We start from the raw sequence: 57,671 nt of genomic DNA, 5'->3' as shown, positions 1-57,671 counted from the left end.
CTGATTTTGCTCGTAGTTGGGCTGCTTGGGCTTTTTTTCCGGACAGATATGGGGCAAGCGCTTATTGCTACCGGAGATAATCCGGTGATGGCTAATGCGCTTGGGATCCCGTCAAAGGAAATGATGATGCTGGGCTATATGCTCGGAAATGGGCTTATTGCGCTCTCGGGTTATCTCGTGGCCACCGACAACGGATACGCTGATATTTCAATGGGGATTGGATCTATCGTCATTGGTCTGGCGGCAATCATTATTGGTGAGGTGCTTGTGCGGAATGTCAGTTTGCCGATGCGGCTCTTCGCGATTTTTGTCGGTTCAGTGATTTATCGCCTACTGTTGGCGCTTGTATTAGCGCTCAATATCAATACTGATCATTTCAAGCTGTTTTCAGCAATTATTCTCGGGTTGTGTCTTTCCATTCCTGCACTGCAGCAGTATTTGCGGCAAAAGCAGGCGCGGAGAGTGCATGATCATGAGGGTCACGATTTGATGAAAGGGGAAGTGCAATGAGTGTCCTTTCGCTTCGGAATATTAACAAATATTTCCATCAGCGCACTGCAGATGCTTTTCAAGCCTTAAATAATGTGAGCCTGGAAGTGCCAGAAGGGGATTTTATTACGGTAGTAGGCGGTAACGGTGCAGGAAAGTCTACTTTGCTGAATATTATTTCTGGTGTGATCCTTGCTGATTCCGGAAATGTGTATATTGATGACAATAATGTGACTAATATGCGTGAAGAAGATCGTGCCGGCCTCATTGGGCGTGTTTTTCAAGATCCGAAAATGGGGACCGCTCCGAGAATGACGGTGGCAGAAAATTTGCTGCTTGCGCAAAAGCGGGGAGAGAATCGCGGACTGCGGATTTCAATGAATGAGGCGAAGCGGAAAGAGCTTGCGGAAATTGTTGCTCCACTTGGGCTCGGATTAGAAACACGCTTAGATACACCGATTGGCGTGCTCTCTGGAGGGCAACGGCAGGCAATCGCATTATTGATGGCATCACTGAAATCACCGCGCTTGTTTTTACTTGATGAACATACCGCTGCACTTGATCCGAAAACTGCGAGGGTAGTGCTTGATTTAACCAGGAAAACGATTGCAGAGAAAAGATTGACTGCGTTTATGATCACTCACCATTTGAAAGATGCTCTTGAACTAGGGAATCGGATGATCGTGATGAATCATGGCAAAATCGTGCATGATTTCTCGGCAGCGGAAAAAGCGCAGTTGAGTGCCGGAGAGCTCTATGAGATGGTCGGAGAATTAGAAGCGAAGATCTGAGATCAAATGAGCGCAAAAGAGTTCGGTATTTGATGACGAATGAGATCGGGGTGTGCGTGGAGCAAATCCCGATCTCATTCGTTTAATTGCGCAAAGTTAAATGAAATGCTTTCGTATTTCGGATGATGCAATGATTTTTGCTGGGCAGAGCAGCGTCAGTTTTTTAATTTCGGCATGATATGCCATAGCACTGCATTGATTATCCCGATCCAAATTCCACCGGCGACGGCCCACCAGAATCCATCTACTACGAGTCCAAGAGACAAATGTGAGGTGATCCATGCCGTCAGCATTAACATCAGGGCGTTTACTACGATGAAGAATAAGCCTAGGGTCAAAATATAGAATGGTAGCGAAAGTAGTTTCACGATCGGGCGTACCACCATATTTACAATTGCTAATGCTGCCCCTGCAAGCAGGAAATAAACTAAGCGTTGGATTTCGATGGAAGTATCGGCAAGGAAGGATTCTGGGCGCACCTCGCCTGCAAGGCGGATACCAGAGAGAAATAAGGTAGTTATCCAAAGGGCGGCTGCGTTTATTGCTGAAGTAATTAAGAATCGCATGAGTCAAGTCTAAGTGATGGTGGGTTGAGATTCATTGTGCCAAGCTGGCAGTGAACGATGCGGAAGAAAAGTGCAAATTTTGAAAAAGAATCTGGCTGGGGATCTTTTCTCGTAGATCAGTCGTCAATACGTGCGGTACCCGTTGCGACATCTACGATCACTTCGGTGTCGTCGGTAAATTCGATGTGGTATTCGGTGCGTCCGTCGTCGCTATCGAGTGACCAACTGGCAATTTTGCCTGCATGTACTGTGAGTGCTAACTCTATTGCACGTTCAGGGGTCATCGGTGCAGACGGGTTTACTGCTGCCGGCGATCCTGCTTCATGTTCAGATTTTTGTTTCAAAACATTGCCGGATTTCGCATCAATATCGATATCCCATTGTTTATCACCATTGCGAGTTTTTACTTCGTAAACATGCTGATTTGGGCGTTTATTTTCTTTATCGAGAGAAATACCAGTGAGTTCTCCTCCGCCGGAAACTTGCTTTGCTTTCGCGGCTGCCTGATCTGGCGAAATTGCAAGCTGCTCTTGATGTAGATCTTGTTTTGTGGATTTGCTTTGCTCCGTGCCATTTTGATCTTGTTGATCTTGCGCAGACCCTGCTGCTTCGTTTGTAGCGAGTGAGATTTTTTCAGTTTTCGCTTGCTTTGAATCTGCGAGATTCCCGCAAGCCGTTAGAGCTAGTACTAAAATGGTGGAAAGAGCAACTAATTTCCGCATCTATTTTTCTCATTTCTTCTTCGCGTATCCGAAGCTGGTTTCCATTTTCAGATCTTCTTAAGAAACTATACCGGGAGCAGCGCGTGAAAATCGCGTTGACAGTGTGATTTAGCGGCCAGCTAAGAGCTGGATCAGTGCAACGTGAGGCGTTCCACCCAGGATCGGAGATAATTTAGTTAACATTTTTCATTCATCTCTGGCAGAATTAGTTGATGTACTTAAAGCGGAATCGAGCCCCTCTCAAACTCGATTGTGCTTAGAGTTCGGGCAATACGAGAATGAAACCCACCATTTGATGTTGCGCCCACCGAAATAGAAACAAGGAGTGACCACACAAGTGGCAGTCAAAATTCGTTTGAAGCGTATGGGTAAGATTCGCGAAGCGATCTACCGTGTTGTTGTTGTTGATTCTCGCAAGAAGCGTGACGGTCGAGTGATTGAAGAAATCGGTTTCTACAATCCAAATACCAATCCGTCAATTATTGACATCAACTCAGAACGTGCACGTTACTGGATTTCAGTTGGCGCACAGCCATCAGAGCCGGTACTCGCACAGTTGAAGATCACTGGTGATTGGCAAGCGGCAAAGGGTCTTGAAGGTGAATCCACTCTTCGGGTCTTTGAAAAGGTAGATGCCCAGAAGGCGCGTGAGGAAGCTGTCAAGGCAGTTCAGGACGATGCGGAAAAGCGTCGTGCTGAAAAGGCGGCAGCTCGCGAAAAGGCAGAAGCTGAAGCGAAGGCTGCTGCGGAAGCAGCTGCAGAAGTAGCTTCGGAGTCTAGCGAAGCTGAGGAAGCATAATGCTAGCGCAAGCACTTGAGCATCTTGTTCGCGGGATTGTGGATAACCCGGATGACGTGGAAGTTTCCGCGCGGAATAATCGGCGTGGTGAGCTTCTCGAAGTTCGAGTTAATCCAGAAGACCTCGGGCGTGTGATCGGTCGGAATGGGCGCACCGCGAAAGCTCTTCGTTGTGTGATCAACGCACTTTCCACCCGTGGCTCGGTACGTGTTGACGTGATCGAGACGGATCGATAAATAATGCTTATCTGGAAGCCCGCACGATACTGTGCGGGCTTCTGTTTTTCAGAAAATAGTTGATGATCAAAATATGAATTTACGTCTCGAAACGCGTAAATTTTGGAAAATTTCTGTTGAAAATCTTTTCCAAGGATCTCGAAAGGCTTACATTGCAACTTACTGTCGCGATAATTGGCGCAGCTCATGGGCTAAAAGGAGAAGTCAAGCTAGATTTACGTACAGACGTACCCGAGCAGCGAATTCAGACTGGCTTAGCTTATGAAACTGATCCGGCAGATTTTGGTCCGCTCGAAATCGTCAATGTGCGAAAATACAAGGAATCAGTATTTGTGAAATTTGCACAGATAACTGACCGTTCGGCGGCTGAGTCTTTGCGCGGAGTAAAGCTCGTCATTGAATCTGATGAAATTGAGGCCGAGGCGGACGCCTGGTATCCACACGAACTTATTGGCTTAGAAGCGCTTGATCCAGAAGGCTATGAACTTGGTATCGTGACTGGTTTGCAGCCGATGCCAATGCAGGATCTGCTGATCGTAACGGAGCAAGATGGCAGAATGGTGCAAGTACCATTTGTGAAAGAAATCGTGACGGAAGTTGATATCGATGATCACTGCGTAGTGATTGATGCTCCTCCGGGGCTCTTTTCGGAAGATGAACTTGAAATTGTGATCAGTGACGGCGGTGCCGCAGAATAATGCGTTTTGATATCCTCACGATTTTTCCAGAATTTTTTGATTCGCTAGCACTCTCATTGGTCGGAAAAGCACAGCAGCGCGGTCTGATTGAAATCGGTGTGCACAATCTCCGTGATTGGACTTTTGATGTGCATCACACTGTAGACGATACTCCTTTCGGCGGCGGTGCTGGCATGGTGATGAAAGCCGATGTCTGGGGTGCGGCAATCGATTCGCTTACCTTGCAGGGTGATGATCCGTTAGCGGCGCGGGATTTTCCTGCAGATCCCCAAAAGATTGTGCTGGCGATCCCATCACCAGCAGGAAAACAACTTCAGCAGGCAGATTTGCACCGGCTTGCGCAAGCATCGCAAGTGGTGCTCGCTTGCGGCCGTTACGAAGGTATTGATGCGCGTATTGCGCAATATTATGGCGCGAAACCCGATTTTCAGGTTTTTGAATTTTCGCTTGGTGATTATGTGCTAAATGGCGGGGAAGTAGCGGCTATTGCGCTGATCGAAGGCATTTCGAGGCTATTGCCGGGGATGGTTGGAAATCCACAGTCGCTGGTGGAAGAATCGCATGGTGCGGCAGGTTTGCTTGAATATCCGAACTATACGCGCCCAGGAGATTTTCGCGGGATCCCGGTACCAGAGATCTTAACCTCTGGAAACCACGGTGCAATTGCTCGCTGGCGCAAAGATCGTGCCCTTGAACGCACTGCCTGCAGCCGTCCCGATTTGATCGAAAAACTCAATGCTGCCGATCTTGATCGAAAAGACCGGTCTAAACTTGCTGAGCTTGGTTGGTTTATCGCGAAAGAAGAATTGCATCCGGTAAAACTAAAATATCGCCGGGCAGCAGTAGCAGACGCTTTCCGGCTTAGTGAATTTGCGATGCGTACATGGCCAGATTCGTGTCCGACGGGGATGGATCAAACTGTGATCTCCCAGTATATTGCAAAAAATCTGGATCCGTCTGCATTTGAAAAATACCTCGCAGATCCGTTGCGGTTTCTGGTGTATGTGGCTGAAGTAGAAACTGCTGGAAGCAGTGTAACTGCAGGTGCGGGTGAAATTGCGGCGTATGTTTTGATTGAGATCACTTTTGAGCAAGACGGTGTGGTAGATGCCCACGATGGAGCGCCGGTTGATTTTGCTTATGCAGATATTCAACGCGATGGCCCGCTGATTTATCTTTCAAAGTTTTATATTGCGCGCAATTGGCGCGGGAGCGGGATTTTTAAGCAATTTGCAAACTGGTGCTTTGCCCAAACAGCAGCCGTATTAAGCGATTTTCCGCAGCCGTATATCTGGTTACTGACGGATATTGGCAATCGACATCAGCAGCGGGCATACCGTGCAATTGATTTTGCGCATTCTGGGAAGTGCCAATTTAGCATCGGTGATGTGTCCAACACAGATGTCACTATGGTTCGTCCGTTGAATATGGCAAAATAGGAACGTCTTGTCGCTATATGTGTAAAGCCTGCCGCAGGGGGATTGCACTTCAGGCAAGTTTTGTCCATCGGAATAAAATGAATTCAGTTTCCTGGATTTGATTATTCCCTGAACCCACTCTGGCCTGCGTGCAGGGTGAGAAATGAACGCAGAAAATGCACAATCTAGATCATGTTGTTGCATCGCAGCTGAAGGAACGTCCACCGTTCCGTGCGGGCGATACTGTAAAAGTAAACGTGAAGGTTATCGAAGGTAACCGGGAGCGAATTCAGGTATTCCAGGGCGTGGTTATTGCACGTAAGGGTGGCAGTGGTGTATCAGCTACTTTCACAGTGCGGAAGCATTCCTTCGGTACCGGTGTTGAGCGTACTTTCCCGTTGCATTCCCCAAATGTCGATTCAATTGAGGTTGTTACTCGCGGTGATGTACGTCGTGCAAAGCTTTACTATCTGCGCGGTCTTCATGGTAAGGCTGCAAAGCTGAAGGAAAAGCGTGACGACAAATAATCGTCAATAAATTAATCCTGTAAATTGTGGGTATCGATTTTTCGGTATCCACAATTTTTTCTCAGGACATCTTCCATGCTGGTATGCGTTAAATCGGGCTAAGTGCTAGTGAGAAAAGATTGATCCTGCAACGAAGCTGGAAAAACGCCGGGGCTCATAAATATGCTCAATTCTGGATGAGTTTGTTTTCGGGTGAGGCGAACTAAACTGTGATAAAAAAGCAACCTTCTGGACGCGACTTTAACTCGCAGATGAGAGTTGATTTGGCATAACCTTAGAACAGACGTGTCTCGGTAGGGATAAGTGATATCTGACGAGGCTTTTTTTGCAAGCAGCTGACGAGGGTTTGGTGTTCATGGCGCATTTTGAAGATGATCTCGATTATGGCAATTCTCTTGATCAAATGCCTCCGTCATTCCCCCCTCCAAAGCGGAGTGAAAGTAATCAATTGAATGATCAGGCAGCACACCGTGCGCAGGTGGCAGCTGCTGATCATCTTGACGCTCCTGCGCAAGCAGGCGAAGAAGCATTGCAAAGTGATTCCGCTGCAGACTTCACGCGTCTTCAGGAGAATGCGAAATATCCGCAACAAAGTAAATTGAAGACATTCCTTTCTAATGTCTTTGAGTTTTTCGTCATTATCGTAGTGGCGTTAGTAATTGCGCTCGTTTTGAAAACTTTCATCGTTCAGCCGTTTGAGATCCCTTCAAGCTCAATGGCAAATACGCTCGTGCCAGGAGACAGAATCGTAGTAAATAAGCTTGCCGATACTGAAGATGAACTGAAACGCGGAGATATCGTTGTTTTTGTAGATCCAGGTGACTGGCTTGCTGGCGTAAGTAAACCAGAGCTTAACGGACTGCAGGAGATTCTTCACCGCGCTGGTGAAACCATTGGATTGTTGCCGCAAAATGCTGGTACCCATTTGGTGAAACGGCTTATCGGGAAACCGGGAGATCACGTTGTGTGCTGCACTGTAAATGGGAATCTCACAATTAACGGAAAAGAGGTGCCAGAGCCATATTTGATAGCTGGCGCGCGTGCTTCTGATAAACCTTTTGATGTGACTGTGCCTGCCGGGCACCTTTGGATGATGGGTGATAATCGGCCAAATTCAAAGGATTCGCGCTACCATCAGGAGGCTACCGGTTTTGGATTTGTGCCGATTGCGAATGTTGAAGGTCGCGCATGGCTGCGGGCCTATCCTTTTAATCGTTTTGGCTGGTTGAAATCGCAGACGGAGGTATTTTCTGAAGTACCTGCAGCGCAAGATCCAAAGAACGCAAAGTAAAACGCATTGCGCCGCCAGTTGGTGCAAGATCGCAGTGCGTGGATGTGTGGGATAAGGGATAACGATGGAAAAATTCCATACGGCTGAGCCGACTCTGGGGATTCGCACAAGGCAGACTCCGAAACGAATCATGCCGACTCGCCAATTAGAACTCTCCTTGCTTGCGGAGCTTTCGCTGCATCAACCGAATGCGATTCTTGCTGGTGTTGATGAAGTGGGGCGCGGCGCTTTGGCAGGGCCGGTGAGTGTTGGGATCGCGCTCATAAATATTGCAACTACCGATGAATTTCCAGAAAAACTTCGTGATTCAAAACAACTATCTCCTTCGGTACGAGAAGCATTAATGATCCCCATACGGCAGTGGGTGCTGGCTGGTGCTGTGGGTTCTGCTACTGCAGCGGAAATTGATCAACACGGGATTATGGCAGGATTGCGGATTGCTGCTGCTGATGCGGTCAATAAATTGGGTACTGCGGGTTATCAGATTGACGGAGTATTGCTTGACGGTTCACATAATTGGTGGGTCGGAAGAGATTTATTTGCGCCAGAGACACAATTGCCTGATGTGCCGGTGCGTACGGTAGTAAAAGGGGATGCTCAATGTGCTGTGATTGCTGCCGCTTCTGTGCTTGCAAAGGTGGAGCGTGATCACTATATGGAAAAAATATCGCCAAAATATCCGCATTATGATTGGGGACGGAATAAAGGTTATGCGAGTGTGCGGCACATCGCAGGGCTGCGCGAATTTGGACCATGTGAATTCCATCGCACCTCGTGGAAATTGCCAGGAGTGGCAAAATAGTTACTACGCAGGTAGCTGCAATATCGGTGGAAGCTAATTTTTCGCCGATAAGTGAGATTTTTTCCGGGATTATATTATTGAAAAGTGGAAGTACTTGCGTGGCAGAATTTTCGTTCGCAATAGAGCATAGTGGAATTTGAAAATAGCTATTTACCAGTCAGAGTGAAGATGCAGAATATTGAGAAAAGTGCAGGAAAATTATGAGTGATATCGAAAATTATGAAGCAGAAAATGAGCTCGCACTTTATCGTGAATACCGCGATGTGATTAATCTGTTTCGGTTCGTGGTGGAGACGGAACGGCGTTTCTATCTTGCGAATGATGTCGATTTGAAGGTGCGTGCCTCAGATAACGGCGATGTCTTTTTTGATGTTACGCTGACGGACGCATGGGTCTGGGATATTTACCGGACTTCGCGTTTTGTGCGTTCGGTGCATGTAGTGACATTCAAAGACGTAAATGTAGAGGAGTTAAATAAGCCGGATTTGCATCCGGAATTGGAATTTGATGTTGATTCCACCGAATCTTGATTCGGTTTCCCACAATTACTTTTTTTGAAGTGATTTTCCACAGTGTAAAATTTACAGAATATCTCAACCTCCTGCAGCACAGATGATTGTTTCAGGAGGTTTTTATTTTGGAACTTACAACAAAAGAGCGTACCGAAATTGCGGCTTATACAAATCGTGAATTGGGTGCCTGGGGTGAAGATTTAGCTGTCCAAATGTTAGCTACAAAAGGATTTTCGATCCTTGCACGAAATTGGCGATGCCGTTATGGCGAAATCGATATTGTTGCTTTTGATCCACAGGATCGAGCAGTTATTGCAATGGAAGTAAAAACGCGGCGGACAGTGCAATCGGGACTTCCCGAAGAAGCCATCACTGTGCAGAAATTACAACGGCTGCGAATCTTGATTGTTGCATGGATCAGTGCGCATCGCGAGGAATGTCGGCATCTTTTTTGGAATGAACTGCAAGTACAGGTGATTGCAGTGGATATTCGTGGCGATCACTATGCAATACGTTATTTGCGTGAATTGTAAGGAATACGCAGATGAGTGAAGCAAAGTGTGTGGGAGTGGCACAAACAATTAACCTGATTGGTTTAGCGGGTTCTCCAGTATTGATCGAAGCTGCACTTTTACCGGGCTTGCCGAATTTTACGATCGTCGGTTTAGGGGATACGGCAGTAAATGAAGCACGGGAGAGACTGCGGGCTGGATTTCAAAATATTGGTTTGCCCTGGCCAAGTAAACGGCTCACGATCAATCTTTCACCAGCTGATAAATCGAAGAGTGGATCGGGGTTTGATTTAGGTATCGCGGCTGCCATTATTGGAGCTCTGGGCGGACGGCAATTAACGAAGGAGACGATCGTATTTGGTGAAATTGGGCTTGACGGGCAAGTGCGGCATGTGAATGGGATCTTGCCTGCGCTTCTTGCGGCGCAAAGACTCGGCTTCCGCAAAGCAATCGTGCCGGCGGCAAATTACCATGAAGCACGGTTGATTGCCGGAATTGAAATCACTCCGGTAAGTCATTTAGGGCAGTTTGCAAAGATGCTTGGTATTGCAGATGTGGCTGCTGCGCAATTAGTGTTGCCGGAGCTGGAAATCCCACAGCTTGCTGCGGGTGTCGGAGATTTATCGGATGTGTATGGGCAGGATGAGGCAATTTGGGCGCTGCTGATTGCGGGGATTGGTGGGCATCATACACTCATGATTGGACCGCCTGGAGTGGGGAAATCTATGCTCGCATCACGCTTCGTGCAGATTTTGCCGCCTTTAGCTCCGGATGAAGCCGTGGAAGTTGCGGCAATCAAATCTGTATGCGGTGAAGAGATACATGGTTTACCGCAGAATCGTCCGCTTGTGAGCCCGCATCATACTGCTTCCAGCGCGGCACTGATTGGTGGCGGGAATGGTATTCCGCAACCAGGGGCGATCACTCGTGCACATCATGGAGTGCTGTATTGCGATGAATTTCCTGAATTTGCAAATTCAGTGATTCAGAGCCTGCGGCAGCCTCTTGAACAAGGATGGATCGAGCTACATCGCGTCCGTGCACGAGTTAAATATCCGGCGCGATTCCAGCTGATTGCTGCAGCAAATCCGTGCCGTTGCGGGTTTTTATTTGACGGGCCCGGAAAATGTAGTTGTTCAGTGCGAGAGAGAATGAATTATCGCAGTGCACTTGCCGGGCCGATCACTGACCGGATCGACTTGCAGATAACACTGCGAAGACCAAAGAAAATAGATCTTCTCGCCGGCGGGTCAATGACTACTGCGCAGGCGAAAGAATTTGTACTTGCTGGACGAAAGCGGTCGGCTGCGCGTAATTCTCAAATCGCTGTGCCAAATTTCCTGGGGCAACAAATTATCAGTGATGTATTGTCTGTGCAAGATGCTGATCGTAAAGGCAAATTTGCGGTGATGAACAATGCCCAGCTTCCAGGCTCATGGCTGCGAGCAAATACGAAATTGAGTCCGGGTGTGCAACGGCTGCTTGATGCGTTGCTTGCACGTGGAGAAATATCAATGCGTGGAATTGATCGGATTTTGCGGATCTCTTGGAGTATTGCGGATTACTTTGGGCATTCTGGGCCGACTGACGATGATCTCGCTGCGGCTATGACTTTGCGTAATGAAACAAAAAAGATTGCGGGGAAGCGCTGATGAAACCGAGACAAAATATTCCTTCGCGAGTTACAGCAGAAACTGGGGATAGTGAAAAACAAAGATGGTCTTATCCCAGTGGGCTGCTTGCTGAAATATCAGAGCAGAGAGCGGCTCTCGTTTGGTCTGCGATTGCTGAAGGAGATGATCTTGATGCAAGTAGGTTGATCGATCGGGTTGGTTATGCAGCTGCCCTCAAGGTTGCGCAGGAGCAAGACGAAAATTTCGCTTCGCCGCGCGCATTACAACGCTGGCAAGGGCGCCTTTGCGATGCTCAATTGGGGCAGTTAGAACATTATTTGCAACTTGGATTTGCGCTGGTGCTGCGGGATCAGGAAAACTGGCCCAAACAGCTCAACGACTTGGGTGAAAAGCGTCCGCTTTGCTTATGGGTGAAGGGTAATGTGCAAATTTTGCAAAGACCAATGCTGGCTATTGTCGGCTCGCGCGATGCTACATCTGAAGGGGAAAGATCTGCACTCGATCTGGCGTATGAACTAGCAGAAAAATATGTGATTGTTTCTGGCGGTGCTTTTGGGATAGATGCACAGGCACATCGTGGTGCGATTCTGGCGAATCAAGCTACTGTGATCGTTTCAGCTGCTGGGGTGGATCGGGTTTATCCCAAACAGAACCAGGAAATTTTTACTCGCTGCGTTGAGAACGGAGGTGCGATCATCAGTGAATCGATTCCTGGCGCAAGTCCGCAAAGGTACCGTTTTCTGCTGCGGAATCGAATTATTGCTGCACTTAGTACAGCGGTAATCGTGATCGAAGCTGGAGCGCGTTCTGGGGCACTCAATACCGCCCGTCATGCATTGGAAATCGGGCGCGAAGTGGGAGCATTTCCCGGCTCAGTGTATTGCCCGCAAGCAAGTGGTACAAACCAGTTATTGCGCAATGGGGCAATGGCGGTGATGAATTCGCTGCACGTGCAAGAGCTTGCCGGTTCAATCGGATCAGTGCAGCCAGAATTGGCAGTTAGCGATGGGGAAGCCGGGTTTTTGCTTCCGCTCGATTCTCCATTCGATGAGTTGGCAGATCGGGTTTATGATGTGCTTTCAAAAGTTAAGTATGAGAGTGCAGAGCAAATTTCTCGCCGGGTCGGCGCAGATTTTATGAGTGTGCGGATGAAATTAAGTAGACTTGCCTTAGCTGGGAAAGCACAGATGCAGGACGGTAAATGGCGAAAGGCATGAGGTGGCGGCAATGGGGTTGCAACAAACTCGCCAAAATGCAAGAAAAACGCAATTTGCCTGCGAGCAGAAGCAACACCAGAAATTCGCTGAGAGTGAGAAAAATAATCTGCGCACAACGGAGCAAAATCCTGCAGTGCAGCCGGTGCATTTGAGTTCAGCGGCACTTTCCGTAATACATGAGATCATTGCGAAATATGAAAATGAATTACTTGTACGGCGTGGATACTCCAAGCATACGGCAAGAGCTTATTGCCAGGAGATCGTCAGTTTTCTTACTTTTTTGCTGGAGCAGAATGCTGGAGCGACGGATCAGGAAATCTTCGCACAGCTACGCAGCACGGATATCTTAGATTTACGCAGTTGGCTTGCTGGTAAATCTGCTCGCAACCAGGCAAAGGCAACGATCGCAAGATCCGTAGCTGGGGTGCGGTCTTTTTCTGCTTGGGCATGCAAGAATGGGATATTTTCGACCGACCCAGCGCTCCGGTTGAAAACGCCGAAAACAGTAAGCAAACTACCGCGTGTATTGAGCGTTGCGCAAATCCGTGCATTGCTTGCGCATCTGCAAAAAACTGCAACTGATAAAAATCCGGTTAGTGTGCGGAATTGGGCGATATTTGAACTTTTATACGCTAGTGGAATCCGGGTATCGGAATGTTGTGCACTCAATGTACATGACTTACAGATAGGCATGTTACATGTATTTGGTAAAGGTGGTAAAGAACGGGTAGTGCCTTTTGGGATCCCCGCACAGCGTGCAATTGATGCGTGGCTGCAAGTGAGACGCGAAATTGCGAATGATCCGCAGGCGCTCTTTGTCGGGCAGCATGGGCAGCGCATCGATCCACGGATAGTTCGCAAAGAGTTATCGAAAGCTACTTTGGTGGCGAATGTGCCGAATATTTCGCCACATGATCTGCGGCATAGTGCAGCCACACATATGCTTTCTGGCGGTTCAGATTTACGTTCAGTACAAGAGGTGCTGGGGCATTCATCGCTTGGCACTACACAGCGCTATACACATATCACCACTGAGCGGCTGCAAGCCGTCTTCCAGCAGGCTCATCCTCGCGCGTAACGGTTTGCTGTGATACAAATCAGCTGCGTAAGCGGACGCGCTTGCGCAGTAAATAATCCAGCGGATTCAAATAGCCTTTCGCGCCTTGTTTCAAACCCCAATGTAAGCAGCGCACTCCGTTACAATGCTGATCGGTGACAATCGCAACCAATTCTCCGCGCTTTACGATATCGCCTTTCGCTACGAGCGGTAGTACCGGTTCAAATGTGGATCGATAATCATTGACGTGACGAATTGAAAGCACATTTCGATCTACAAGTAAGCCGGCATGAATCACTTCACCGTCTGCCGGAGCGAAAACTGCAGTACTTGAGATCGCGCTTAAATCCACCCCGCGATGCCCTGCATCCCAATTCGCTTCCCCCATCTGGAATTTACGTAAAACGCGGCAACTGTGCAGCGGGCAGTTTAGTTTTGGAGCAGCAGGATTCTGTAATGATACAGAAAATAGTGCTTGTGACACTTCGTGCTGCGAAGGGGCTCGATGTGCATCTGCTGGTGCAGCAACGATGCCGCTAGAGATGAAAGTTGCAGCGAGAATGGCTGCTGCTAATTTGTGGCGAGAGATATTTGTGGTGTGCATATCGATATTTTCAAATATCCCGAAATTTAGTCGTGGCGCAGTGCAGATAGTTGTGGAAGAAACTGGCTGAATTAACGTATGTGGAAAACCCGTGCGAAAGTTGCGTGAAACATTAATACTGTGAACGCTAAATGTAGGCGATTGCACGTATCGCGGATATTGATTTGGATAGCCAAAAACATCACCTGCGCGATAGACTAAAAAGGCTGTCGATCGTATCGGCAGACTTCGCGTGCACTTCGTAAACAATCTGTTTACAGTGTGAGTTTCACGGTCAGGAAGCGAATTCTGGAAAGAGGAGTTTCGCGCCTGCGAAATTCGGCTCGTGCACCAGGGCTGTTTGGCAATTCCGTCAGGCAGTAAAACCGTTTAGCTGCAGGAAATTCCTGCACGTTTAGAAAGGACTCGCCAATGGCAGTCGTAACTATGCGCCAGCTGCTTGAAGCTGGTGTGCACTTTGGTCACCAGACCCGTCGCTGGAATCCAAAGATGAAGCGCTACATCCTCAACGATCGCAATGGAATCTACATCATTGATTTGCAAAAGACGATCGAAGATATCAACCGTACTTATGATTTCGTGAAGGAAACCGTAGCGCACGGCGGAAATATTCTTTTCGTTGGCACCAAGCGTCAAGCTCAGCAATCGATTCGTGAGCAGGCAGAGCGCGTTGGAATGCCATACGTGAACGAGCGCTGGCTCGGCGGGATGCTCACCAACTTCCAGACTGTAAATGCCCGGATCCAGCGAATGAAAGAACTCGAACTCGTTGATTTCGATGACGTTGCTGGTTCCGGTCGCACCAAGAAGGAACTTTTGATGATGCGCCGCGAGAAGGAAAAGCTTGAGCGGACTCTCGGCGGTATCCGCGATATGCGCAAGATTCCTTCTGCAGTATGGATCATTGATACACCAAAGGAACATTTGGCAGTAGCTGAAGCTAAGAAGCTGAATATTCCAGTGGTGGCTGTCCTTGATACCAACTGTGATCCAGACGAAGTCGATTACGCAATTCCAGGTAATGACGATGCGATTCGCTCCATCGAAATCCTCACCCGGGTGATTGCTGATGCAGTAGCAGAAGGTCTGCTTGCTCGTGGCAAGGCAAAGGCTGGTGCAGAAGCAGCAGCAGAGCCAATGCCAGAGTGGGAGCGCGAGATCCTCGCTGGTGAAGAAGCTGAAGTTGATGCAGCGGCTGCTGAAGCTGCGCAAGCTGAGCCGGAAGTTGCAGAAGCTGAGTAAGCAAACCGCATTTGAAAAAAGATTAGGAAAAGAAAATGGCAAATTTCTCCATTTCTGATATCAAAGCACTGCGTGAAAAAACCGGTGCAGGCATGATGGATGTTAAGAATGCGCTTGCTGAAGCTGACGGCGATACCGCCAAGGCTGAAGAGCTGCTTCGCCTGAAAGGTCTGAAGACGGCTGCAAAGCGTGAAGGCCGCACTGCAAGTGCAGGTCTGGTAGTTTCGCAGATCGTGGACGGCAAGATCGGCTACGTAGTGGAAGTTAATTCTGAAACAGACTTCGTGGCAAAGAATGAAAAGTTCATTGCTTTTGCCGAAGATATCCTTGCAGCTGCAGTGGCAGCAAAAGCTACAACTGTGGAAGAAGTGCTTGCAGCTCCACATGCTGATGGAACCGTCGATGATTACGTCAAGAATTTCACCGGCGTCATTGGTGAAAAGCTTGCTGTGGGTTCTATTTCGGTACTTGAAGGTGAACACGTGGAAGCATATATGCACCGCACATCACCAGATATTCCACCGCAGGTGGCAGTACTCATCGCAACAGACGCTGCGGGCGCCGCAATTGCGCACGATGTAGCAGTGCATATTGCAGCTATGAGCCCAGCATATCTCGCTGAAGCTGATGTCCCAGCTGAAGTTGTGGAAAACGAACGCCGTATTGCAACAGAGCTGACGATCCAAGAAGGTAAGCCAGAAAAGGCTGTGCCAATGATCGTGGAAGGCCGTTTGAAGAGCTTCTACAAGCAAATCGTACTGCTTGAGCAGGCATACGCTCGCGATCCAAAGCTTTCAGTAGCGCAGGTTGCGAAGGCTGCAGCAGCTCAGATCACCGGTTTCAAGCGCGTTCGCGTCGGCGAATCAGCAGAAGCCGCAGAGTAATTAGCTTGCGCGCGATCGGTGCAGGAGATGATTTTGTCTGAATAAATGCAGAATCAAATACTGTGCCAGTAGCTCAAGCATTCAGGGGCTGTATTAGAGTCCTTGGCGATGGTGGCTGGGAGTGTGTTGACACTTCCAGCCACCATTTCTTTTTCTTTTGGGTTGCTTTTATCTTTTTCGCTGTGGCTTAAAACCAGTTAGCTGTGAGCGTTGCCAAAACAAATAGGAACGCTCACAGCTAACGCAACTGGAACTGCTTATTTTATCTTTTCGCTGCAAGCCTGCTCGCACCGAGTGGAGCTGTGCAGTGATATTTCGGTGCTCAGCGTTGTAGCTGCTTATCGCGCCAGAAGATGATTGCAATAATTAGCGAAATTAGCGCAATCAAAATAATCATCCCAAAAGCTGCATATAACCCGTAATACCAGCCTTCCACATGATCGCTACTCATGCTTTGCACGCCAAAAAACATTGCCGTCACTGATGCATTTCCAATGGCGGTAGTCATTCGCTGGCCGGTTTGCATCACCCCGCCAGCGGTTCCACCATGAGCAGCAGGAACATCGATCATTACTTGTGTTTGGTTTGCTGCACCCATCGTACCCAAGCCGGTACCCATAAAAGATAACGGGATCAACAGCCACCATATTGAATAGCCAAAAGAGATTGCCCAAATTGTAAACATCGTGCCAATTAAAGCAAGGATTATTGTAGTTAAAGCAAATACTTGGAGCCCGCGCCCGTGCTCAAAGGAATGCCGTCCAGCAAATATGGCTGCAAATCCTGAAGAAACTGCAGAAGACAGCGTAACTAATCCGACATTGAGTGAATCAATTCCAAGTGCTCCATGCAGGAAAATCGCGAGGATTGCAAATGTGGAAGTAGTGCCAAGAAATTGAATCGTAATAATCGACGTAGCATACGAGTATGTGCGAATCTTGAATAATCGCAAATCTACCATCGGGAATCTGCCGCGTTTGGCGTAGGCGTCTTCCCATACTACCCATAATCCGAGGAATAAAATTCCCAGACCCGCGATTGCCCATTTCCACGCGGGTGCTTCACTGACGAAGGGAAGCATTATCCCAAGCACGGCAATGGTTAAGAGGATCATTCCAAATGGGTCAAGATCAATCCTTTCATTCTTTCTGCGTGGGTATGGTTTCTTTCCAGCTTCCAATTCCTGGGCTTCATATGCGATCTGATTCTGCTCTTTATTCTTGCCAACGGTTCTCCGCTCTTTTCCAAATGGCAGCCAGCGGAAGGCGAAATAGAGCCCAATCAACCCAATCGGCATATTGATTGCAAAGGATAGCCGCCAGCCGAGTTCGTTGCCAAAAAATGCAATTAATGTACCAGAAAGGATCGGGCCGATCGCAACTGAAATAGATACTACTAAGCCGAAGAGCGAAAATGCTTTCGCGCGTGCTCGTCCATCAAAATATTGTTGGATCAGTCCAGTGGTCTGCGGTGAAAGGAGCCCTGAGCCAATGCCTTGCAAAATTCGCATCAGATTTAGCGAAAATGAATTCGTAGTAAGTCCAACAAGTAGTGAAGAAATTGTGAAAATTGCAAAACCGATCACAAAAAGTGTTGATCTGCCGTAAATATCGCCCAAGCGCCCAGCCGGTACCAGGATGATCCCGATCGTCAGCGAGTAGCCAGCTAAAATCCATTGCAAATCCGAATTGGAAGCGTTTAACGTTTCTTGCATTACTGCGAGAATGTTATTCACCGAGGATATCTGCATCAGCGTCATTAAAAGTGGTACGAGCAAGACGAAGAGCAGTTTATTGCGATCATATTGGCGATTTGATCCTGGCACTTTGAAAAAACGTGAGTTTCCAGGAGGAGATTTTTTCTCCATTGCAGCCGCATTCAAATTGCGATCCTGCCCACTTCCAATGAATGCATCAACTGGTTGAGTCACTTCTGTTGACGTAGATTTTAGATTCATATTTGCGTTACTTATCTGCTTCCGTTGCTGCTTTTCGCAAGGAGGTGTGGTCATCTCGATCCCTCATTATTCCGTCGTATCTAGATCATCCTAAAGTAATTGAAAAGGGGAGAGTTAACGCTGCCGAGTTCAGATTCGTCACTTTATCGCATGGGTATCAGCATCGCGTTTGCGTATTTTCGGATCTATCTGGCGGTGCGTAGCGAAAAGCCGGCAGAAAATTTTCAGCCGATGCAGGCCGTTTAGGGAATCTGAGAAAGATAGGTGAAAAGTGCGCAGAAAAGCAGGATCGAAATAATAAATTCACCAATTCCGATGGTTTTTGCACTCGGGAACTTCCGCCAGCGCCCATAGAGGGGCACAAGGATCGAGCGGAAAAAGATGATCGCGCAGAGCGTGATCAGAAAAATTATCACCAAATTTGATATTGCAGGTGCATTAATTTCTGGCGTTACGAAAAGATAAATTGCGGTGAGGAAACCAAAAGCATGGAATATCCCGGATATGGTTAGCCAAGCGGCAGAGTTTCGTTTCCGAATATTAGTCTTCACATAAAATACGGTACCGAGGAAATACCAGCCAATTATAAAAGTTGCGAGCCAAATGGAAATATCTAATGCACTCAATGCCAAAACACCACTACGGGCATGGGCAGCTACTGGAAGCATCAGGCAGGCCGCAGTGACGGTTGCCAAATCGTTGCGCAATCCGCGTTCACGGCGTGTCCAAGCAGCCCAAATGCTAATCAATACGAGTGGAAGAAAAATTGGGATCCAGATTGCGAGTGCAGGTTTCAGGATTAGCAAGCATAATCCGGCTATTGCGGAAATCCCAAGGTAAATGCAAAGTGGCTGGAAGCCGCGGCGGAAACGAGTTTTCAAAAAGAGCGCACCAGCAAAGAACGCAAAATAGCCAATCCACCAAAACGCGAGCAGGAGTAGATCGAGCCACTGTAATCCCCTCATGCCGCGGCTGAAAACTCCGAGCAGGATCGGCACACTGATCATTGCCCAAGCTCCGTGGTAATTTGGGAGCCATCCAGCAGCGCTCAATGTACGCAAAGAGGAGCCGCTTTTCTTTCGCAGCGGACGATGCTGGGCAGGTTCAATCGCTGCGCTGTTGGAAATATTGCGGATATTGTGCTTTGTCGAATCTGTTGGATTAACCCTTTGCATAACTCTCACCTTAAAGCATCTCAAGATGAGCTACAATGCTCTGTAGGAGAAATCCAGTGCAGTATCAGAAAATATTACTGTGCGAAATCTCAAATGGGATGAAACCATCTTTTGAAAACGGCTAAATCGCATCACGGATCTCACTTCAAACGACGAAGGGATAACTTATGACTAAGCAGCAAGTACTCGGAGACTTCAATCATGACAATCGCCGCAGAGTACTTTTGAAGTTATCGGGGGAGGTTTTTGGCGGCGGTGCCGTCGGTCTTGATACGGCAGTGCTCACCCGTGTGGCTGCAGAAATTGCTACCGCCGTAGAAGAAGGCGTGCAGGTCGGGATCGTGGTCGGAGGCGGAAATTTCTTCCGTGGTGCGACGCTGCAGGAGAATGGCATGGATCGCGCGCGGGCTGACTATATGGGAATGCTCGGAACAGTGATCAATGCAGTTGCTTTGCAGGATTTTCTGGAGCAGGCAGGTGTGCCTACGCGGGTGCAAACAGCAATCACAATGGGGCAGGTTGCTGAGCCTTATATTCCACTGCGGGCGATCCGTCATTTTGAAAAAGGACGCGTAGTGATTTTTGGTGCCGGAGCTGGAATGCCGTTCTTTTCCACAGATACTGTTTCGGCTCAACGCGCACTTGAACTGCATTGTGATGAATTATTGGTCGGGAAAAATGGGGTCGATGGTGTGTATACTGCTGATCCGCGTACTTGCCCGGATGCCCAAAAATTGGATTCACTCACATACGATGAAGCGTTAAAGCAAGGATTACGTGTGGTGGATGCAGCTGCATTTTCGCTGTGCCAGGATAATGGGATGACGATGCGCGTATTTGGGATGACGGAGATCGGCAATATTACAAGCGCCTTGCGCGGCGAAAAGATTGGCACTTTGGTTTCGATTTAGCGGCAGGCGGAGTACAGGCGGGATACATCTTGGCGCATTTGCTTGATTGGCTGAGATGCTGCGTTCGGCGGCTTTGGCGAAAGCATCGTTTTGCGAAGTAAAACTCAAAAAATGTTCCAAGAGCTAACCGAATTTGCTCAGGTGGACTAGACTGAAGGAACATGGATCCTGGTTTTATCCGATTTTGTACCCCAGCCAAAAGCGATCGAAAAGAATAAAGTCTGAAACTGGATCCGATAAAAGATAAACTCAATAAATAATCCGAAATAGAGAGAATCAAGATGATCGATGAAGTAATGCTTGAAGCAGCAGAAAAAATGGACAAAGCCGTTGACGTAGCGCGTAATGAATTTTCCAAGATCCGTTCCGGGCGCGCTAATCCAGAGCTTTTTAATTCTTTACTTGTTGAATACTATGGTGCTCCAACGCCACTTCAGCAGCTGGCTACTGTTTCGATCCCCGAGGCACGTACTGTGCTTATTTCTCCTTATGATCGTGCTGCAATGAAAGATATTCAGCGGGCGATCCAGGAATCAGATTTGGGTGTGAACCCTACAGATGATGGGCAAGTATTACGTATCAACATGCCTGCGCTCACAGAAGAACGCCGTCGTGAATATGTGAAATTGGCAAAAACGAAAGCTGAAGATGCACGTATCTCTGTGCGTGGGGTGCGGCGGAAAGCAAAAGATGAGCTGGATAAAATTAAAAAAGATGGCGCAGCAGGCGAAGATGAAGTAGATCGCGCAGAGAAGGATCTTGAATCGATGACGAAGAAACATACTGATTTGATTGATTCGATTCTTGAGGTGAAGGAAAAAGAACTGCTCGAAATGTGATTCGCAATTGTGCTTCTGGCATGGCAATGCGCCGTCTTTTTCGGGAGGGGAGCTGCCATGCCAAAGTTCTTTGCAGGAAAAATTTATGATCCCATATCAAAAGTTTCAACACGGAATGCATCCGGCACGGAAATTTTCTCCGCATCCGCCAAAGCCGCCAGTAGAGTCGAATTCGCGTGCTGGACGGAACCTTCCCGCAGCGACAGCTACTGCGATCATTCTACTGGGGATCATTGCGGCATCTTTGGTGTTTTACATCCAAATCTTCGTAGTTCTTGCCACGATTGCATTGGTGATCGGGATTTGGGAGTTTTCCGGCGCTGTTTTGGCAAGAAATATTCGCGTTCCGTTTATTACATTGAGTGTTTCGGTCATTTTCATGGTGCTCCTTACCTGGGAGTTTGGAGTTGGCGCGGGATTCCTTGGATATTTGATTTCGACTACATTGGCGCTGGGAATTACGAAATATTATCTTGGCGAGAGTCTGCGTACCGGGATCGTGGCAGTATTTGGTCTGGCTTGGATTGGGCTCTCAGGAGTTTTTGCCATTGGAATGGCGCATCTTCCTGCACCAACACAGATTCTTACCGCTTTGATCCTTTTACCTGCAGCAAATGATACGGGTGGCTGGTGTGCCGGGATCCTTTTCGGGAAGCATCCAATGGTGCCGAAAATTTCTCCGAAGAAATCGTGGGAGGGATTTGGCGGCTCAATGTTTTTATCACTGCTGGTTTCCTATCTGATTGTTGGTTTGTTTACGAAGCTAGACTGGCCGTGGGCGATTCTCTTTGGAGTGATCACGCCTTTTATTGCGACGGCTGGAGATTTTGCGGAATCAATGATCAAACGTGATCTTGGGATTAAAGATATGGGGTCAGTATTTCCTGGGCATGGTGGGATGCTTGACCGGCTTGATTCAATCCTGTTTTGCGCCCCAGTTTTCTATTTCCTTTTTGCGCTGGCTTTCGGCGCGATCTAAGTTCGGGAGTAGGATTTAACTAATGAAGAAACAAGTGCGTCCACGCGTGGAATCAGGGCCGCGCCCGTCTTTGAGCTTTGTTGCAAAGCGGACGGGAAAGGCTCCGAGCCATCTGATTGATCTTGATCTGCAAGAACGCAAAGCTTTGCTGCAGGATTTTGGTTATCCGGCTTTTCGGGCAGATCAGCTTTCACGGCATTACTTTGAGCATTGCACAGTTGATCCGCAGCAAATGACGGATCTGCCAGCTACGCAGCGCGAAGAGCTGTCTGCAAAAGTGTTTCCACAGCTGGTCACGAAAGTGCGTGATCAGATTGCTGACGGCGGGAAGACGATCAAGACTCTTTGGCGGCTTTTTGACGGGGTAGTAGTTGAATCAGTGCTGATGAAGTATCCTGATCGGGCTACTCTTTGCATTTCTTCCCAGGCCGGTTGTGGAATGGCGTGTCCGTTTTGCGCTACTGGGCAGGGAGGATTGGCGCGGAATCTTTCGACTGCAGAAATTATTGAGCAGCTGCGAATGAGTATGCTCGGAGCGGCTGCTGGCGATCTGGGAGCGCCAGTTCGTATTACGAACATCGTATTTATGGGAATGGGCGAGCCAATGGCGAATTATAAAGCTGTCATTGGGGCGTTGCATCGGATGATCGATCCGAGTCCAGCTGGGTTTGGGATGTCGGCACGGAATATCACGGTTTCCACCGTTGGGCTTGTGCCGTCAATAGATCAGCTTGCTGCTGAGGGTTTCCCCGTCACTCTTGCTGTTTCACTGCATGCGCCGGACGATGGTTTGCGTGATGATTTGATTCCGATCAATTCACGGTTCAAAGTTGGGCAATTGCTTGATGCTGCGCGGAGATATTTTGTGCAAACCGGACGTCGTGTATCTATCGAATACGCTTTGATTAAAGATATGAATGATCACGAATGGCGGGCAAAATTACTTGCGCATGAGCTAAATTCCCGCGGGCGAGGGTGGGCGCATGTAAATCCAATCCCGCTCAATCCTACTCCTGGTTCGATTTGGACGGCAGCTACGAAAAGTGCGGCTGAGCTATTTGTGAAAACTTTGCGGGATGCTGGGATCGCGACAACTGTACGTGATACACGCGGTTCTGATATTGATGGTGCGTGTGGGCAGTTAGCGGCTGAAACGCTTGATCCGCAACGGGTTGCAAAGCGGGCAGCGAAAGCTCAGGCTGCTGTTGACGCGGCAATCGCGGTACATCGAAAAGAACCGGCAAATTTGAGTAAACTTTTAGCAGACGAATCAGCCACCAACGCAACTTTGGAGGAAGCAAAATGAGCGCACATACTTTTTCTCGTGCCGGCACATTCAAATACGGGTACAACCGCAAACAGGTGGACGCGTTTTTTGATCGTGCGAAACATGCTTATAAAGATTCAGCAGAATCAAACGTGACCGAAGACGATGTCCGGCAGGCAGCATTTTCTTGGGTGCGTAATGGGTATAAGGCGAGCGAAGTCGATGGCGCACTGGATCGGCTTGAACGCGCATTGCTGCAGCGCCGGCGGGCGAATGTAATGGTGGATACTGGTGAATCAGCTTGGCTTGATTATGCTTACGGGCAGGCTGAATCGCTGTATCCGCGAATGTTACGCAAGGACGGCGAACGATTTGCGAATGCAAAAGATTATGGCTATGCAAAGAGTGAAGTGGATGCTTTCATCAGCCAAATTGCGCGATATTTTGAAGGGCAAACTCAGTTGACTTCAAAAGAAGTTCGGGATGTAGTGTTTCGGCGTGCCCGTAAAGGTAATGCATACGATGAAGCCGTGGTTGACGTGTATCTTGATCGGGTCATTTCGGTATTGATCGCGGTGGAGTGAGTGAATGCGCGAGGTAATTATTCTCGGCTCTACCGGTTCGATCGGCGTGCAGGCACTAGCGGTGATTGCGGCTAATAGTGATCAATATCAAGTGAAAGCACTTGCTGCCGGCGGTGGGCAATTAGAATTATTAGCCAGGCAGACGGCAGAATTTCGAGTCGATACTGTGGGGATTGCGCAGCCGGATGCAGCTGCGCAATTTGCTGATTTGTGGAGCGAAATGTATCCGTCAATGCCGCTTCCGCAAATTTTGAGCGGGATGGATGCGATTGCGGAAATTGCGGGAAGCGGATCGGAAAATACCGTCGTACTCAATGGTATTACCGGATCAGTGGGGCTTGCACCAACGCTGTGTGCACTCGAATCAGGCGCTACGCTCGCTTTAGCAAATAAAGAATCATTGGTAGCTGGTGGCGCATTGGTGCAGGCGGCAATGCAGCGGCCGGGGCAAATCGTGCCGGTAGATTCGGAACATTCTGCAATTGCACAAGCTTTACGTGGTGGCCGGCATCGGCGCGGATTGACTGTGCCGGAGGTGGATGGCACTACTGAAGTGGCAAAAATTATTCTCACTGCTTCGGGTGGGCCGTTCCGCGGGAAAAAGCGTGCAGATTTACAGCATGTGGATGCAAAGGCAGCATTGCAGCATCCGACCTGGAAAATGGGGCCGGTAGTGACGATCAATTCTGCCACACTTTTTAATAAAGCTCTGGAACTGATCGAAGCCGCATATCTATTTGCTGTGGATCCAAAAGATATTATTCCAGTGGTACATCCGCAATCGATCGTGCATTCGCTAGTGCAATTTCAGGATGGTTCCACGATCGCGCAAGCCTCTCCGCCGGATATGAAGCTGCCAATTGCGCTCGGTTTATCCTGGCCAGAACGCTTAGTAGAAATATCCGCGCCATGTAATTGGGAGAGTATGCAAACCTGGGAATTTTTCCCGCTTGATGTACAGACCTTCCCGGCAATCGAACTTGCGCGTCAAGCATTGCAGGCTTCGCCATTGCACCCGGCTGTGATGAATGCGGCAAATGAAGAATGTGTGAGCGCTTTTCTCGTTGGAAAACTGAGTTATCTAGGAATTATTGAGACAGTAGCAGATGTGCTTCATGAGTTTGCTGACGGTGGTGAACTCTCGCTTGCGATGGTGAAAGAAAGCGAATCTTGGGCAAGAAATCGGGCTAACGAAATTATCGGAGCAAAACTTTGAGTATCATCGGCATTATTTTATTTATCCTGGGTTTACTGATTGCCGTCGCCTTGCATGAGCTGGGGCATCTGATCCCGGCGAAACTATTTGGTGTGAAAGTTTCACAATATTTTGTGGGCTTTGGGCCAACGATTTTTTCAAAAGTTTATCGTGGCACCGAATACGGTGTGAAGTGGATTTTACTTGGCGGATATGTGCGGCTCTGCGGGATGCTTGCTCCGGCTCGTCCGGGCAGAAAAATTTTCACGAAGCACGGTGAGCTCACATTCGCGGAGCAGGCACGGCGTGAATCAGCTGCTGAACTTGCCCCTGAGGAAGCTGCGCAGGCCTTCTGGCGTCTTTCACCTGGTAAGAAACTGATCGTCATGTTTGGCGGGCCGTTCGTAAACTTTTTGCTTTCAGTATTGTGCTTTGCGATCGTCTGGCTGGGAATCGGTATGCCTGCGCTCAGTAACACGGTTGGTAGAATCGCCCCGTGTATTGATCCAATGCAGACTAAATGTGAGCTAGCTGCAGCTACACCAGCAGCACGATCAGAATTGCAGCAAGGTGATGAGATCCGTGCATGGGCTGGTACTCCTGTGAAGGACTGGCAGGAGTTACGGGAAGCAATTCAAGCACATGGTGCAGGTGAAAAGCCGGTGGATGTGCTGCGCGAGGGGCGTCAGGAAACATTTACGATCAATGTAATTGAAGTAGAGCGCCCGCAGGTGCGCGCTGGTGAAATCGTGAAAGATGCAGCTGGTAAGCCGCTGCTTGAAATGCAGCCATATCTTGGCGTGAGCCCAGAAATCAAGCGTGAGCAGCAAAGTTTCAGTGCACTTCCGGCGCAAATCGGCAATCTTGCACTTGGAACAGCGCAGATCATTATTGGACTCCCAGTACATTTATGGAATATCGGAGTGAGTTTGTTTAGTGATACGCCACGTGATGCAAGCGGAGTAGTTGGACTCGTCGGTATTGCAGATATGGCTGGCAAAATTACTGGCGGCGGATCTGCGCAATATACTTTTGCGGCGCGGGCAGCTGATTTTCTGCTCCTTTTTGCTTCGCTGAACATGTCACTTTTCATTTTTAATCTGCTACCACTGCTTCCGCTTGATGGTGGGCATATTCTTGGTGCGCTCATCGAATGGATAAAGCGCGCGAGTGCAAAATGGCGTGGCATGCCAGATCCGGGAGCTTTTGATACTGCACGGCTGCTGCCATTGAGTCAGGTAGTGGTTTCGTTCTTTGTGTTGATGACGATTTTCTTGATCGTGGCAGATATTTTGAAACCGGCATTTTAGTTTTTGTGAATCAGAGCGTAATTACGGGTGTTGTGTGATCGGAGGGCGAATGTGTCAATTACAGCCGATCGCCCTCGCAGGTGTAGATTACACTATTAGTGTCTGCGGGTTTGTCTTCGTCCAGAAGGGAAGTTGAATCTGGTAAATTGGCGTTCTGGCAGTTTGGTAAACCGAATGATTTGAGCAAAACGGAAATGAATGGGGTGGAGAAACTGTGAATAATCCAGTATCACTGGGGATGCCGTCGATCAAGGAAGCTCCAGCTGTGCTCAGCCCGCGCAAGAAAACCCGCCAGATTCATGTGGGTGATGTGGCTGTTGGTGGTGGTGCGCCAATTAGCGTGCAATCAATGACGACCACGAAAACTCATGATATTGGTGCTACTCTCCAGCAAATTGCCGAATTAACAGCAGCTGGGTGTGATCTCGTGCGGGTAGCTTGCCCAACGGATAAAGATGCTGATGCGCTCGCGGTGATCCATGATAAATCAAATATTCCAGTGATTGCAGATATTCACTTTCAGCCGCGCTATGTGTTTGCGGCGATTGAAGCTGGCTGCGGAGTACGTGTTAATCCTGGCAATATTAAGCGTTTTGACGATAAAATTCCAGAAATTGCGGCTGCTGCAAAGGCTAATGGGACAGCGATGCGGATCGGGATCAATGCTGGTTCGCTCGATCCGCGGTTGTTGCAAAAATATGGGAAAGCCACACCGGAAGCATTGGTGGAATCGGCTGTGCTGGAGGCTCGTTTATTTGAAGATGCAGGATTTTTTGATTTTGCAATTTCAGTAAAGCATCATGATCCGGTGGTGATGGTGCGGGCATATGAATTGCTTTCTGAAGCAGGAGATTGGCCGCTGCATTTGGGTGTGACGGAAGCAGGGCCACAATTCCAGGGAACGATCAAATCTGCGGTTGCTTTTGGTGCGCTGCTTGCAAAAGGTATTGGCGACACGATTCGAGTTTCGCTTTCTGCGCCTCCGGTAGAGGAAGTAAAAGTGGGTGAAGCGATTTTGCAGTGCCTGAATTTGCGGCCGAAGCAGTTGGAGATTGTTTCATGCCCGTCATGTGGAAGATGCCAGGTGGATGTGTATGATCTGGCTGAGCGTGTGACGGAAGGGTTAAAAGATATTACCTTCCCACTGCGTGTAGCAGTGATGGGTTGTGTGGTCAATGGTCCTGGTGAGGCGCGAGAAGCTGATTTGGGTGTGGCTTCTGGTAATGGCAAGGGGCAAATTTTTGTGCAGGGCAAAGTGGTTGAGACGGTATCTGAGGCAGAGATTGTGCCGACGTTGATTCGGAGAGCGCGGCTGGTGGCAGCAGAATTAGGCTTGGCTGAAGATGGAAATGCGCATCCTGAGATTATTACTGAATAAGCTCTTTTGGGTACATGATTTCAGTGATTGCGGCTGTGTTTTTTCGCTTGCAAAAATTTTCTGAGACTTAATTTAGCTTCAGTTTCGGCACGCTGGAAGTTGCTTGATGTGGGGTTCATGAATCCCACATTTTCAACGTAAAATGGGCAACTGCTAGTTGAGCGAGTAAACTTTTGCTTATGTTAAGAATGACTGAACTTTTTGTGCGTACTTTACGCGAGAATCCTGCTGATGCAGAAGTTGAATCTCATAAGCTGCTTGTGCGTGGAGGATATGTGCGCCGAGTGTCTCCAGGCATTTATACCTGGCTCCCGCTTGGTTTGAAGGTGTTGCGGAAAGTCGAAGCGATTGTGCGTGAGGAAATGGATGCAGCTGGTGCGCAGGAAGTGCTTTTGCCAGCGTTGCTGCCGCGTGAACCGTATGAGGCTACGAATCGTTGGGAAGAATATGGGCCAAACTTGTTCCGCTTGCAGGATCGGCGTGGGAATGATTATCTCCTTGCCCCGACGCATGAGGAAATGTTTACGCTTGCGGTGAAGGATATGTACTCCTCGTATAAGGATTTGCCGCTCACGATTTACCAGATTCAGACGAAATATCGTGATGAGGCGCGTCCGCGGGCTGGCTTGATTCGGACCCGCGAATTTTTGATGAAAGATGCATATTCTTTTGATATTGACGATGCTGGGTTGGATCGCGCATATGAAACGATGCGCAGTGCTTATCAAAAAGTATTCAGTCGCTTGGGCTTGCCGTTTGTGATTTGTTCTGCCACTTCTGGTGCAATGGGTGGTTCGCGTTCTGAAGAGTTTTTGTTCCCGTGTGCAATTGGTGAAGATACTTTTGTTTCCTCGCCTGGCGGATATGCGGCTAATACAGAGGCTGTTACCACCCCTGAGCTGCCAGAACTTGGATTTGCCGAGGTGCCAGAGCCGAAAGTGGTGCCGACTCCAGGAGCCACTACAATTGATGCGCTCGTCGCGATGGCAAATGCAGCTGAGCCGCGTGCGGATCGTGATTGGGAAGCAGCAGATACATTAAAGAATGTTGTAGTCACTTTGGTGCATCCAGATGGAACTCGTGAAGTGGTAGTAATTGGTGTGCCTGGCGATCGTGAAGTTGATCTAAAGCGTGTGGAGGCAAATCTTGCACCAGCTGAAGTGGAATTGGCTACGCCAGCTGATTTGGCGCAGCATCCGGAATTGGTGCCTGGATATATCGGGCCGCAGGTGCTTGGCGTAAATGGCAGCGAGAATGCTGTGCGCTATCTGCTTGATCCGCATATTGTCCGTGGTTCACGTTGGATCAGCGGTGCAAATGCTGTCGATAGTCATGTTTTTAATCTGGTGTATGGTCGCGATTTTGCTGCTGACGGCATGATCGAAGCTGTCGAAGTCCGCAATGGTGATTTAGCGCCAGACGGTTCGGGTGAGCTGTCGATTGAGCGTGGAATTGAGATTGGGCATATTTTCCAGCTTGGGCGGAAGTATGCGCAAGCGCTTGATTTGAAGGTGCTTGATCAAAATGGCAAGACCCAGGTAGTTACGATGGGCTCGTATGGGATCGGTGTTTCGCGAGTACTTGCAGCGCTTGCAGAGTTGAATCATGATCAGCAGGGTTTGGTTTGGCCGGTCGAGATTGCGCCAGCTCAGGTGCAAGTGTTGGTTACCGGCAAGGGAGAAGAGCTTTTCCAAATGGGTGAAAAGCTTTCGGCTGAGCTTGATGCTGCGGGGATTGAGGTGATCTATGATGATCGGAAGAAAGTTTCTGCTGGGGTGAAGTTTGCTGATTACGAGCTGCTTGGCGTGCCATATGCGATTGTGATTGGGCGCGGGTTGAGCGAAGGCGTAGTGGAGCTGCGTACACGTGCTACTGGTGCGAGTGAGAATTATCCGCCAGCTGCGGTGTGTGGAGTACTTTCGCAGTTGCTGCAATAGGCAGTGTTGATTGAGAAATATTCAGGCGTCTGGCGCGCGTAACTGCACGCACCAGACGCCTGAATATTTTAGGCTTAAGTCCCTTTGCAGCGGTGGGGAGGAGGTGATAGCTTCAAATAGGGGGAAGTTGGATTTATGAGAATCCTAACAATGAAATCTTCACCCCTGATCAAAATCCTGAATAGAAAGGACGAGCTGATGTCACTTTCACCTACAGACAATAATTTAGATTCCACGAACTTAGACTCCACGCAGCTTCAGCCCTTGCCAGAAACGCAAGAAAATGAGGCGATAAAAAACACTGATTCCGTACTGACGCAAGGATCTGCGGCTCCGCAGAATGCAATGGCAAATATTTTCCAACAAATTACCGGAGCATTACAACACATCTGGCATGGTACAGCTGCTTATCAGATCGTGCCGAAAAGCACTAGCAAAGCTGGATTACTGATTTTAGGTATTTTCGCTGCGGAATTAGCGCTGGTCTTCTCCGTCACAATTGGACGGGGGATGGGGCTTGCAGATGTGGCTTCTTCCTTGATGCGTTCATTTGGTGGATTAGGCGCTCCATCGGTTTATTTCGTGATCGGCTTTGGCACTTGGTTAGCGATATTTATTGTATTGCTATTGGCATTTGCAGCGATTATCGCATTGCGGGTCGGATGTAACCGGATTGTGTTTTCGATGCGTAGTGCAGATACCAATTTCTCCCGTCTTGCCAGCATCTATGCCTTTAGCGTAAGCCCCACGATCGCATTAATGCCGGTGATTTTGCTCTTTGTATTGCTTCCGGTAGCTGCACTGAATTTTTTGATGATGCCACTATTTATGCTGATCTTTGGGATCTGTGGTTTTCTTGCTGAATTGCTTACGTATATCGGCTTAAATCGCGAAGGGAAATTTGAAAAATCGCCGCTCGTGCCATTTGTGGCATCATATCTGCTTTGGATCGTGCTTACCGGGATCTTGATGATGATCGTTTCAGCAATCATCGGCGGTATACTTTGGTCAGCTTCGACAAGCTATCTCGGGAATAGTATGCCATGGTAAAGAAGCATCGTTTTACAATAGTTGCAGTTATTTTAGCGCTGCTTTTAAGTGCTTGCGGAGCGAAAATACAGACCGAATTGAAGCTTGATACGCCAACTTCTGGCAGCCGGATCATTAAAGCCGTCATTCCAAAACTGGACGAGCAGGCTGCACAAGCAGTTACTGGCGGAATGGCTGCAGTAGATGCATCACTCAAGAAGCATCTACCAAAAGAACTGACATTTTCCGGTTTGGCACCAGAAGGTGAGCATACCGTCGGCACCTTTACTTTGAAATTCGATAATCTTGATGACTATCGGAAAAAGGTTGCTTCTTTGATGCGCACTAAAGAAGCGAGTGAAGTTGAATCACTGATTTCTGTTAGTGCTGCAGGATTAGTTACTGGGGTGCAGGTACAGGAAAATTTCACATCGCAAGATTTACTGCGGTGGGCAGTTGATGGCCTAGTTGAGGACGGCGTGATAAAAGAATCCGATAAGGGGAACTTGATCGAATCTGGTGAGACAAAAGTGACCATCAATGGTAAAACTTATGATTCTCGCGGATTTTCAGCCAATATCGAAGATGTGAACGATAACGGTGTCAGCCGGTTGCTGATTGAGCTGGTTGAAGGGAAATCGGAGCTCGAAGTAGCAGTTGAGCTGGGGTACCGCAAAGGAATGAAATACCCAGAAGCAGAGTTGAAAGCGTATTTAGCGAAAGCTGCTCCGAGCGCAGCAAAACTTGTGCCACTTAGCGGTGAATACAATGGAATGTCTGTGAAATACTCGGTTGATTCAATTGCAGATGCTGAGAAAACTCTCGTGAAGCTGCTTGGTGATCCTTCGTTTTCGGTAAAACAAGCGAGTGCAACAGATGCGGATACTGGATCTCCTGCTCGGGTGATTGAGGTAAATCTTGCTTGCGCAGCTGTATGTTCTCCAGATGCAGCGCGGAAAGAATTCAAATTTACTCCTGCTGAGGGTTGGGAATTGGACGGTGCCGACTCGTTAAATCGCAGTGGCAAGCTGAAAATGACGATGCCGATTCGTTTCAGTGCACTGGATGTAGTAGCAAAAGTTGGTGAATCGGGCGGAAGCGTTACCGTCACCGCGAAAATTGCGCAAGAAGTTGTTGCGCTTGCTGGCGAAGCGATCGAAGCATTAGTAAATCCGAGTCAAGCCGGTGAACTTAAGAGTGCCGAAAAGGATGGTCAAGTAATATACACTTTGACCATTTCGGGGGACTCGGCAGACACTTTGAATCGTAATTTGCAGAAAGTTTCGCAGGGTAGTGGATATACGATCACTCAGGATCCAAATTCCGGATTTTTTAGTAATGGCGTGATTTTCCAGTATCAAAACGATTTTGCTTCAGTATTTGTGACTGAGCCAGATGCAAGTGTCACACATGAATTGACGATTGACGGATATACAATCGCTGATTCAACGCATGGGAATACATCTCCGATCAAGGCAAAGACGAATACTGGTGAGGTTTTCGCGGTACAGGGGAAAGCTACAAAACTGTCTATCGTCAGTATTGTGGTGCTGGTAGTGATTCTCGTGCTGCTGCTCGCGATTGGCATCGCCGCATATCTTAAGCGTGAGCTGATTGCTGAACATCTGCGCAAGTGGAAGGCCAAGCGTGCGGCGGCAGCCGCGCAAGCCCAGCTGGCGCATCCGCTTGACGAAAACCTACAAACTGAGCGGAATGATCTGGTGCAGATGCACGCCGGTGCTGAATCAGAGTTGGCTCCATTGCCTCATCACAGTGCTCTCTCGAAGCCGTGGGCAGAAAGCGATTTGATCTAGTTTCACGGATTTTCGTACTTGTTATCGAATTGAACTGGTCTGTTGCAAGTTGATACAGACGGCAGGGCAGATACGAGTGCTGTATATAACTGAATCACATCCCTAGTGTGGGCAGAAAGTACAAAATAGCTTTCTGCCCACACTATTAATTTCAGGCATGAGCATCCTTGCAACACTGTAGAAGGGGCATGTAGAAATAACGGCAGCGAGAAAGCAGCGAGAAAGGCTAATTAATTCGCGTCAAAAACCGGCGCGAAGCGCGCAATTATCACAGCTAACATTGCATTCGGAGAGAGTTGCCCAGCATTTTTTGGATTTGATTTTGCTTCTGGCACAGTGTCATTTTTCTGCGCGAGTGTGGATAATGAATGGAAAAGCAATTGTTTGGCTTGCGAAAGATCAGTATTTGGAGGAGTAAAAGTGCTGCGTTCGTCATCAACACCCGCGCTAAGCGCGAGATTGATGCAGGTGCCAAGCAGTGCAATATGCTTCCGATTTTCCTTTCGCTTTGCTTCCTGTCCGGAGGGGAGTAAAGCGGTATGAGCTTCAAGTATTTGTTTTGTGCTCTCTAATTCCACCACTGTTTGTGCATCATTGATCAGACTCGCTACTTGCGGAAGAGCTACTTCTGGCAATGCCTGCGGAAGCGAATGCATGCGTGCCAACTGATCTGCCTGAATAAAAACTTTACTCGCAAAATCAATCATTGCAGGTGGGGGAGCGAAGGCGGTGCCTTTATCTGCTAAGGTTCGTGCAAATAACGTCAATTCTGCAACAAGCTCTGGGACGGTAGCACTTTTCGCTGATAAATCCAGACCGGGATTTTTATACCCCGCGGGAGCGCCTTCAGGCCAGGGCGCCCAAACACCACCTAAATCATTTGTCCAGGTATCGGCAAGGGTGCTTAACTCGGTAAGTCCAAGTTTTTTGGCTCCAGCAGCAATCCGGGCACTATCGATCGCCAACTCCTGGCGTGCACTCTCACTTGCAGCTGGCTTGGCCGGATTCAGATTTGGCTTTTCCCAATTAGTGCCAATGAAATACATGAAAGTACTAAAAAGTCCGATGCCAAGTAAGAGGTAGAAAGTGAATTTTACGTGGGAAATCCATTTTCTCCGCAAATTTTTGCTCAGTGCCATCGGCCGCCCTTTTTCATTTTGCTGCTTCTGTAATTGTAAATATCGCAGAAGCGAAAGATCTGAACTTCGCCTACCTAAAATTCACAATCGCAAATTTCTGCACGATAATTCACATTCGATAATGCCAAAGATGAAAGAATCAACATCGAAAAGGTAGGCTAAGCCTATGGTACAAAATATCGCTTTAGAGGATAAAATACGGGAGATAGTTGCCGCGGAAATTGCCATCCGGGAGCTATATCTCGAAGAAGTGCGCATCGTGCGTGCCGGAAAATTTACAACCGTGCGGATCACGGTTGATTTACCAGCCGGGCAAGGGGGAGTGAGTGCGGCGCAGCTCGATGAAATCACGCGAGTTATCTCCGATCTGCTCGATATTTCAGATCCGATCGCGGGCGAATATAATCTTGAAATTTCTACGCCCGGCACTGATCGAAAACTTTCTACGCCACGCCATTATTCACGTGCGATCGGGCGTCTTGCGGAATTTAAGCTGATTGACGGTACGAAGTTCCAGGCGCGAATCTCGGCAACGACCTCGCACTCAGCTACCGTCATACCTGAGAAAAAAGTACCAAAAAGCGACAAAGTTATTTATGAGCCGGCACGTGAGCTAGAATTTGAACAAGTGAAAACTGCACGTGTAATGGTGGAGCTGAAAAAGTCTGCCAATGATAGCGACGAAGGAGAGTAATCGTGGATATTTCAATGAACGAGCTGCGGGTGGTGGAATCCGAGTTAGGCATTAACCTCACTGTGCTCATTGAGACGATCGAAGATGCTTTGCTTCATGCTTACAATCGTGTACCGGGTGCAATCAAAGGGGCACGTGTAGATTTGAATCGCACAACGGGTAAAGTCTCGGTGATCGCACCAGAATATGATGAAGAAAATAATGTGATCGGCGAGTTTGACGATACCCCAAATGATTTTGGGCGAATCGCTACCGCAACTGCCCGGTCAATTATTGCGCAGCGCTTGCGTGATGCGGAAAGCGCGCGAGTACTTGGATCTTTCCAGGGTAAACAAGGTCAAATCGTGACAGGTACTGTTGAAGGAAATGCTGGTAGTAGTGCAGAGTCTCGTGATCTATTTGTTGAATTAGGCGAAAATCGCGGGATTTTGCGTTCCGAAGAACAAGTACCAACAGAGCATTATCGGCATGGAGATATGATTCGTGCACTGATCCTTGACATTTCTGTTGGACCGCGTGGAGCTTCGATTCGGCTCTCGCGTTCGCACCCAGATTTTGTGCGGCAGTTGTTTCAAACGGAAGTTCCTGAAATTGCGGACGGAATCGTTGAAATCGTCGCACTTGCACGTGAGGCAGGGCATCGCTCGAAGGTTGCAGTGTGGTCATCAGATGAAAATGTGGCAGCAAAAGGCGCTGCCATTGGGCATAATGCACAACGCGTGCGCGCCGTCACCCAAGAGTTAAACGGCGAAAAGATTGATGTGGTCGAATACGATGACGATCCGGCAAAATTTATTGCTGCTGCACTTTCACCAGCGCGCGTATTGCGTGTAGATATTCTAAATAAAGATCTGCGGCAGGCACTCGCGGTTGTACCCGATGATCAAGCTTCGCTGGCAATCGGTAAGGAAGCGCAAAATGTGCGTTTGGCAGCGAAACTGACGGGATGGTCGATAGATATTCGCAAGCAGTCAGAAGATCAGCTGAGCGAAGGCGAATAAATCAGGATCGATTTAAGCCGGCATTGCGTAAAACACAGCGCGGGCCCGATTTGGTGCGCAGCCGTGAGCGCTTTCACCGTCGTTTAGGCGCCTGTTAATGGCTTGAACTAAGTCAATCAGGTAGACTGGTTGCGGGTTTGGCTGCCATCTTTGTATGAGCCGCCGAGATTCGTAGTAACTGGTTGTGATAATTCCCTTGTTAGTGCGAAAAAAAATCAGTGTAAACCAATTCAGAAAGCGGGTAGAAAGCGATGGGCACCCGATGAGTACCCAGCGATGAGCTGCCAATAGAAAAGGTCTTGCGCACATTGCGCGGACCGCTAAAGAAGGAGAACTGTGGCAAAGGTCCGCGTCCATGAGCTCGCAAAAGAGCTCGGGATTGCAAGTAAAGATTTGCTTGCAACCTTGAAAGAAAACGGCGAATTTGTAAAATCGGCATCTTCGAGTATTGAAGCCCCAGTGGTTCGCCGTGCTCGTGAATATTACGAGAAACATCCAGAATTACTTCCGCAGAATACTGCGGCGAAAAGCGGGGCGAAAGGAACGACTGCACCAGCCGTCGAACGTAAAGCAACACCGCAAAAAGCTGTATCTGAAGCAGCGGCTGCCAAGCCTGCTGCGCAAAAGCCAGTTGTGAAACCATCCCAGATGAGTCCAGCTCCGAAGCCAGGTGCAAAGAAACCAGCAGCTCCAAAACCAGCTGCGAAACCTGCAGCAAACAACGTGCCGAATCCTGGTGCTGTTGAAAATGCGGCTGCTCCTGCAGCTGCCACGGCAGCGCCAAAGGCGCCAAAGCCAGGTGGCGGTGTAAAGAAGCCTGCAATCACTCCAGGTGAAGCGCATCGGAGTGCTGAAGCAGCTCGGGAAGCAGCTCCGCCGCGTCCGATGGGGCGCAAGCCAGGAGCTCCACGTCCAGGAAATTCTCCTTTCGCATCACGGCAAGGAATGGGGAAACCAGGCGGACGCGGCCCGCGCCCAGGAAATTCCCCATTTGCTACGCAACAAGGGATGAAGAAAGGCGAAGGCGCTCCGGGCGGAAAGCGTCGTGGGGGTCAGGCAAATGAAAACCGTGGTCCGCGGCCAGAGAATCGTAGTCGCGGAAATGCGCCGCGTCCAAATCCGTCGATGATGCCCGAGCAGGCGCAAATGCCAGTAGATAATCGCGGTGGAAATCGTGGTAATCGCGGCGGGCATAACGGCGGAGCTCGTGGCTTTGCTGGCGGCGGTAATAATACTGGCGGGCAAGGATTCCGTGGTGGATTCACCCGCTCGGGCGGAAAGGCTCGCGGCGGTTCAACGGCAGGCGCATTCGGTCGTCGGAGTGGCGGAAAGAAGCGTAATCTGCGGAATCGGCATCAGGAAGTCGAAGAGCAGCTTTCCCCAATGCTCGCTGGCGTGCAAGTGCCGCGCGGTGATGGGTCGACGATTGTGCGTGTTCGGCAGGGTGCTTCGCTTGCTGATTTTGCAGAGAAAATCAATGCTGATGCAGCAGCTCTGGTGACGGTATTATTCCGCATGGGAGAAATGGCGACGGCAAATCAATCCTTGGATGAAGATACATTCCAGTTACTCGGCGCAGAGCTTGGCTATGACATTAAAATCATGAGTGCCGAGGATGAAGACCGCGAAATCCTCGAAGCTTTCGATATTGATCTGGATGCAGAGCGGGAAGCTGAGGATGAGCAAAATCTTGTAGTGCGTCCGCCGGTAGTGACCGTGATGGGTCACGTCGATCATGGAAAGACGAAACTGCTTGACGCAATCCGTAACGCTGACGTAGTTGAAGGCGAAGCTGGTGGAATCACCCAGAATATTGGTGCATACCAGACGAAAGTGCAGATCGAAGCCGATGAACGGAAGATCACGTTTATCGATACTCCAGGGCACGAAGCCTTCACCCAAATGCGTGCCCGCGGTGCAGATGTGACCGATGTAGCGATCCTTGTGGTTGCCGCAAATGACGGTGTGATGCCGCAAACTGTGGAAGCAATCAATCACGTGAAAGCTGCAGAAGTGCCGATCGTGGTGGCAGTAAATAAGATCGATGTTGACGGTGCAAATCCGCAAAAGGTACGTGCACAACTCACTGAATACGGTCTTGTAGCAGAAGAATATGGCGGCGATGTCCCATTCGTTGATATTTCTGCAAAGCAGCGTTTGAATATCGGTGAATTGCTTGAGCAGATCGTCACTACTTCAGATATTTTGGTGGAGCCGAAGGCGAATCCGGATAAAGCTGCTCGTGGTGTTGCAATCGAAGCGAAGCTCGATCAGGGTCGCGGTTCGGTGATCACGGCATTGATCCAAGATGGCACGCTGCGAATCGGTGATTCAATTGTGGTTGGTACCGCCTATGGGCGTGTCCGTGCGATGGTTGATGAGCATGGAAATCGGGTTACCGAAGCTGAGCCTTCCCGCCCAGTGCAAGTGCTTGGTTTGACTTCTGTGCCTGGTGCAGGCGATCAGTTGATCGTTGCTGACGATGATCGTACCGCACGGCAGATCGCTGAGCGTCGTGAAACAGCCAAACGCGCTGCCACATTGGCGAAGCGCCGGAAGCGGATTTCGCTTGAAGATCTTAATGCTGCGATTGAAGAGGGCAAGATCGAGAATCTGAACCTCATCATCAAGGGTGATTCCTCTGGTTCGGTTGAAGCACTTGAATCCTCGCTGCTTGAAATTGAAGTTGGTGGCGACGAAGTTCAGCTGAATGTGATCCACCGTGGCGTTGGTGCAATCACCCAGTCTGATGTGGATTTGGCGACCGTCGATAGTGCTGTGATCATTGGTTACAATGTGCGTCCAGCCGAGCGGGTGGCAGATCTGGCTGATCGTGAAGGCGTCGAGATGAAGTTCTACTCGGTGATCTACGATGCGATTAACGATGTCGAAGATGCGCTGAAGGGTAAGCTCAAGCCGATTTATGAAGAAGTGGCTTTGGGCAGTGCCGAGATTCGGCAGGTCTTTAAGTCTGGCAAGTTCGGTAATATCGCTGGTTCGATCGTCCGTTCGGGCACAATCAAGCGTGGTACGAAAGCACGATTGGTGCGTGACGGTGCCGTGGTTGCTACGGATCTTGAGATCGCATCATTGCGGCATGAAAAAGACGATGTAACTGAAATTCGTGAAGGCTACGAATGCGGTATCACTTTGGGATATAAGGATATCCGTGAGGGCGATATCATCGAGACTTGGGAAATGCGTGAAAAACCGCGTAGTTGATCTCAAAAAATAAGATATTATGCCGGGGTTGGTGGAAACGCCCACCCCGGCATGAGTATTTGCGAAACCGGATTTTGGATCGCAAATTCTGCGAACGTGGGAAAGGAAGAGAAATGGTAAATCCCCGGGCTGCCCGCGTGGCAGATCAAATCAAGCAAGTTATTGCGCGGATGGTGGACGGGAAGCTGAAAGATCCGCGGCTCGGAATGGTCACGATCACCGATGTGCGGGTGACGGGCGATTTGCAGCACGCTACGATCTTCTACACGGTTTATGGTTCAGCTGAGCAGTTAAAACAATCTGGGCGTGCGCTTGAATCAGCAAAAGGGATGCTTCGTTCTGCCGTTGGCAATGCGCTTGGATTACGGCTGACGCCAAGCCTGGAATTTGTGCCTGACGCACTGCCTGAGGCTGCGGCTTCGATTGAGGATGCGCTTGTAGCTGCCCGCTTCAAGGATGAGCAGGTGCGTAAACTGGCGCAAAATGCGCAGTATGCTGGTGCTGCTGATCCGTATAAAGTGAAGCATCCAGCTGAGCTTGCCGATGCTGCAGCTGATGCAGAAGCGGTTTCCCAATGGGCAGCGCAAGAGTGAAGCGTTCTCCGGGGCAGGAATATCAACGGCGAATCATGCCGTGGGGAGATTTGCCGCGTGCTGAAAAGGCTGCGCCGTCAGGGCTGATCTTGATCGACAAAGATCAGGGTGTGACTTCTCATGATGTTGTTGGTGCAATGCGTCGGCTTGCGGGCACACGAAAAGTGGGGCATGGAGGAACTCTTGATCCCATGGCCACCGGGTTGCTCACGATCGGAATTGGTCGTGCCACTAAACTGCTCACATATCTGAGCGGATGTGAAAAAACTTATCGTGCCACGATCTGTTTGGGAGCAAATACAAATACTGAAGACGCAGATGGCGAGATCATTATGCCTGATGCAGCCGCGCGCAGCAATCTTTCAACTTTGAGTGCGGCGGTGATTGATCGTGAAATTGCTGCGTTGACGGGTGAGATCATGCAGGTGCCAGCAAGTTTTTCTGCTTTGAAGGTAAATGGAAAGCGTGCTCATGAGCTGGCGCGCGCTGGTATTCATGTGGAGTTGGCGGCGCGGAAGGTGCGAATTTCACGCTTTGTGCGCTTAAGTGAGCCAAAGGTCAATACGGAATTATTTGAGTTTCCGGTAGTTGTTTTTGATGTGGAAGTGAGTTGCTCTGCTGGTACCTATATTCGATCCCTGGCAAGAGATCTTGGAGCAGCTTTGCAAGTAGGTGCGCATCTGCGCATGTTACGGCGGATCAAAGTCCGCTCGTGGAGTGTGGATGCAGCTAAGAGCGTGGCGCAATGTGGAGATATGGTTGCTGCCAGAAAAGTTTTGCCAATGATTTCTTTGGCAGATTGTTGCCGGATGCTTTTTCCAAGGATCAGTGTTACGGCAGAGGAAGCGCGGCTTTTAGGTAGTGGGCAGTTTATTCCTTATCGTCGAAGTGTGTTGCCGTCAGAGTTGGGTGACGGTCTGCTGGATCCGAAACTGGAATCATACGCGGTCACGCAGGAAGTTCCGAAGGTTGTGGCAGCATTTACTGATGCTGGGGAAGTAGTTTCGTTACTTTCTCGGCGCGGGCGTTATTATAAGCCTGATTTACAACTTGCGGATGCATAAAATTTGGCACACAATCACCTTATTTAGCGACACGCTTTCGCTTATTTTCGTCGATTTACAGATTGTGTGCGGATGTACGCCAAAAAATGGTTCATATTTTCGCAAACTTAGCGACGCATTAATTAGGTATGGCGATTTGCTGCTAGTATCGGGAGGGTAATGCTCTTAATTTGAAGATAGGTGCGAAGATGCCAGTAAAGCGCGGATGTCTGATAGTCGCATTGGGTACTCCTGCTTCCCCGGAACCGAATGATATTCGGCAATTTCTCAAAGCCTTTTTAAGCGACCGGGCAGTAGTAGATTTTCCACGCTGGCTCTGGAAGCCAATTTTGAATCATATCGTGCTGCGTGTGCGCCCTGAAAAAGTGGCGCCCACATACCGCGAGATCTGGATGAATGAAGGCTCTCCACTGGAAGTGTATACAAAAGCGCAATGCGAATTATTGGCAGCGGCTTTGCCGGATATTGAAGTGAAATATGCGATGACGTATACCGAGCCGTCAATTAGTGCGGCGATTTCTGAATTTACGGCTGAAGAAGTGATTATTATTCCGCTCTATCCGCAATATGCCCCTTCAACAGTGGCTGATATTTATCGGCAAGTGGAGATTTTGCAGGCTCAAAAAGATGCTCCACGGCTGAAAATAGTGCCGCAATGGCCTGATTTTGCTCCGTATATTGCGTGGTATCGGAGCGAAATTGCGGCAGCCATTGTAGCTGAGCGCCCTGATCGGATCGTCTTTTCGTATCATGGTGTACCGCAGCGAAAAGTGCATCACCCCGAATCGTACAAGGCGCAATGTATGCAAACTACTGCTGCGATCATGCGTGATTTTTCCGAAGTTCCATACGAAATTTCATTTCAATCAAAGTTTGGGCCAGGTAAATGGCTGGCACCAGCGACGATCGAGCGGATGGCAGAATTGCCTGGCGCAGGTGTGGAAAATATATTGCTGATCACTCCGGGTTTTCTTGTCGATTGCATTGAAACGATTGATGAACTTGACGTATTGAATCAGGAAGTTTTCAAAAAGGCGGGTGGGAAGAAATATTCCCGGCTCGCGCCATTAAATGCGCATGCACAAGCTGGAAATATTCTTGCACAGCTGTATCTTGAAACTGCTGGAAAAGATTGAAAGTCTTCGATACTGCGTTAGTTTTGTGAAGCTGCTGGGAATATTGGCAGTTCTTGCTACTGATAATATTTTGCTGTGTCAGCTATCTTGAGTATTTCGCGTATTTCAAAAAGAAAGTATTGGCGATACTTATTTTTTCGCTTTTAAGTATTTTTGCGGGATCAGGTCAGTGTCTTTTACGCCTTTTAATATTTGTGGGTCAATTTGCTGATTATTTTGGAGTACTGCAAGCTTTCCGGTAGGTTCCATGATCACCACGGCAATCTGGTCAAGCGTGCTAATCCCGTGTTCGCGCAGGGTACTCATCAGCTCGCGATGCGTAGTATTTGTGGCACGGAGATTTTCTTCGATTATTTTATTTCCAGCCATGAGGATGATCGGGTCGCGATTTAGGAAATGATCTCCGGTGGAAGTGTTGGCAAAACGTCCGAGTAGGAAATGTAGGCAAAGCAGTGTGGCAAAAGCTACGATGCCGGTGGTGAGTGTAGGTACTGGCCCGAGAGCTGTGCGCGCTACGATCGAACCAAACAGCAGTACCATTAAAGTGTCGAAAGTGGTTAATGAGGTCAAGAGGCGTTGCCCGAAAATCCGTACTGCAAAGAGGAAAATTAAATATATTGCGACGGTGGAAAGGATTGTGGTGAAGATGCCGGCAAGTGGCAGACCGAGCCATTGCGTAAACGAATCTGGGTAATTCATGCAAAACCTTCTAAAATCAATATGATCTTCTTGATCGTAACCATGCTGTATTTATAAATTAAACACCTTCTGGTCATCTGGCAGATATTTGCGTTAAAGAAGGTAAGCAGGCTCTCAGTTAATTATCTGCAGGGTGTTGCGAATTTTCGATAATTTTGGCGGCGAGATGATTTTTTATTGCAAGAATTTGCTCGCCAATCTACAGTATCCGTATTTTGTGTGGTGAAATTGTGGAATGGAACGGAATGGAATGAATGGAACTCGGCTTTGTGCGCTGATTTCTGGGGGAAGGCGCGATACGCTGGAAGGGATCGCGGCTGCAGACTATATTGTGGCAGCGGATCTTGGCTATCAATATGCGCGAGAGCAGGGAATCGTTCCTGATCTGATAGTTGGAGATTTTGACTCGTATCCGGGGAGCTGCGATCAGGTGGAATCTTTGGGCACAGAAATTTTGCGGCTGCCACGGGAAAAGGATGATTCGGATACGCTTGCTGCACTTCGGCATTGCCTTAAACTGGGATATTCTCGCTTCAAAATCTATTGTGCTTTAGGCGGACGGCTCGATCATTTAATGGCGAATATGCAAGCCTGCGCTTTTCTGGCAGCGCAAGGGGCAAGTGTGGAAGTGATTTCGGAGCGTGAATATCTTTATTTTCTTCATAATAATGCTGCTATTTTTGCGCCGCGCCCGGGGTATTCACTCTCGGTATTTTCGCTTAGTACGCAATCTTCTGGTGTGTCGATTTCGGGTGCAGCATATGAGTTAGAAAATGAAACTTTGGATCATACTTTTCCGATCGGTTTAAGTAATGAGTGGAAAAATGAAAATGAAGTGCAGATCTCTGTAAAAGACGGCACGCTTGTGGTGGTGAGTTCATTTTTGGGGTGAAAAGATTTTGCTCCCATCGCCGCGCAAACGTATCGTGATAATGGTAGTTATCTGCACGGAAAGTGATTTTGCATGTTGTCAGTTGTGCTCGCATTTGCAGCGGGTTTTATTACTTTTGTTTCGCCATGTTTCTTACCGATCGTTCCCGTCTTTATCGGCCAGTTAATGGGGGAAAGAACGCAGCAGCTTTCACGAAAAGGAGCTTGCTTGAATGCGGTATGCTTCATGCTTGGATTTTCGATCGTGTTTATTGCGATCTGGATTTCGATTGGATTGATCGGATTAGTTGCTGGCCGTTATGTGGAAATATTCCGGATTATTGGTGGGGTCGTTTTGGTGCTGATTGGTTTGCATGTAGCACGTTTGATCAGGATTCCACTGCTCGATAAGTATTATCGGGGTGATTTGAAAACTCCCGCCGCTATTCGTAACGGTGTGCTGCGTTCGGGATTGATGGGAGTGGTTTTTGGTGCGGGTTGGACACCTTGTATTGGCCCGATTCTTGGTGGGATTCTTGCTTTCGCGAGTCAGAGCGAAACGGCTTTTGCCGGTGCGTTCTTGATGCTTGCTTATTGTATTGGTTTAGGGGTGCCGATTGTACTTGTGGCAATTGGGGCAGTTGATGTGCGTGCGAGATTTGGATTTTTCAAAAAATATCATGCACTGATCGAGGTGATCACGGGGATCTTGATCGTGGTTATCGGGATTTTGATGATTACGAATTTGTTTGCGCGGATTGCGTTTTTTCCCGGCGCTGATTTAACGATGCTGGGGTATGGTTTTGGTGAGTCAGGTTTTATCTCAGCGGGTTGGTTTCGCGAAATGGAATAGTTCGCGCTGGGAAAGTTTGTCTGTCGAATTTGTGGGTCTTGAATGTAAAGTCAGAGCATCTGCAGGGGATAAAGATCGAGTGAGTTGTGTGGTGAAAAATGGCTGAAATGGAGTTTGGTGTGGTTGAACCCAATGCGCAGTTAGCGCCACAGGATTGGCGGACGAAGATTCGTGAGAGCCGTTATGGCACGCCGATCGTGCTCGTATTCACGGCAATTATCGTGATTTGCGCAGCATGGTTTGGATCAGGTTTGCAGGATGGGGAAAATTCACTTGCCCAAAATAAGAGTGCTGATCTTGCAGCTACAGCTGCAAATTCGGAAGTGACGGATCCGCTGGCAATTCTCGAAGTAGGGAAGCCTGCTCCTGATTTTACTTTTGTGGATTCGGCTGGTGCGAGAGTTCAGCTTGCTGATTATCGGGGGAAACCAGTTTGGCTCGTTTTTGCTACTACTTGGTGTCATGCTTGCCGTGCTGAAATGCCGGAAGTGGATGCGGCTGCAGCGGAGTTTGCTCCAAAAGGCGTGGAAGTTCTCACGGTTTTTGTTGGCGAAAATAAACAAACTGCGCAAGATTATCTGGAGCAGACTGGGTATCGGCTGAAATCAGTTCCTGATCACAGTTCTGAAATTGCGCGGCAATATGGGGTCGTGGGAATTCCAGCGCATTATTTTATTGATCCAGATGGTGTTTTGGTCGATCAGCGTGTAGGAGTGCTGGATAGATCAACGATTGGGGCAAAACTGGCAGATTTACTTGGGGGAAAAACCAGTGCGAAATAATGTCAGGATAATTTACACTTTTTAGAAAAGTCAGGGAAATTTTCCGGGAGCAGTACAGTAGAGTTTATTTTGTTATGAATGATAAGAATTCCTTGAATGATCCGTTTCTTGAAACGATGGCTCGATTGCGTGCACGGGTTGCTGCGGCGCAAGAGCAAAGCGCGTCTGGCATACCTGCAGCTGGGCAAGGTGCCGTGCACGCTTCTGGTAATGCGGCTGAGTTGCAGCAGCAGGCAGCTGCTAGTGCAGGTGGAAAAATATCGTCGAGTCAGGTAGCTGGCAATCTTGGTGATATTGCTGCGCGTCTGCGTGCTCGTGGTGGTTTCGCTGGTGCTGCAAGTGTCTCCTCAGAAAGAGACGGAAATGAGTTAACTGCGAAGCAAGCGCAAATTGCTGCTTTTAGTGCAGGTGAAATTGGGGCTGGCGATCCGCGGCTGGCACAAATGCTGGCAGGTTTGAATCCACGCCAGCATGAAGCAGTAGTTCATACGGGTGGGCATCTGTTGGTAGTTGCAGGTGCTGGTTCTGGAAAAACCCGCGTGCTCACAACGCGAATCTCTTATTTGATTGCTTCTGGGCAGGTATCGGCAGCGGAAATTCTTGCAATTACCTTCACGAATAAAGCTGCGAAGGAAATGCGGGAGCGTTTGGTTGCAATGCTGGGGCCGGTAGCAAACCGGATGTGGATTTCTACTTTCCATTCTGCATGTGTGCGGATTTTGCGCGCAGAGCATGAAGCTATCGGATATCGCTCCACTTTCACTATTTACGATACGGCTGATTCGCAGCGGTTATTGAAAATAGTTTGTGCGGAAGAAGGAATTGAATCGAAGCAGCATTCGCCGAAAATTCTGGCGCATCGAATCTCGGATTTGAAGAATGAGATGATTCCGGCGAGCCAGGCTTTGGCGCAGGCTACAGATCGTGATGAAGAGATCGTAGCGAAGGCATATGCTGGCTATCAGCAGCGGCTTACGGCAGCAAATGCGATGGATTTTGATGATCTGATTTTCAAGACGGTACAACTATTCAAAACTAATGCGCAGGTGCTTGAAAAATATCGGAGGCGGTTCCGGCAAATTCTGGTAGATGAATATCAGGATACTAATCCAGCTCAATATGAGTTGATCCGAATTCTCGCTGGTGAGGAGGCAGATTTAGCGCGCGGTCAGCTGACGGTAGTGGGTGATGCTGATCAGTCGATTTATGCTTTCCGTGGTGCCACGATTCGTAATATTGAAAGTTTTGAGAGTGATTTTCCGAGTGCACATACGGTGTTGCTTGAGCAAAATTACCGTTCTACGCAAAATATTTTGACGGCAGCGAATGCTTTGATTTCCAATAATGCCGGCCGTCGTGCAAAAAATCTCTGGACGGATTCTGGCAAGGGGGCAAAACTTGTTGGCTATGTGGCTGATTCAGAGCGGGATGAGGCAGCTTTTGTCGTAGCTGAAATTGATCAGCTCCGAAAAGAGGGCTTCAAGTACGGTGAGTTTGCGATTTTCTATCGTGCTAATGCGCAATCTCGTGCGATTGAAGATCTGCTGATGCGTGCCGGGATCCCATATAAGGTAGTGGGCGGCACAAAATTCTATGATCGAAAAGAAATCAAGGATGCGATCGCGTATTTACAAGCTGTGGCTAATCCTGATGATACGATTTCGCTGCGGCGGATCTTTAACGAACCAAAGCGGGGATTAGGGGCGAAGGCCGAAAGTGAAATCGCGCTTTATGCTCAGCGCAATGGGATCTCATTCGGCGCTGCACTCGCAGGTGCAGTAAAGGATGATTCAGAAATTGTTGGTATTTCAACGCGCGCACGCAATTCGCTGCGCGATTTTGTGCAATTGCTTGCTACTGCCCGCGAAAAGTCGCAAGCTGGCGAAGAACCAGCTGAAATTCTTGATTATTTGATGGATGAATCGGGATATTTGCGCGTATTGCAAACTTCGCATGATCCGCAAGACGATGTGCGGGTGGAAAATATTGCCGAACTTCGCGCTGTAGCCGCTGATTTTATTGCGGAGAATCCGGAAGGCACGCTTGATGATTTCTTGGATCAAATTTCGCTTGTTTCTGATACGGATCAAATTCCAGATGATGAAGATCATGAAGGCGAAGTCGTATTAATGACCGTACACACAGCAAAGGGGCTTGAGTTTCCAGCAGTATTTGTGACGGGTTTTGAAGAAGGCACTTTCCCGCATGTGCGGGCAATGAATTCAATTCAAGAATTATCCGAAGAGCGAAGGCTTGCTTATGTAGCGCTTACCCGTGCGCGAAAGCGGCTTTATGTTACTCGTGCAGCTTGCCGTTCGCAGTGGGGCGCTCCGCAAGAATTACCCCCTTCGCGGTTCCTGGAAGAGATTCCCGAAGACGTCATTGAATGGCGGCGGATAGAATCTGCTAACCGTGCTTTTGGTAATGGTTGGGGGAATGGTACAAGCAGTAATTGGGGGAATGGCGGTAGGAGATATGCTCGCTCCCAAAATAATGAGTACTGGTCTGACTGGGATGATGATGGTGATTTTGCGCCGGCATACGGAAGCGGCTTCAAAGCAGGGAAACTGGGCGTTGACGATTCGGCTGCCTCGCAAAAGCCGGTTCGGCGCCAAGATGATGATACATTTTCCGATGTACCAGAATCGCATAACGCTAATACGGCAAGTGCTGCTGCCGGATTTAAGATTGGCGATAAAGTTCGGCATAAATCTTTTGGTGTTGGAAAAGTGATCGGTTTCGAGGGGCAAGGCAAATCTGCTGTGGCAAAAGTTCGTTTTAATTCGGGTACTACAAAACGGCTGATGCTGCGCTTCGCACCACTGGAGAAGATTTCTTGCGAAAATTAGTGCAGTTAATTTATTAAACTAGGCAGTTCTTATGCGAAATAAGAAAAGAAAGTAGCCGGCAGATGCAACGCAGACGAGGCCATATACGGGAAAAGAGAGCTCCTGAACGCGCAAGCTATATCCAGGGTTTGGATGGGCTACGCGCAATCGCAGTGCTGAGCGTTATCGGGTACCATATTTTTCCGCATTGGCTGCCAGGAGGATTTCTTGGAGTTGATATTTTCTTTGTGCTCTCAGGATTCCTGATCTCGACACTTCTCATTCGTGAGCTGCGTGCGAACGGAAAAATTGCTTTAGGTAATTTTTGGCTGCGGCGGGCACGCCGGCTGATCCCGGCGCTAGTTTTGCTGATTATCGTCGTCGTCCCTTTAGCTTTATTGACTGAACGTGATTTACTTGTCGGGATTGGAAGGCAAGTACTTGGCGCACTTACTTTCTCTACAAATTGGCTGGAAATTTCCCACGGAAGTTCTTATTTTGATTCCACTACACCAATTCTTTTCAAGAATTTTTGGTCGCTTGCAATTGAAGAACAGTTTTATCTCTTTTGGCCGTTGATCTTCATTTTGCTGCTGGCGATTTTCCCGGATCTGAAAGCACGGATTTGTGTCGTTGGGATTATTGCACTCAGCTCGGGAGTGCTGATGGCAGTGCTCTCTGATCGCGCAAATATTACCCGCGTTTATTATGGTACCGATACTCATCTTTTCGGTCTTACCATTGGGATCATTCTCGCTTTTGTGTGGGCCGATCGAGCCAATAAAATCTTTCGGCAGCATACTTGGATGCGGTATGGGCAACTTTTCGGGTGGGGTGCATTCGGGTGTATTTTGCTTACGCTGTATTTTCTTCCAGATGATTCGCCGATCGCATACCGGGGCGGGATATTTGTTGTTTCCTGTTTGGCAGCTGTTGTGATTGCTGCTTTGATCCAGCCAGAATCTTTCCTTGCCCGAATTTTTGAACTGCATCTTTTGCGCTGGTTTGGTACACGTTCCTACGGGTTATATCTCTGGCATTGGCCGATTATCGTTTTAATGACGGCAGCTTTTCCGGCTGCGGCCCGGAGCTGGGGATCCTTGATCCGCAGTTTGATCGCATTCGTCATTACGCTATTAGTTTGTGAAATATCCTATCGTTTCTTGGAAGTACCGATTCGGAAGAACGGATTGCGAGCTGTATTGAGGCAAAATATTGCCGGGTTCATGGAATATCGTGGTCGGAAAGTGGCGGCAGCTGGCATCGCGGTATTGCTTGGCTTGACGGCGCTGGGGATTGTGATTGCGCCGGAGAAATCACAAACACAGATTGCGATCGAGAAGGCTGAGAAGCGGAAAGGAACTGGAGCTGGCGCGAAAAATCACGAAATTCAGGACGGTAAATCTGTACCGCAAGATGGTGGTAAGGCAGCGAAAATGACGCCAGCGGAACTCGCGAAATATGCTACGAAGATCACTGATCCGCAGCAAATTTCGCCGACGCTTGATCTGAGTGAACCTAAGAACGATGAAATTTCGACAATTGGTGATTCAATGTTTTCGGCTGCAAAAACCGGGTTAGACTGGGCGATGCCGGGAATAGAGTTCTTGGGGGAATCAAATCGGCAATGGAAAGATGCGCCCGCCGTCATTAGTGCCGGATATCGATCAGGAAAAATTGGCCGTGTGGCAGTGCTTGCTTTCGGCACGAATGCTGGATTGCAAGATGCGCAACAAGTGGAAGAAGCGATCAGGATGCTTGGCGCGGATCGGATCATTCTGCTGGTGAATATTTATTCACCGTCAGATTTTGTTGCGAAAACTAATCAAATCCTTGCAGATGTGGCGCAAAAGTATGCAAATGTGGGCTTGATCGATTGGTATAGTGTAGCTCGCGATAATCCAGATTTACTGCAAGTAGATCAAACTCATCCGTCGATTCAAGGCGCGAATCAGCTGGGGAAATTGATTCGGAGCCGGGTCAGTGAATTTACTGCGCAACTCGCGGCTGTGAAAGCGCAGCCGGTAAACTGATTTTTGCACGGTAAAATAGCGGTTTCGATTCAAGCCAGAGAAATACTTTGAAATCAAAGTATTTTATTTTCTGGGCTGAAAGTCCCGCGAAATGGAGTGAAAAACAGTAAGCTGTAACTAGCTTTTCATAGCGGGGAGTACACGAAGATGTGCAATTGCGATGCTAAAAGCCAATAATATCTACGAAAGGACGTTCGAGTGGATCTGTATGAATACCAAGCCCGTGAGCTTTTTGCTGCACATGGCGTGCCGGTTCTTCCTGGGATCGTGGTCACAACCGCTGATGAAGCATTTGATGCAGCTGTGAAACTTCTTGAAATTAGTTCGCTTGTAGTAGTGAAAGCCCAGGTGAAAACGGGTGGGCGGGGAAAAGCCGGCGGTGTCAAGATTGCCACCACGCCGGAAAAAGCACGTGAATCTGCGCAAGCGATTCTTGGCATGGAAATCAAAGGCCATCCCGTTCATCGTGTGTTGATCGCTGCGGGTGCGGATATCGCGGAAGAATATTACTTCTCGGTGCTTCTTGACCGATCGAATCGTCGCTATCTTGCCATGTGCGCAAAAGAAGGCGGGATGGAGATAGAGCAGTTGGCAAAGGAAAATCCGGATGCTTTGGCGAAAGTGCCGGTTGATCCAACCGTCGGAATTGATCGGGAAAAAGCTGAAGAAATCCTTGCAGCAGCGCGATTCGCTCCGGATACAGCAGCGAAAATAGTGCCAGTATTAGCGCAGTTATGGAATGTTTATACCAAAGAGGATGCGACGCTTGTGGAAGTAAATCCACTCGTGCTTACTCCAGAAGGTGAAATCATTGCGCTTGACGGGAAAGTAACGCTTGATGATAACTCCCGTTTCCGGCATGAGCATCACGCTGATTTGGTAGATAAGCGCAGTGAAAACCCGCTTGAGGCGAAGGCGAAGGCACTTGGTTTGAATTACGTGAAGCTTGATCATGGGCAGGTCGGGATTATTGGTAATGGAGCTGGGCTAGTGATGTCTACGCTTGATGTTGTGGCGTATGCCGGTGAAAAGCAGGGTGTCGGGCCGGCAAACTTCCTCGATATCGGTGGTGGCGCGGATGCTACTGTGATGGCGAATGGGCTTGATGTGATTTTGCATGATCCAGATGTGCGTTCCGTTTTTGTGAATGTTTTCGGTGGAATCACTGCATGTGATCAAGTGGCAGCTGGAATCGTGCAGGCGTTGGAAATCCTCGGCGAAAAAGCAACGAAGCCAATCGTTGTGCGACTTGATGGGAATAATGTGGAAGAAGGCCGGAGAATTTTGCAGGAAGCGCAGCATCATCTCGTGATCACTGTGGAAACGATGGATGGAGCTGCTGCAAAAGCAGCTGAGCTGGCAGCACAATAAAGAAGGAGTGAGGCGCTAAAATGGCAATTTTTCTGAACGAAACAGATAAAGTGATCGTCCAAGGCATGACGGGAGCTGAAGGGCAAAAGCATACACGGCGGATGCTGGGCGCGGGCACGCAAATCGTAGCAGGTACGAATCCGCGGAAAGCCGGTACGAGTGTTGAGTTTATCGTTGAGCCAATTGGTTATGGTGCGGAAAATCGTTTAGCTGGTACCGTTTCGGTTCCGGTGTACGGCACGGTTGCGGAAGCGAAAGCAGCTACTGGCGCAGAGGTGTCAGTGATTTTTGTGCCGCCAGCATTTGCAAAAGATGCTGTGGTAGAAGCTGTCGATGCGAAAATGCGGCTGGTAGTTGTGATCACGGAGGGGATCCCAGTAAAAGATGCTGCTGAATTTTTCACCTATGCCAATACGCATGGTGTGCAGTTGATTGGTCCGAATTGCCCCGGGATCATTAGCCCTGGAAAAGCAAATGTGGGGATCACTCCGCCTGATATTACCGGGCCAGGCAAAATTGGTTTGGTTTCAAAATCAGGTACACTGACCTATCAGATGATGTATGAGCTTTCGGATATTGGTTTCACGACTTGTATTGGGATCGGCGGCGATCCAGTGATTGGCACTACGCATATTGATGCGTTGAAAGCCTTTGAGGCTGATCCGGAGACGGAGTTGATTGTAATGATCGGCGAAATTGGCGGCGATGCTGAAGAGCGTGCTGCAGCTTTCATTAATGAAAATGTGACGAAGCCAGTAGTTGGTTATGTAGCTGGTTTCACCGCTCCGGAGGGGAAAACGATGGGGCATGCGGGCGCGATCGTTTCCGGCTCGGCTGGCACGGCTGAAGCGAAGAAAGCAGCGCTTGAAGCTGCTGGCGTCAGAGTGGGGAAGACCCCAACCGAAACAGCGAATATTGCGCGTGAGATTTTGCGCCGCAAATAGTGTGCACAGCTTCGGCTCAGGCGGCTGATTCGCTGTTTGAGGCAGATTTATCGCAGCTGGATTATTTGGCGCGAGATTGTCATGCCGTCGATTGATGTTATTTATCGTTTTGACGATGATAATCTCGCACCACAGCAAGTTTTTCGATTACGCTGCGCTTTCCGGCAAAATGTGGCTCGGATATTTGCTGCGCTGCTGCAGGGGATCCGTTTTTGCCATGATCAGCGTGGCACTCTTCGTTGACGAAAAATTCTGGGAATAGTTGTAGTGCGTGATTTGTGTCAGCAAAGACGGCACGCAGGTGTGTGGAAAGTAAATTCACGGCAGGATCAATATTTCCATTTCGCAGCTGGGTGACGATTTTCTTGTGCTGTTGATAAAAATCACTTGGCGGAGTAGCTTTTTGGAAGCCAAGATAGCGGGCTCGATCAAGGTGTGGTTTCGCGTCAGTAACTGATTTCCAGACGCGGTGGTGCCCGGCGAGGTTCAGCAATAGTTCGTGGAATTTTTCATCGAGGGAAAAGAATTCTTTGGAACTTCCGGCAGTTGCAGCTATTTCTTGCGCACGTAAATTCAGATCGATTTCGGCAATTATTTTTTCGTCAATATGGGTAATTGAGCGCATCGAGGATAACTCAATTGCTTCTCTGAGAAATTGAGTTTCGTGTACTAATTCGAGATCGATTTTGGTGACGAAAGTACCGCGGCGCGGAAATACTTCGATCAATTGATCTTTATTCAGCAGTACTAGTGCTTCCCTGATTGGGGTGCGTGATACGTTTAGCTGCTGTGCTAGTTCTGTTTCGGAAATTGCTGCACCTGGAAGATATTCAAGTGTGATAATGCGTGAACGAATTTCTTCAAATACTTGTGCGCGTGTAGGTGGTTGTTTTTTTATCACGATTTTTCCGCTCCAATTTTCTCTGCCCTAATTTTATGCGTTGTGGTGCGGTTAGTAAATCGAATTGTGCTGCTATTTATCTGTTTATCAGCGGTCATTTGGGATCCTGGCAAGGGCAAATAGAGTTTTATGCTGCGCGGCGGATGGGGTTGATATCGGAATTTTTGCGAGAAATTATTGACGCAAAGAAATTCTAGTTGTAGCATACAAGTGTTGTATACAAGAATGAATGATGGTGTTCATCCTTGTTTCGCACATCGAGAGTTTGCAAAGGAGCGAACATGCAAAAATCCCATCAGGTTAAATCAGCAGTGGAAACAACCATTGCGGATAATCCGTATGTGCTTGATCCGAAGAATATTCAAGCACCACCGACCACGTTCAAAGGTTCACTAAAATTTCTTGGTCCAGGAATGATCACTTCAGCTGCAGTGGTTGGCTCCGGGGAGCTGATTACGGCTACTACGCTTGGCGCAAAAGTAGGTTGGATCCTCTTCTGGCTTGTATTTGTATCTACATTCGTAAAAGTTTTTGTGCAGATTGAACTTGCACGATTCTCAATATCTACAGGTAAAGCTGCGATTACCGGATTCGATGAAACAAGCCCGAAGATCAAGCAGCACGGTTGGATGGCATGGCTAGTCTTGCTGATGTTCGTGCAATTCATCATTGGGCAGGCGGGGGTGCTTTCTGCAGCAGCATTTGCATTCTCAGCATTGCTGCCAATTGGCGGAGATCCGTTCTCCTTGCTTTCGATTGGGGCTTGGGTAGCAATTTTGGCGGCGATTGCGATTGGCGTGCATTGGTTCAATAAATATTCGTGGCTGGAAAAAATCTCTACCGTGCTAGTTGTGATTGTGACGGCATTTGCAGTACTCGCAGTATTTTTGCTGATTGGCACGCAATACACGTGGACCTTGAACGATTTGTTTGCCGGAATGCGCTTCCAGATTGGCGCTGGTGCTGCCGGAATTGCGCTTGCAATGTTTGGCATGACGGGTGTGGGCGCTGGTGAAGTAACTACTTATAGCTACTGGGTTGTTGAGAAAGGCTATGCTGCTTGGACCGGCCCGAACGATGGATCGGAAGCTTGGGTGAAGCGTGCTCGTGGCTGGATCAAAGTGATGAAAATTGATGTTTGGGTATCTTGGTTCGTTTACACGATTTCAACTGTTGCATTTTACGTGTTGGGTGCTGCTGTATTACATCCGCAAAAACTTGAGCCTGCCGGAAACGAAGTGATGACCACGATTTCGTCAATCTTTAGCACGATTTTTGGGCAAGCGGGCGGTGTTTTATTTATGCTCGGAGCGGGGATTGCTTTATTTAAGACGATCCTTGCAAATGTACCGGGCTTTGCGCGTCTCGTCACCAATACACTTTCCGTACTCGGTGCTTTTGAATGGAAAAATGCCGTCAAACGTGATCGGTGGATGCGAATCACAATGGTGATCTTGCCAATTACTTGGGCAATATTGGGCACTGTTGCGAAATCTCCGCTTGCACTCGTGGTGCTTGCGGGAATTCTGAATGCGGTTTTCCTGATGGGAGTAGCTGTTTGCACTTTGCAACTGCAAAAGAATCAGACCGATTCGCGGGTGAAAGACGGAGTTACATTCCAAATTTTGCTGATCATTTCGGCGATTGTGATTTTTGCCGTGGGAGCCTATTCCCTTTGGGGGCAAATTAGCGCATTACTATAAGCAGATTTTATTTACGGTACATTGAAAGGTTTGAAATGAAGGCAGTAGTAGTAAAAGCGGCTAATGATTTGCAAGTATTGGAAATGCCTGATCCGGTCTGTGGCGCGCAGCAAGTGATCGTGCAAATGGAATGGGGCGGGATCTGCGGATCTGATTTGGCGTATGTACATTCTGGTATTTCTGGGACGGCGGTACTGCAAGAGCCGCTGATCTTGGGGCATGAGGTTGCGGGAGTGGTGATTGAAGTCGGAAGTGAAGTGGAGAATGTGGAAATCGGAGCACGGGTGGCTTTATTTCCGGCAACTTGTGTTGGTGATTATGAAATGCCTGCAGCTATTGCCGGAAGGCACAATCTTTGGCCGGAAGTGCGCTATTTTGGTTCTGCTGCTTTCATGCCGCATGAACAAGGTGGATTTTCCACGTATCGTGCCGTTAACCCGGCGCAACTACGGGTTTTGCCGGCGGGGGTTTCAACGAAGGTTGGTGCCCTAGCAGAACCCTTTGCGGTAGCGATTCATGCAGTGAAACGAGCTGGAAATGTGGAAAATAAACGTGTGCTGGTGAACGGTGCAGGGCCGATCGGAGTGCTTGCCGTTGCGGCAGCCAAAGCATTTGGTGCAAAGACTGTTTATGCTGCAGATTTGAGCCAGCAAGCGCTCGAAATCGCGAAGCAGATGGGAGCGGATGAGCTGATCAATATTTCGCAGGGTGCATCTTTGCCTGCTGACGTGGAGATTTCAATTGAAGCATCGGGAGCTCCAAAATCTTTGGCGGGCGTGATTGCAGCTACCCAGCGTGGGGGCGTGCTGGTGCAGGTTGGGAATCTGCCAAGTGGTGAAGTTTTAGCTGCTTTAGGCAATATCGTGACCCGTGAAATTGAATACCGTGGCTCATATCGTTTTGCTGATGAAATGGATTTGGCGATTGAATTGCTTGACGGAAAAGTGGATGTGACGCCGTTGCAAACACATGAATTTAGCATTACCAGGGCAAGCGAGGCGTTTGCAGTTGCTGCGGATCGGTCTACTGGATCTTCAAAAGTGATGTTGCAGCTTTCGTAAATTCAGTGTGTGCTTTTGCGTCGTGACGGGAAGTATTTCGCGTCACGACGCAAGGCATGAATTTTGCAAACAGTGGGCAACACGCCCGCAGAGAAATTGCTCTCTCGCCGGTGGATGCGAAACGATATAGGGGATGGAAAAACAGATTGACTTGACCCGTGCATTAAGAATATTCCGGATTGTAAATCAGGCGCTGTGTGTATCGCTGCTCGGTACGATCTTGGTGGCTGTCTGCTGCTATGTGCTTACGGCTGCTGCGCCAATTTTAGGCGATGTGACATGGAGTGATGCGGCGCAATTCGGGGCATCCTGGTGGCTGACGGGCTTCGGCGGGCAAGTGAAATTTGCGGCAGGCACACTTTCTCTCATTCCTTCATTGCTTACGCTGCTCACTCTTGCCGGTATTTATTTTCCGCTCAAAAAAGCACAGTTGAACACTTGGAATGAAGTAGCTGTAGCAGCATTTTCCGGAGTGCCGCTGATCGCACTTACCGGATTGTTTTCTGGCGCTGACGGGCCATGGTGGACGGCGATCATCGGGATCATAGTTTTGAATACGATCATTTCGATCTATCTTGCGCGTGCGGCACTCATTTTTTCCCGCAAGCTTCCTGAATTTGTTGATTCTGGTTTGCAAATCACGAAATTTATTTTGGCGATCTATTTTGGTGCTGCGCTGCTGACGCTAATTATTTTTGCCGGATTTGGGGCTGGGCAAGCAATCGAGATCCAGGGAATGTATCATCAGGGAATTTTTGGCAATATTGGGATCGTGTTCGTGCAGCTGCTTTATTTGCCGATACTTTTTATTTGGGCTGGTGCCTGGATGGTTGGTGCGAAAATTGCGCTTGGTGCAGGGTCTTATGCAAGCATTCTCGGTTCACAAATCGGCTTGCTGCCAGCGATTCCGTTATTGGGTGTGATTCCCGGGCCAGTATTTGGCAATGTGTGGATGCTCTTGGTTCCACTTTTTGTGTTTTTCACTGCCGGAATTGTTTTAGCGCTTATTTTACGGCGGAAATATCCTGTTTTGCGGCAGTTCGCGAGTGCAGCAGCATTCGCAGTATTGGTGAGTGTATTTGGGATTGAGCTTGTGGGGGTACTTGCTGCCGGCTCGCTTGGCCCCGGGCGTATGAGCGAATTTGGTGCACAGCCAACTGATCTTGCCTGGCATACGCTGCTGTTATTTGCGCTCCCGCTGTATGCTGGGATGATGTTTGCGCACCCAGTGACGTTACAGAAAATCCGGGAATACTTTGCTCGGGGTAAGGAAAAAGTGCGTGGTGCGAAGCAAACTTTTGAGATGCAAAAGGAGGCGAAAGCGGCTGCGGCGGACGCTGCAGAAAATTCTGTAGTAACGGAAACAACAGCATCTGCAGCAGCAGAGACTTTCGCATTTGCGGATCATGAAATGCCGTCCGAAAATCTCGCGGATAATATTGCATTATCGTCGAATAACGATCTTCATCCGCAGCAAATACTGCAGGAGGAAGGCGCGCAGTTAAAGGAGGATCACGCAAAATGAAAGGACTCCCGCATCTTGCATATTATGCCGTGCTTGTCCCGTTTCTGGCGTTGACGATTGCGGCAGCTTTCATTTGGAGCCCGCGCGAATCAGCATATCTGCTTGCAGCATTTCTGACGTTGCAGCTTGTTTTTCGGCTTAGTCCGCTTGCAGCTTACGTGCCGCATTTGCGTACGAAAGCAGTAGATGCGTTTGTGTTGATCGTGATGATATGCGCGCTACTATATTTAGCTCCGTGGGGAAATGCTTTCTGAGATGGGATATATTTGGATTTAGTTACGAAAGATTTGTGCCGTCTTTGGTGGCTCGTATTTTAGGCATAACGAGGATTTAGCATTCAGTGAGTGTGTTACTGATTAACCTGTTGTTTGTTGTTTTATTTACTTTGATCGGCGCGTTTTTCGCAGCTTCGGAGTTAGCACTCGTCTCTTTACGCGATACGCAAATCGAGTCGATGGCGGAGCGTTCAAAAGCTGGTAAAAAGATCCAGGCGCTCACGCAAGATTCAAATCGTTTTCTTTCTGCAGTGCAGGTGGGCGTGACTCTCGCTGGGTTTTTCTCTGCTTCCTTTGGTGCGGCGCAGATTGCGCCGCTGATTGCGCCGATGCTGCAGAGTGTATTTGGTGCTAGTGCAGATACGGCAGCTTTTATTCTCACTACCGTATTCATTTCATATCTGTCAATCGTTTTCGGTGAGCTTGTGCCGAAACGGATTGCGATGCAAAGTGCTGAAACTTTTGCACATATTGTGGCGTATCCGCTGAGCTGGATCACGTCTTTGCTGCGCCCGGTGATTTGGTTTCTTGGTTTTTCGACGAATATTGTCTTGCGGCTCCTTGGTCGTGATCCGAACCTGAAAGGGGAGGAGATGGATGC

The 57,671-nt window shown here is 48.6% G+C and carries 53 protein-coding genes (2 of these 53 cut by a window edge); 45 read left to right on the top strand and 8 right to left on the bottom strand.

All coding sequences use genetic code 11. The features are described 5' to 3' along the window. Nucleotides 1–510, top strand: the 3' portion of a protein-coding gene (locus J2S36_RS03235) for an ABC transporter permease (protein WP_309955489.1). 414 nt of this gene lie to the left of the window's left edge; 510 of the gene's 924 nt are visible here — the last part of the coding sequence; the start codon falls outside the window, past its left edge; it ends in the stop codon at nucleotides 508–510. After that, nucleotides 507–1,280 carry an ABC transporter ATP-binding protein gene (locus J2S36_RS03230; RefSeq protein WP_309955486.1) on the top strand — a complete coding sequence of 258 codons (774 nt, stop codon included), beginning with the start codon at nucleotides 507–509 and terminating at the stop codon, nucleotides 1,278–1,280. The genes J2S36_RS03235 and J2S36_RS03230 overlap by 4 nt, the downstream gene beginning before the upstream one ends. 155 nt (nucleotides 1,281–1,435) lie before the next feature. Here the strand turns inward: J2S36_RS03230 and J2S36_RS03225 are convergent, their stop codons facing one another. Continuing rightward, complete coding sequence (locus J2S36_RS03225; RefSeq protein WP_309955483.1) at nucleotides 1,436–1,846, bottom strand: phage holin family protein; 411 nt, start codon at nucleotides 1,844–1,846, stop codon at nucleotides 1,436–1,438. Nucleotides 1,847–1,962: 116 nt separating this feature from the next. Then, nucleotides 1,963–2,568: a PepSY domain-containing protein gene (locus tag J2S36_RS03220; protein WP_309955480.1), complete on the bottom strand. Its 606-nt coding sequence runs from the start codon at nucleotides 2,566–2,568 to the stop codon at nucleotides 1,963–1,965. A 337-nt stretch (nucleotides 2,569–2,905) separates the two neighbouring features. Between J2S36_RS03220 and rpsP the strand changes: the two genes are divergently transcribed. The 12 genes from rpsP (at nucleotide 2,906) to J2S36_RS03160 (ending at nucleotide 13,292) form a co-directional block, all read left to right on the top strand. Continuing rightward, the gene (gene rpsP, locus J2S36_RS03215; protein WP_309955477.1) at nucleotides 2,906–3,367 is read left to right on the top strand and encodes a 30S ribosomal protein S16; all 462 of its coding nucleotides are present in this window, start codon (nucleotides 2,906–2,908) and stop codon (nucleotides 3,365–3,367) included. Next, nucleotides 3,367–3,603, top strand: coding sequence for an RNA-binding protein (locus J2S36_RS03210; RefSeq protein WP_309955474.1), 237 nt, complete (start codon nucleotides 3,367–3,369; stop codon nucleotides 3,601–3,603). The genes rpsP and J2S36_RS03210 overlap by 1 nt, the downstream gene beginning before the upstream one ends. A 152-nt stretch (nucleotides 3,604–3,755) precedes the next feature. Beyond that, a complete protein-coding gene (gene rimM, locus J2S36_RS03205) occupies nucleotides 3,756–4,301 on the top strand; it encodes a ribosome maturation factor RimM (protein ID WP_309955471.1) in 546 nt (181 codons plus the stop codon). After that, the gene (gene trmD / locus J2S36_RS03200) at nucleotides 4,301–5,740 is read left to right on the top strand and encodes a tRNA (guanosine(37)-N1)-methyltransferase TrmD (RefSeq protein ID WP_309955468.1); all 1,440 of its coding nucleotides are present in this window, start codon (nucleotides 4,301–4,303) and stop codon (nucleotides 5,738–5,740) included. Before rimM ends, trmD begins: the two co-directional genes overlap by 1 nt. A 155-nt stretch (nucleotides 5,741–5,895) precedes the next feature. Then, on the top strand, nucleotides 5,896–6,246 hold the full coding sequence (gene rplS, locus J2S36_RS03195) for a 50S ribosomal protein L19 (protein WP_309955465.1): 351 nt from the start codon (nucleotides 5,896–5,898) through the stop codon (nucleotides 6,244–6,246). A 355-nt stretch (nucleotides 6,247–6,601) separates the two neighbouring features. Further along, nucleotides 6,602–7,537, top strand: a complete 936-nt coding sequence (gene lepB, locus J2S36_RS03190) for a signal peptidase I (protein WP_309955462.1) — start codon at nucleotides 6,602–6,604, stop codon at nucleotides 7,535–7,537. Nucleotides 7,538–7,601: 64 nt separating this feature from the next. After that, a complete protein-coding gene (gene rnhB, locus J2S36_RS03185; protein ID WP_309955458.1) occupies nucleotides 7,602–8,339 on the top strand; it encodes a ribonuclease HII in 738 nt (245 codons plus the stop codon). Nucleotides 8,340–8,539: 200 nt separating this feature from the next. Continuing rightward, complete coding sequence (locus J2S36_RS03180; protein WP_309955455.1) at nucleotides 8,540–8,869, top strand: DUF2469 domain-containing protein; 330 nt, start codon at nucleotides 8,540–8,542, stop codon at nucleotides 8,867–8,869. Nucleotides 8,870–8,976: 107 nt separating this feature from the next. Further along, nucleotides 8,977–9,384, top strand: a complete 408-nt coding sequence (locus tag J2S36_RS03175) for a YraN family protein (RefSeq protein ID WP_309955452.1) — start codon at nucleotides 8,977–8,979, stop codon at nucleotides 9,382–9,384. An 11-nt stretch (nucleotides 9,385–9,395) separates the two neighbouring features. Then, nucleotides 9,396–11,015, top strand: coding sequence for a YifB family Mg chelatase-like AAA ATPase (locus J2S36_RS03170; RefSeq protein WP_309955450.1), 1,620 nt, complete (start codon nucleotides 9,396–9,398; stop codon nucleotides 11,013–11,015). Further along, nucleotides 11,015–12,214, top strand: coding sequence for a DNA-processing protein DprA (gene dprA, locus J2S36_RS03165; RefSeq protein ID WP_309955447.1), 1,200 nt, complete (start codon nucleotides 11,015–11,017; stop codon nucleotides 12,212–12,214). The genes J2S36_RS03170 and dprA overlap by 1 nt, the downstream gene beginning before the upstream one ends. Nucleotides 12,215–12,224: 10 nt before the next feature. Then, nucleotides 12,225–13,292: a tyrosine recombinase XerC gene (locus J2S36_RS03160; protein ID WP_309955445.1), complete on the top strand. Its 1,068-nt coding sequence runs from the start codon at nucleotides 12,225–12,227 to the stop codon at nucleotides 13,290–13,292. Between the two features lie 19 nt (nucleotides 13,293–13,311). Here the strand turns inward: J2S36_RS03160 and J2S36_RS03155 are convergent, their stop codons facing one another. Beyond that, nucleotides 13,312–13,875 (bottom strand): M23 family metallopeptidase, encoded by a 564-nt coding sequence (locus J2S36_RS03155; protein ID WP_309955443.1) that lies wholly within the window; start codon nucleotides 13,873–13,875, stop codon nucleotides 13,312–13,314. Between the two features lie 411 nt (nucleotides 13,876–14,286). Between J2S36_RS03155 and rpsB the strand changes: the two genes are divergently transcribed. After that, nucleotides 14,287–15,117 carry a 30S ribosomal protein S2 gene (gene rpsB, locus J2S36_RS03150; protein ID WP_309955441.1) on the top strand — a complete coding sequence of 277 codons (831 nt, stop codon included), beginning with the start codon at nucleotides 14,287–14,289 and terminating at the stop codon, nucleotides 15,115–15,117. A gap of 35 nt (nucleotides 15,118–15,152) precedes the next feature. Next, a complete protein-coding gene (gene tsf, locus J2S36_RS03145) occupies nucleotides 15,153–16,001 on the top strand; it encodes a translation elongation factor Ts (protein WP_309955438.1) in 849 nt (282 codons plus the stop codon). Nucleotides 16,002–16,323: 322 nt separating this feature from the next. On the opposite strand, the gene J2S36_RS03140 is transcribed toward tsf, so the two are convergent. After that, entirely contained in the window at nucleotides 16,324–18,012 is a 1,689-nt protein-coding gene (locus tag J2S36_RS03140) for an MFS transporter (RefSeq protein ID WP_309955435.1), read from the bottom strand. Nucleotides 18,013–18,200: 188 nt separating this feature from the next. Further along, entirely contained in the window at nucleotides 18,201–19,133 is a 933-nt protein-coding gene (locus J2S36_RS03135) for a YwiC-like family protein (protein ID WP_309955432.1), read from the bottom strand. Nucleotides 19,134–19,300: 167 nt separating this feature from the next. On the opposite strand from J2S36_RS03135, the gene pyrH reads away from it, so the two are divergent. The 11 genes from pyrH (at nucleotide 19,301) to J2S36_RS03080 (ending at nucleotide 32,376) form a co-directional block, all read left to right on the top strand. Continuing rightward, on the top strand, nucleotides 19,301–20,044 hold the full coding sequence (gene pyrH, locus J2S36_RS03130; protein WP_309955429.1) for a UMP kinase: 744 nt from the start codon (nucleotides 19,301–19,303) through the stop codon (nucleotides 20,042–20,044). Between the two features lie 281 nt (nucleotides 20,045–20,325). Beyond that, complete coding sequence (frr, locus tag J2S36_RS03125) at nucleotides 20,326–20,883, top strand: ribosome recycling factor (RefSeq protein WP_309955426.1); 558 nt, start codon at nucleotides 20,326–20,328, stop codon at nucleotides 20,881–20,883. 85 nt (nucleotides 20,884–20,968) lie between these two features. Beyond that, nucleotides 20,969–21,862 carry a phosphatidate cytidylyltransferase gene (locus J2S36_RS03120; protein ID WP_309955423.1) on the top strand — a complete coding sequence of 298 codons (894 nt, stop codon included), beginning with the start codon at nucleotides 20,969–20,971 and terminating at the stop codon, nucleotides 21,860–21,862. 22 nt (nucleotides 21,863–21,884) lie between these two features. Beyond that, nucleotides 21,885–23,168 (top strand): dual-specificity RNA methyltransferase RlmN, encoded by a 1,284-nt coding sequence (rlmN, locus tag J2S36_RS03115; protein ID WP_309955420.1) that lies wholly within the window; start codon nucleotides 21,885–21,887, stop codon nucleotides 23,166–23,168. Next, nucleotides 23,165–23,713 (top strand): DivIVA domain-containing protein, encoded by a 549-nt coding sequence (locus J2S36_RS03110; RefSeq protein ID WP_309955417.1) that lies wholly within the window; start codon nucleotides 23,165–23,167, stop codon nucleotides 23,711–23,713. The genes rlmN and J2S36_RS03110 overlap by 4 nt, the downstream gene beginning before the upstream one ends. Nucleotides 23,714–23,717: 4 nt before the next feature. Further along, nucleotides 23,718–24,929, top strand: coding sequence for a 1-deoxy-D-xylulose-5-phosphate reductoisomerase (gene dxr, locus J2S36_RS03105; RefSeq protein ID WP_309955414.1), 1,212 nt, complete (start codon nucleotides 23,718–23,720; stop codon nucleotides 24,927–24,929). Continuing rightward, nucleotides 24,926–26,218 carry a M50 family metallopeptidase gene (locus J2S36_RS03100; RefSeq protein WP_309955412.1) on the top strand — a complete coding sequence of 431 codons (1,293 nt, stop codon included), beginning with the start codon at nucleotides 24,926–24,928 and terminating at the stop codon, nucleotides 26,216–26,218. Before dxr ends, J2S36_RS03100 begins: the two co-directional genes overlap by 4 nt. 238 nt (nucleotides 26,219–26,456) lie before the next feature. Beyond that, on the top strand, nucleotides 26,457–27,596 hold the full coding sequence (gene ispG, locus J2S36_RS03095; RefSeq protein WP_309957465.1) for a flavodoxin-dependent (E)-4-hydroxy-3-methylbut-2-enyl-diphosphate synthase: 1,140 nt from the start codon (nucleotides 26,457–26,459) through the stop codon (nucleotides 27,594–27,596). Between the two features lie 179 nt (nucleotides 27,597–27,775). Next, complete coding sequence (locus J2S36_RS03090) at nucleotides 27,776–29,533, top strand: proline--tRNA ligase (RefSeq protein WP_309955410.1); 1,758 nt, start codon at nucleotides 27,776–27,778, stop codon at nucleotides 29,531–29,533. Nucleotides 29,534–29,683: 150 nt separating this feature from the next. Further along, nucleotides 29,684–30,583, top strand: coding sequence for a DUF6574 domain-containing protein (locus J2S36_RS03085; RefSeq protein WP_309955408.1), 900 nt, complete (start codon nucleotides 29,684–29,686; stop codon nucleotides 30,581–30,583). Beyond that, complete coding sequence (locus J2S36_RS03080; protein ID WP_309955406.1) at nucleotides 30,577–32,376, top strand: hypothetical protein; 1,800 nt, start codon at nucleotides 30,577–30,579, stop codon at nucleotides 32,374–32,376. The genes J2S36_RS03085 and J2S36_RS03080 overlap by 7 nt, the downstream gene beginning before the upstream one ends. Before the next feature lie 230 nt (nucleotides 32,377–32,606). On the opposite strand, the gene J2S36_RS03075 is transcribed toward J2S36_RS03080, so the two are convergent. Continuing rightward, the gene (locus tag J2S36_RS03075) at nucleotides 32,607–33,515 is read right to left on the bottom strand and encodes a hypothetical protein (RefSeq protein WP_309955404.1); all 909 of its coding nucleotides are present in this window, start codon (nucleotides 33,513–33,515) and stop codon (nucleotides 32,607–32,609) included. A gap of 166 nt (nucleotides 33,516–33,681) precedes the next feature. Between J2S36_RS03075 and rimP the strand changes: the two genes are divergently transcribed. The 6 genes from rimP to hemH all read left to right on the top strand — a co-directional run bounded on the left by rimP (nucleotide 33,682) and on the right by hemH (nucleotide 41,225). After that, a complete protein-coding gene (gene rimP / locus J2S36_RS03070) occupies nucleotides 33,682–34,209 on the top strand; it encodes a ribosome maturation factor RimP (RefSeq protein WP_309955402.1) in 528 nt (175 codons plus the stop codon). A 2-nt stretch (nucleotides 34,210–34,211) separates the two neighbouring features. After that, a complete protein-coding gene (gene nusA / locus J2S36_RS03065; protein ID WP_309955400.1) occupies nucleotides 34,212–35,210 on the top strand; it encodes a transcription termination factor NusA in 999 nt (332 codons plus the stop codon). A 336-nt stretch (nucleotides 35,211–35,546) separates the two neighbouring features. Continuing rightward, nucleotides 35,547–38,432, top strand: a complete 2,886-nt coding sequence (infB, locus tag J2S36_RS03060) for a translation initiation factor IF-2 (RefSeq protein ID WP_309955399.1) — start codon at nucleotides 35,547–35,549, stop codon at nucleotides 38,430–38,432. 113 nt (nucleotides 38,433–38,545) lie between these two features. Beyond that, nucleotides 38,546–39,025 (top strand): 30S ribosome-binding factor RbfA, encoded by a 480-nt coding sequence (gene rbfA / locus J2S36_RS03055; protein WP_309955397.1) that lies wholly within the window; start codon nucleotides 38,546–38,548, stop codon nucleotides 39,023–39,025. Further along, the gene (gene truB, locus J2S36_RS03050) at nucleotides 39,022–40,089 is read left to right on the top strand and encodes a tRNA pseudouridine(55) synthase TruB (RefSeq protein ID WP_309955395.1); all 1,068 of its coding nucleotides are present in this window, start codon (nucleotides 39,022–39,024) and stop codon (nucleotides 40,087–40,089) included. Before rbfA ends, truB begins: the two co-directional genes overlap by 4 nt. A 188-nt stretch (nucleotides 40,090–40,277) precedes the next feature. Then, nucleotides 40,278–41,225, top strand: a complete 948-nt coding sequence (hemH, locus tag J2S36_RS03045; protein WP_309955393.1) for a ferrochelatase — start codon at nucleotides 40,278–40,280, stop codon at nucleotides 41,223–41,225. 129 nt (nucleotides 41,226–41,354) lie between these two features. Here hemH and J2S36_RS03040 read toward each other — a convergent pair whose 3' ends face one another. Beyond that, a complete protein-coding gene (locus J2S36_RS03040; RefSeq protein WP_309955391.1) occupies nucleotides 41,355–41,924 on the bottom strand; it encodes a DUF421 domain-containing protein in 570 nt (189 codons plus the stop codon). Nucleotides 41,925–42,159: 235 nt separating this feature from the next. Here J2S36_RS03040 and J2S36_RS03035 point away from each other — a divergent pair, with 235 nt between their 5' ends. From J2S36_RS03035 to sucD, 7 genes are all read left to right on the top strand, one after another. Continuing rightward, nucleotides 42,160–42,816, top strand: a complete 657-nt coding sequence (locus tag J2S36_RS03035) for a thiamine diphosphokinase (RefSeq protein WP_309955389.1) — start codon at nucleotides 42,160–42,162, stop codon at nucleotides 42,814–42,816. 72 nt (nucleotides 42,817–42,888) lie between these two features. Further along, on the top strand, nucleotides 42,889–43,647 hold the full coding sequence (locus tag J2S36_RS03030; protein ID WP_309955387.1) for a cytochrome c biogenesis CcdA family protein: 759 nt from the start codon (nucleotides 42,889–42,891) through the stop codon (nucleotides 43,645–43,647). A 98-nt stretch (nucleotides 43,648–43,745) separates the two neighbouring features. Next, nucleotides 43,746–44,429 (top strand): TlpA family protein disulfide reductase, encoded by a 684-nt coding sequence (locus J2S36_RS03025; protein ID WP_309955385.1) that lies wholly within the window; start codon nucleotides 43,746–43,748, stop codon nucleotides 44,427–44,429. A 74-nt stretch (nucleotides 44,430–44,503) separates the two neighbouring features. After that, nucleotides 44,504–47,278, top strand: a complete 2,775-nt coding sequence (locus tag J2S36_RS03020) for an ATP-dependent helicase (RefSeq protein WP_309955383.1) — start codon at nucleotides 44,504–44,506, stop codon at nucleotides 47,276–47,278. A gap of 62 nt (nucleotides 47,279–47,340) precedes the next feature. Further along, nucleotides 47,341–49,290 (top strand): acyltransferase family protein, encoded by a 1,950-nt coding sequence (locus J2S36_RS03015; protein ID WP_309955381.1) that lies wholly within the window; start codon nucleotides 47,341–47,343, stop codon nucleotides 49,288–49,290. A gap of 198 nt (nucleotides 49,291–49,488) precedes the next feature. Next, nucleotides 49,489–50,661, top strand: a complete 1,173-nt coding sequence (gene sucC / locus J2S36_RS03010) for an ADP-forming succinate--CoA ligase subunit beta (protein WP_309955379.1) — start codon at nucleotides 49,489–49,491, stop codon at nucleotides 50,659–50,661. Nucleotides 50,662–50,681: 20 nt separating this feature from the next. Then, a complete protein-coding gene (gene sucD, locus J2S36_RS03005; protein ID WP_309955377.1) occupies nucleotides 50,682–51,605 on the top strand; it encodes a succinate--CoA ligase subunit alpha in 924 nt (307 codons plus the stop codon). 97 nt (nucleotides 51,606–51,702) lie between these two features. Here sucD and J2S36_RS03000 read toward each other — a convergent pair whose 3' ends face one another. Next, nucleotides 51,703–52,506 carry a GntR family transcriptional regulator gene (locus J2S36_RS03000; protein ID WP_309955375.1) on the bottom strand — a complete coding sequence of 268 codons (804 nt, stop codon included), beginning with the start codon at nucleotides 52,504–52,506 and terminating at the stop codon, nucleotides 51,703–51,705. A gap of 281 nt (nucleotides 52,507–52,787) precedes the next feature. On the opposite strand from J2S36_RS03000, the gene J2S36_RS02995 reads away from it, so the two are divergent. From J2S36_RS02995 to J2S36_RS02975, 5 genes are all read left to right on the top strand, one after another. After that, the gene (locus J2S36_RS02995) at nucleotides 52,788–54,209 is read left to right on the top strand and encodes an Nramp family divalent metal transporter (RefSeq protein ID WP_309955373.1); all 1,422 of its coding nucleotides are present in this window, start codon (nucleotides 52,788–52,790) and stop codon (nucleotides 54,207–54,209) included. Between the two features lie 35 nt (nucleotides 54,210–54,244). Then, nucleotides 54,245–55,270 carry an L-idonate 5-dehydrogenase gene (locus J2S36_RS02990; RefSeq protein ID WP_309955371.1) on the top strand — a complete coding sequence of 342 codons (1,026 nt, stop codon included), beginning with the start codon at nucleotides 54,245–54,247 and terminating at the stop codon, nucleotides 55,268–55,270. A 133-nt stretch (nucleotides 55,271–55,403) separates the two neighbouring features. Next, on the top strand, nucleotides 55,404–56,795 hold the full coding sequence (locus J2S36_RS02985) for a cell division protein PerM (protein ID WP_309955369.1): 1,392 nt from the start codon (nucleotides 55,404–55,406) through the stop codon (nucleotides 56,793–56,795). Then, complete coding sequence (locus tag J2S36_RS02980) at nucleotides 56,792–57,049, top strand: hypothetical protein (RefSeq protein WP_309955366.1); 258 nt, start codon at nucleotides 56,792–56,794, stop codon at nucleotides 57,047–57,049. The genes J2S36_RS02985 and J2S36_RS02980 overlap by 4 nt, the downstream gene beginning before the upstream one ends. A gap of 86 nt (nucleotides 57,050–57,135) precedes the next feature. Beyond that, nucleotides 57,136–57,671: the 5' portion of a hemolysin family protein gene (locus J2S36_RS02975; RefSeq protein ID WP_309955364.1), read on the top strand. Its footprint extends 754 nt past the window's final position; the window shows 536 of its 1,290 coding nt (coding positions 1–536); its start codon is at nucleotides 57,136–57,138; the stop codon falls past the right edge of the window.

The sequence above is a fragment of the Arcanobacterium hippocoleae genome, assembly GCF_031456295.1.
Classification (GTDB): domain Bacteria; phylum Actinomycetota; class Actinomycetes; order Actinomycetales; family Actinomycetaceae; genus Arcanobacterium_A; species Arcanobacterium_A hippocoleae.
This window is presented reverse-complemented; position numbering and strand designations above follow the sequence as displayed.

What these genes read in the sequence shown, in the direction of transcription:
- J2S36_RS03230 (WP_309955486.1), top strand. Translation starts at nt 507, where the DNA reads ATGAGTGTCCTTTCGCTTCGGAATATTAACAAATATTTCCATCAGCGC.
- J2S36_RS03225 (WP_309955483.1), bottom strand. Translation starts at nt 1,846, where the DNA reads ATGCGATTCTTAATTACTTCAGCAATAAACGCAGCCGCCCTTTGGATA.
- J2S36_RS03220 (WP_309955480.1), bottom strand. Translation starts at nt 2,568, where the DNA reads ATGCGGAAATTAGTTGCTCTTTCCACCATTTTAGTACTAGCTCTAACG.
- J2S36_RS03210 (WP_309955474.1), top strand. Translation starts at nt 3,367, where the DNA reads ATGCTAGCGCAAGCACTTGAGCATCTTGTTCGCGGGATTGTGGATAAC.
- trmD (WP_309955468.1), top strand. Translation starts at nt 4,301, where the DNA reads ATGCGTTTTGATATCCTCACGATTTTTCCAGAATTTTTTGATTCGCTA.
- rplS (WP_309955465.1), top strand. Translation starts at nt 5,896, where the DNA reads ATGCACAATCTAGATCATGTTGTTGCATCGCAGCTGAAGGAACGTCCA.
- lepB (WP_309955462.1), top strand. Translation starts at nt 6,602, where the DNA reads ATGGCGCATTTTGAAGATGATCTCGATTATGGCAATTCTCTTGATCAA.
- rnhB (WP_309955458.1), top strand. Translation starts at nt 7,602, where the DNA reads ATGGAAAAATTCCATACGGCTGAGCCGACTCTGGGGATTCGCACAAGG.
- J2S36_RS03180 (WP_309955455.1), top strand. Translation starts at nt 8,540, where the DNA reads ATGAGTGATATCGAAAATTATGAAGCAGAAAATGAGCTCGCACTTTAT.
- J2S36_RS03170 (WP_309955450.1), top strand. Translation starts at nt 9,396, where the DNA reads ATGAGTGAAGCAAAGTGTGTGGGAGTGGCACAAACAATTAACCTGATT.
- dprA (WP_309955447.1), top strand. Translation starts at nt 11,015, where the DNA reads ATGAAACCGAGACAAAATATTCCTTCGCGAGTTACAGCAGAAACTGGG.
- J2S36_RS03160 (WP_309955445.1), top strand. Translation starts at nt 12,225, where the DNA reads ATGGGGTTGCAACAAACTCGCCAAAATGCAAGAAAAACGCAATTTGCC.
- J2S36_RS03155 (WP_309955443.1), bottom strand. Translation starts at nt 13,875, where the DNA reads ATGCACACCACAAATATCTCTCGCCACAAATTAGCAGCAGCCATTCTC.
- rpsB (WP_309955441.1), top strand. Translation starts at nt 14,287, where the DNA reads ATGGCAGTCGTAACTATGCGCCAGCTGCTTGAAGCTGGTGTGCACTTT.
- tsf (WP_309955438.1), top strand. Translation starts at nt 15,153, where the DNA reads ATGGCAAATTTCTCCATTTCTGATATCAAAGCACTGCGTGAAAAAACC.
- J2S36_RS03140 (WP_309955435.1), bottom strand. Translation starts at nt 18,012, where the DNA reads ATGACCACACCTCCTTGCGAAAAGCAGCAACGGAAGCAGATAAGTAAC.
- J2S36_RS03135 (WP_309955432.1), bottom strand. Translation starts at nt 19,133, where the DNA reads ATGCAAAGGGTTAATCCAACAGATTCGACAAAGCACAATATCCGCAAT.
- pyrH (WP_309955429.1), top strand. Translation starts at nt 19,301, where the DNA reads ATGACTAAGCAGCAAGTACTCGGAGACTTCAATCATGACAATCGCCGC.
- frr (WP_309955426.1), top strand. Translation starts at nt 20,326, where the DNA reads ATGATCGATGAAGTAATGCTTGAAGCAGCAGAAAAAATGGACAAAGCC.
- J2S36_RS03120 (WP_309955423.1), top strand. Translation starts at nt 20,969, where the DNA reads ATGATCCCATATCAAAAGTTTCAACACGGAATGCATCCGGCACGGAAA.
- rlmN (WP_309955420.1), top strand. Translation starts at nt 21,885, where the DNA reads ATGAAGAAACAAGTGCGTCCACGCGTGGAATCAGGGCCGCGCCCGTCT.
- J2S36_RS03110 (WP_309955417.1), top strand. Translation starts at nt 23,165, where the DNA reads ATGAGCGCACATACTTTTTCTCGTGCCGGCACATTCAAATACGGGTAC.
- dxr (WP_309955414.1), top strand. Translation starts at nt 23,718, where the DNA reads ATGCGCGAGGTAATTATTCTCGGCTCTACCGGTTCGATCGGCGTGCAG.
- ispG (WP_309957465.1), top strand. Translation starts at nt 26,457, where the DNA reads ATGCCGTCGATCAAGGAAGCTCCAGCTGTGCTCAGCCCGCGCAAGAAA.
- J2S36_RS03090 (WP_309955410.1), top strand. Translation starts at nt 27,776, where the DNA reads ATGTTAAGAATGACTGAACTTTTTGTGCGTACTTTACGCGAGAATCCT.
- J2S36_RS03085 (WP_309955408.1), top strand. Translation starts at nt 29,684, where the DNA reads ATGAAATCTTCACCCCTGATCAAAATCCTGAATAGAAAGGACGAGCTG.
- J2S36_RS03080 (WP_309955406.1), top strand. Translation starts at nt 30,577, where the DNA reads ATGGTAAAGAAGCATCGTTTTACAATAGTTGCAGTTATTTTAGCGCTG.
- J2S36_RS03075 (WP_309955404.1), bottom strand. Translation starts at nt 33,515, where the DNA reads ATGGCACTGAGCAAAAATTTGCGGAGAAAATGGATTTCCCACGTAAAA.
- rimP (WP_309955402.1), top strand. Translation starts at nt 33,682, where the DNA reads ATGGTACAAAATATCGCTTTAGAGGATAAAATACGGGAGATAGTTGCC.
- rbfA (WP_309955397.1), top strand. Translation starts at nt 38,546, where the DNA reads ATGGTAAATCCCCGGGCTGCCCGCGTGGCAGATCAAATCAAGCAAGTT.
- hemH (WP_309955393.1), top strand. Translation starts at nt 40,278, where the DNA reads ATGCCAGTAAAGCGCGGATGTCTGATAGTCGCATTGGGTACTCCTGCT.
- J2S36_RS03040 (WP_309955391.1), bottom strand. Translation starts at nt 41,924, where the DNA reads ATGAATTACCCAGATTCGTTTACGCAATGGCTCGGTCTGCCACTTGCC.
- J2S36_RS03035 (WP_309955389.1), top strand. Translation starts at nt 42,160, where the DNA reads ATGGAACGGAATGGAATGAATGGAACTCGGCTTTGTGCGCTGATTTCT.
- J2S36_RS03030 (WP_309955387.1), top strand. Translation starts at nt 42,889, where the DNA reads ATGTTGTCAGTTGTGCTCGCATTTGCAGCGGGTTTTATTACTTTTGTT.
- J2S36_RS03025 (WP_309955385.1), top strand. Translation starts at nt 43,746, where the DNA reads ATGGCTGAAATGGAGTTTGGTGTGGTTGAACCCAATGCGCAGTTAGCG.
- J2S36_RS03020 (WP_309955383.1), top strand. Translation starts at nt 44,504, where the DNA reads ATGAATGATAAGAATTCCTTGAATGATCCGTTTCTTGAAACGATGGCT.
- J2S36_RS03015 (WP_309955381.1), top strand. Translation starts at nt 47,341, where the DNA reads ATGCAACGCAGACGAGGCCATATACGGGAAAAGAGAGCTCCTGAACGC.
- sucD (WP_309955377.1), top strand. Translation starts at nt 50,682, where the DNA reads ATGGCAATTTTTCTGAACGAAACAGATAAAGTGATCGTCCAAGGCATG.
- J2S36_RS02995 (WP_309955373.1), top strand. Translation starts at nt 52,788, where the DNA reads ATGCAAAAATCCCATCAGGTTAAATCAGCAGTGGAAACAACCATTGCG.
- J2S36_RS02990 (WP_309955371.1), top strand. Translation starts at nt 54,245, where the DNA reads ATGAAGGCAGTAGTAGTAAAAGCGGCTAATGATTTGCAAGTATTGGAA.
- J2S36_RS02985 (WP_309955369.1), top strand. Translation starts at nt 55,404, where the DNA reads ATGGAAAAACAGATTGACTTGACCCGTGCATTAAGAATATTCCGGATT.
- J2S36_RS02980 (WP_309955366.1), top strand. Translation starts at nt 56,792, where the DNA reads ATGAAAGGACTCCCGCATCTTGCATATTATGCCGTGCTTGTCCCGTTT.